Origin of the sequence: Niveispirillum sp. (assembly GCF_052437035.1) — a bacterium.
GTDB lineage: Bacteria > Pseudomonadota > Alphaproteobacteria > Azospirillales > Azospirillaceae > Niveispirillum.
This window is the reverse complement of sequence record NZ_JBQVOH010000004.1, coordinates 54765-110148: the sequence shown is the minus strand read 5'-3', so window position 1 is coordinate 110148 and position 55384 is coordinate 54765. Positions and strand designations below refer to the sequence as shown.

Annotated in this window: 58 protein-coding genes and 2 tRNA genes (1 of these 60 running past the window's edge); 31 read left to right on the top strand and 29 right to left on the bottom strand. The window is 63.4% G+C overall.

Annotated features, from left to right (window positions below; all coding sequences use genetic code 11):
- A protein-coding gene (locus tag ACT6Q8_RS12295) for a cytochrome b (RefSeq protein ID WP_054166887.1) crosses the window boundary here: on the bottom strand, positions 1–104 show its 5' portion. 1177 nt of this gene lie to the left of the window's left edge; only the first 104 of its 1281 coding nucleotides appear in the window; it begins with the start codon at positions 102–104; its stop codon lies beyond the left edge, outside the window.
- Positions 105–131: 27 nt separating this feature from the next.
- Positions 132–677, bottom strand: a complete 546-nt coding sequence (petA, locus tag ACT6Q8_RS12290) for a ubiquinol-cytochrome c reductase iron-sulfur subunit (protein WP_054166886.1) — start codon at positions 675–677, stop codon at positions 132–134.
- A 467-nt stretch (positions 678–1144) separates the two neighbouring features.
- Between petA and coaBC the strand changes: the two genes are divergently transcribed.
- The 9 genes from coaBC to ACT6Q8_RS12245 all read left to right on the top strand — a co-directional run bounded on the left by coaBC (position 1145) and on the right by ACT6Q8_RS12245 (position 7364).
- Positions 1145–2395, top strand: a complete 1251-nt coding sequence (coaBC, locus tag ACT6Q8_RS12285; RefSeq protein ID WP_444732830.1) for a bifunctional phosphopantothenoylcysteine decarboxylase/phosphopantothenate--cysteine ligase CoaBC — start codon at positions 1145–1147, stop codon at positions 2393–2395.
- Positions 2396–2397: 2 nt separating this feature from the next.
- Positions 2398–2853, top strand: coding sequence for a dUTP diphosphatase (dut, locus tag ACT6Q8_RS12280; protein WP_054166885.1), 456 nt, complete (start codon positions 2398–2400; stop codon positions 2851–2853).
- 12 nt (positions 2854–2865) lie between these two features.
- On the top strand, positions 2866–3321 hold the full coding sequence (locus tag ACT6Q8_RS12275; protein WP_054166884.1) for an RrF2 family transcriptional regulator: 456 nt from the start codon (positions 2866–2868) through the stop codon (positions 3319–3321).
- Positions 3322–3516: 195 nt separating this feature from the next.
- Positions 3517–4479: a cysteine synthase A gene (gene cysK, locus ACT6Q8_RS12270; protein ID WP_444732831.1), complete on the top strand. Its 963-nt coding sequence runs from the start codon at positions 3517–3519 to the stop codon at positions 4477–4479.
- A 72-nt stretch (positions 4480–4551) separates the two neighbouring features.
- The gene (locus tag ACT6Q8_RS12265; RefSeq protein WP_054166882.1) at positions 4552–5100 is read left to right on the top strand and encodes a nucleotidyltransferase family protein; all 549 of its coding nucleotides are present in this window, start codon (positions 4552–4554) and stop codon (positions 5098–5100) included.
- Between the two features lie 73 nt (positions 5101–5173).
- On the top strand, positions 5174–5320 hold the full coding sequence (locus ACT6Q8_RS12260) for an entericidin A/B family lipoprotein (RefSeq protein ID WP_082372094.1): 147 nt from the start codon (positions 5174–5176) through the stop codon (positions 5318–5320).
- Between the two features lie 47 nt (positions 5321–5367).
- Complete coding sequence (locus ACT6Q8_RS12255) at positions 5368–5943, top strand: NUDIX domain-containing protein (protein WP_444732832.1); 576 nt, start codon at positions 5368–5370, stop codon at positions 5941–5943.
- A gap of 59 nt (positions 5944–6002) precedes the next feature.
- Positions 6003–7013 (top strand): alpha/beta hydrolase, encoded by a 1011-nt coding sequence (locus ACT6Q8_RS12250; RefSeq protein WP_444732833.1) that lies wholly within the window; start codon positions 6003–6005, stop codon positions 7011–7013.
- A gap of 6 nt (positions 7014–7019) precedes the next feature.
- A complete protein-coding gene (locus ACT6Q8_RS12245) occupies positions 7020–7364 on the top strand; it encodes an RNA-binding S4 domain-containing protein (protein ID WP_444732834.1) in 345 nt (114 codons plus the stop codon).
- Here the strand turns inward: ACT6Q8_RS12245 and ACT6Q8_RS12240 are convergent.
- Positions 7264–8496, bottom strand: a complete 1233-nt coding sequence (locus ACT6Q8_RS12240) for a diguanylate cyclase domain-containing protein (protein WP_444732835.1) — start codon at positions 8494–8496, stop codon at positions 7264–7266. The genes ACT6Q8_RS12245 and ACT6Q8_RS12240 overlap by 101 nt on opposite strands.
- A 329-nt stretch (positions 8497–8825) precedes the next feature.
- On the opposite strand from ACT6Q8_RS12240, the gene leuC reads away from it, so the two are divergent.
- A complete protein-coding gene (gene leuC / locus ACT6Q8_RS12235; protein WP_054166876.1) occupies positions 8826–10235 on the top strand; it encodes a 3-isopropylmalate dehydratase large subunit in 1410 nt (469 codons plus the stop codon).
- Between the two features lie 53 nt (positions 10236–10288).
- On the opposite strand, the gene ACT6Q8_RS12230 is transcribed toward leuC, so the two are convergent.
- Both ACT6Q8_RS12230 and ACT6Q8_RS12225 read right to left on the bottom strand, forming a co-directional pair.
- The gene (locus ACT6Q8_RS12230) at positions 10289–10840 is read right to left on the bottom strand and encodes a DUF2087 domain-containing protein (RefSeq protein ID WP_054166875.1); all 552 of its coding nucleotides are present in this window, start codon (positions 10838–10840) and stop codon (positions 10289–10291) included.
- A 207-nt stretch (positions 10841–11047) separates the two neighbouring features.
- The gene (locus ACT6Q8_RS12225) at positions 11048–11926 is read right to left on the bottom strand and encodes a LysR family transcriptional regulator ArgP (protein WP_444732836.1); all 879 of its coding nucleotides are present in this window, start codon (positions 11924–11926) and stop codon (positions 11048–11050) included.
- A gap of 98 nt (positions 11927–12024) precedes the next feature.
- Here ACT6Q8_RS12225 and ACT6Q8_RS12220 point away from each other — a divergent pair, with 98 nt between their 5' ends.
- Both ACT6Q8_RS12220 and ACT6Q8_RS12215 read left to right on the top strand, forming a co-directional pair.
- The gene (locus ACT6Q8_RS12220; RefSeq protein ID WP_054166873.1) at positions 12025–12624 is read left to right on the top strand and encodes a LysE/ArgO family amino acid transporter; all 600 of its coding nucleotides are present in this window, start codon (positions 12025–12027) and stop codon (positions 12622–12624) included.
- A 188-nt stretch (positions 12625–12812) separates the two neighbouring features.
- The gene (locus tag ACT6Q8_RS12215) at positions 12813–13373 is read left to right on the top strand and encodes an invasion associated locus B family protein (RefSeq protein ID WP_054166872.1); all 561 of its coding nucleotides are present in this window, start codon (positions 12813–12815) and stop codon (positions 13371–13373) included.
- Positions 13374–13380: 7 nt separating this feature from the next.
- Here ACT6Q8_RS12215 and htpG read toward each other — a convergent pair whose 3' ends face one another.
- Positions 13381–15261 carry a molecular chaperone HtpG gene (gene htpG, locus ACT6Q8_RS12210; protein WP_444732837.1) on the bottom strand — a complete coding sequence of 627 codons (1881 nt, stop codon included), beginning with the start codon at positions 15259–15261 and terminating at the stop codon, positions 13381–13383.
- Positions 15262–15356: 95 nt separating this feature from the next.
- Entirely contained in the window at positions 15357–16199 is an 843-nt protein-coding gene (locus ACT6Q8_RS12205; protein ID WP_444732838.1) for a LysR family transcriptional regulator, read from the bottom strand.
- Positions 16200–16294: 95 nt separating this feature from the next.
- Here ACT6Q8_RS12205 and ACT6Q8_RS12200 point away from each other — a divergent pair, with 95 nt between their 5' ends.
- The gene (locus tag ACT6Q8_RS12200; protein ID WP_054166870.1) at positions 16295–16699 is read left to right on the top strand and encodes a tautomerase family protein; all 405 of its coding nucleotides are present in this window, start codon (positions 16295–16297) and stop codon (positions 16697–16699) included.
- A 15-nt stretch (positions 16700–16714) separates the two neighbouring features.
- Here the strand turns inward: ACT6Q8_RS12200 and ACT6Q8_RS12195 are convergent, their stop codons facing one another.
- Complete coding sequence (locus ACT6Q8_RS12195; protein WP_444732839.1) at positions 16715–17659, bottom strand: MurR/RpiR family transcriptional regulator; 945 nt, start codon at positions 17657–17659, stop codon at positions 16715–16717.
- 80 nt (positions 17660–17739) lie between these two features.
- Between ACT6Q8_RS12195 and ACT6Q8_RS12190 the strand changes: the two genes are divergently transcribed.
- The 8 genes from ACT6Q8_RS12190 to ACT6Q8_RS12155 all read left to right on the top strand — a co-directional run bounded on the left by ACT6Q8_RS12190 (position 17740) and on the right by ACT6Q8_RS12155 (position 27617).
- Positions 17740–18519, top strand: a complete 780-nt coding sequence (locus ACT6Q8_RS12190; protein WP_444732840.1) for a transporter substrate-binding domain-containing protein — start codon at positions 17740–17742, stop codon at positions 18517–18519.
- Between the two features lie 96 nt (positions 18520–18615).
- Positions 18616–19308: an ABC transporter permease gene (locus tag ACT6Q8_RS12185; protein ID WP_444732841.1), complete on the top strand. Its 693-nt coding sequence runs from the start codon at positions 18616–18618 to the stop codon at positions 19306–19308.
- Positions 19308–20009: an ABC transporter permease gene (locus tag ACT6Q8_RS12180; RefSeq protein WP_444732842.1), complete on the top strand. Its 702-nt coding sequence runs from the start codon at positions 19308–19310 to the stop codon at positions 20007–20009. Before ACT6Q8_RS12185 ends, ACT6Q8_RS12180 begins: the two co-directional genes overlap by 1 nt.
- Before the next feature lie 14 nt (positions 20010–20023).
- Positions 20024–21139 (top strand): succinylglutamate desuccinylase/aspartoacylase family protein, encoded by a 1116-nt coding sequence (locus ACT6Q8_RS12175; RefSeq protein WP_054166865.1) that lies wholly within the window; start codon positions 20024–20026, stop codon positions 21137–21139.
- Between the two features lie 8 nt (positions 21140–21147).
- Entirely contained in the window at positions 21148–21930 is a 783-nt protein-coding gene (locus ACT6Q8_RS12170; RefSeq protein WP_054166864.1) for an ABC transporter ATP-binding protein, read from the top strand.
- Between the two features lie 99 nt (positions 21931–22029).
- On the top strand, positions 22030–25161 hold the full coding sequence (locus ACT6Q8_RS12165; RefSeq protein WP_444732843.1) for a TonB-dependent receptor domain-containing protein: 3132 nt from the start codon (positions 22030–22032) through the stop codon (positions 25159–25161).
- A gap of 89 nt (positions 25162–25250) precedes the next feature.
- Positions 25251–26462: a cyanophycinase gene (locus ACT6Q8_RS12160; RefSeq protein WP_444732844.1), complete on the top strand. Its 1212-nt coding sequence runs from the start codon at positions 25251–25253 to the stop codon at positions 26460–26462.
- Positions 26463–26558: 96 nt separating this feature from the next.
- Positions 26559–27617: an NAD(P)/FAD-dependent oxidoreductase gene (locus ACT6Q8_RS12155; protein WP_444732845.1), complete on the top strand. Its 1059-nt coding sequence runs from the start codon at positions 26559–26561 to the stop codon at positions 27615–27617.
- A gap of 733 nt (positions 27618–28350) precedes the next feature.
- Here ACT6Q8_RS12155 and ACT6Q8_RS12150 read toward each other — a convergent pair.
- The 9 genes from ACT6Q8_RS12150 to ACT6Q8_RS12110 all read right to left on the bottom strand — a co-directional run bounded on the left by ACT6Q8_RS12150 (position 28351) and on the right by ACT6Q8_RS12110 (position 37088).
- Positions 28351–29235: a hypothetical protein gene (locus ACT6Q8_RS12150; protein ID WP_444732846.1), complete on the bottom strand. Its 885-nt coding sequence runs from the start codon at positions 29233–29235 to the stop codon at positions 28351–28353.
- Positions 29232–31748 (bottom strand): S8 family peptidase, encoded by a 2517-nt coding sequence (locus ACT6Q8_RS12145; protein WP_444732847.1) that lies wholly within the window; start codon positions 31746–31748, stop codon positions 29232–29234. The genes ACT6Q8_RS12150 and ACT6Q8_RS12145 overlap by 4 nt, the downstream gene beginning before the upstream one ends.
- The gene (locus ACT6Q8_RS12140; RefSeq protein ID WP_444732848.1) at positions 31702–32805 is read right to left on the bottom strand and encodes an AAA family ATPase; all 1104 of its coding nucleotides are present in this window, start codon (positions 32803–32805) and stop codon (positions 31702–31704) included. Before ACT6Q8_RS12140 ends, ACT6Q8_RS12145 begins: the two co-directional genes overlap by 47 nt.
- 439 nt (positions 32806–33244) lie before the next feature.
- Entirely contained in the window at positions 33245–33856 is a 612-nt protein-coding gene (locus tag ACT6Q8_RS12135) for a TM2 domain-containing protein (protein ID WP_444739385.1), read from the bottom strand.
- A gap of 156 nt (positions 33857–34012) precedes the next feature.
- Positions 34013–35212, bottom strand: a complete 1200-nt coding sequence (locus ACT6Q8_RS12130; RefSeq protein WP_444732850.1) for a tyrosine-type recombinase/integrase — start codon at positions 35210–35212, stop codon at positions 34013–34015.
- 36 nt (positions 35213–35248) lie between these two features.
- On the bottom strand, positions 35249–35443 hold the full coding sequence (locus ACT6Q8_RS12125) for a hypothetical protein (RefSeq protein WP_444732851.1): 195 nt from the start codon (positions 35441–35443) through the stop codon (positions 35249–35251).
- Positions 35444–35476: 33 nt separating this feature from the next.
- The gene (locus tag ACT6Q8_RS12120; RefSeq protein WP_444732852.1) at positions 35477–36076 is read right to left on the bottom strand and encodes a hypothetical protein; all 600 of its coding nucleotides are present in this window, start codon (positions 36074–36076) and stop codon (positions 35477–35479) included.
- 11 nt (positions 36077–36087) lie between these two features.
- Entirely contained in the window at positions 36088–36378 is a 291-nt protein-coding gene (locus ACT6Q8_RS12115; RefSeq protein ID WP_444732853.1) for a hypothetical protein, read from the bottom strand.
- 128 nt (positions 36379–36506) lie between these two features.
- On the bottom strand, positions 36507–37088 hold the full coding sequence (locus tag ACT6Q8_RS12110; RefSeq protein ID WP_444732854.1) for a hypothetical protein: 582 nt from the start codon (positions 37086–37088) through the stop codon (positions 36507–36509).
- A gap of 170 nt (positions 37089–37258) precedes the next feature.
- Here ACT6Q8_RS12110 and ACT6Q8_RS12105 point away from each other — a divergent pair, with 170 nt between their 5' ends.
- From ACT6Q8_RS12105 to ACT6Q8_RS12085, 5 genes are all read left to right on the top strand, one after another.
- On the top strand, positions 37259–37528 hold the full coding sequence (locus ACT6Q8_RS12105) for a helix-turn-helix domain-containing protein (protein ID WP_444732855.1): 270 nt from the start codon (positions 37259–37261) through the stop codon (positions 37526–37528).
- 963 nt (positions 37529–38491) lie between these two features.
- Complete coding sequence (locus ACT6Q8_RS12100) at positions 38492–39412, top strand: hypothetical protein (RefSeq protein ID WP_444732856.1); 921 nt, start codon at positions 38492–38494, stop codon at positions 39410–39412.
- A 285-nt stretch (positions 39413–39697) separates the two neighbouring features.
- On the top strand, positions 39698–40963 hold the full coding sequence (locus tag ACT6Q8_RS12095; RefSeq protein ID WP_444732857.1) for a primase-helicase family protein: 1266 nt from the start codon (positions 39698–39700) through the stop codon (positions 40961–40963).
- A 59-nt stretch (positions 40964–41022) separates the two neighbouring features.
- Positions 41023–42207: a tyrosine-type recombinase/integrase gene (locus ACT6Q8_RS12090; RefSeq protein WP_444732858.1), complete on the top strand. Its 1185-nt coding sequence runs from the start codon at positions 41023–41025 to the stop codon at positions 42205–42207.
- A 12-nt stretch (positions 42208–42219) separates the two neighbouring features.
- Positions 42220–42450, top strand: coding sequence for a helix-turn-helix domain-containing protein (locus ACT6Q8_RS12085; protein ID WP_444732859.1), 231 nt, complete (start codon positions 42220–42222; stop codon positions 42448–42450).
- A gap of 577 nt (positions 42451–43027) precedes the next feature.
- On the opposite strand, the gene ACT6Q8_RS12080 is transcribed toward ACT6Q8_RS12085, so the two are convergent.
- Both ACT6Q8_RS12080 and ACT6Q8_RS12075 read right to left on the bottom strand, forming a co-directional pair.
- Positions 43028–43104, bottom strand: a tRNA-Arg gene (locus ACT6Q8_RS12080).
- A gap of 35 nt (positions 43105–43139) precedes the next feature.
- A tRNA-Arg gene (locus ACT6Q8_RS12075) sits at positions 43140–43216 on the bottom strand.
- A gap of 181 nt (positions 43217–43397) precedes the next feature.
- Between ACT6Q8_RS12075 and gpt the strand changes: the two genes are divergently transcribed.
- On the top strand, positions 43398–43883 hold the full coding sequence (gpt, locus tag ACT6Q8_RS12070; RefSeq protein WP_054166860.1) for a xanthine phosphoribosyltransferase: 486 nt from the start codon (positions 43398–43400) through the stop codon (positions 43881–43883).
- Here the strand turns inward: gpt and ACT6Q8_RS12065 are convergent.
- The 3 genes from ACT6Q8_RS12065 to ACT6Q8_RS12055 all read right to left on the bottom strand — a co-directional run bounded on the left by ACT6Q8_RS12065 (position 43858) and on the right by ACT6Q8_RS12055 (position 46924).
- Positions 43858–44439 (bottom strand): hypothetical protein, encoded by a 582-nt coding sequence (locus ACT6Q8_RS12065; RefSeq protein ID WP_054166859.1) that lies wholly within the window; start codon positions 44437–44439, stop codon positions 43858–43860. The two genes, gpt and ACT6Q8_RS12065, sit on opposite strands and share 26 nt — an antisense overlap.
- 104 nt (positions 44440–44543) lie before the next feature.
- Entirely contained in the window at positions 44544–45674 is a 1131-nt protein-coding gene (locus ACT6Q8_RS12060) for a M48 family metallopeptidase (RefSeq protein WP_444732860.1), read from the bottom strand.
- Positions 45671–46924: a DUF898 family protein gene (locus ACT6Q8_RS12055; protein WP_444732861.1), complete on the bottom strand. Its 1254-nt coding sequence runs from the start codon at positions 46922–46924 to the stop codon at positions 45671–45673. Before ACT6Q8_RS12055 ends, ACT6Q8_RS12060 begins: the two co-directional genes overlap by 4 nt.
- A gap of 236 nt (positions 46925–47160) precedes the next feature.
- Here ACT6Q8_RS12055 and ACT6Q8_RS12050 point away from each other — a divergent pair, with 236 nt between their 5' ends.
- The gene (locus tag ACT6Q8_RS12050; RefSeq protein WP_444732862.1) at positions 47161–48222 is read left to right on the top strand and encodes a Fe(3+) ABC transporter substrate-binding protein; all 1062 of its coding nucleotides are present in this window, start codon (positions 47161–47163) and stop codon (positions 48220–48222) included.
- Between the two features lie 17 nt (positions 48223–48239).
- On the opposite strand, the gene ACT6Q8_RS12045 is transcribed toward ACT6Q8_RS12050, so the two are convergent.
- Complete coding sequence (locus ACT6Q8_RS12045) at positions 48240–49337, bottom strand: asparaginase (RefSeq protein ID WP_444732863.1); 1098 nt, start codon at positions 49335–49337, stop codon at positions 48240–48242.
- 101 nt (positions 49338–49438) lie between these two features.
- Here ACT6Q8_RS12045 and ACT6Q8_RS12040 point away from each other — a divergent pair, with 101 nt between their 5' ends.
- Both ACT6Q8_RS12040 and ACT6Q8_RS12035 read left to right on the top strand, forming a co-directional pair.
- Positions 49439–50005: a TrmH family RNA methyltransferase gene (locus ACT6Q8_RS12040; protein ID WP_054166856.1), complete on the top strand. Its 567-nt coding sequence runs from the start codon at positions 49439–49441 to the stop codon at positions 50003–50005.
- Between the two features lie 92 nt (positions 50006–50097).
- Positions 50098–50424 (top strand): hypothetical protein, encoded by a 327-nt coding sequence (locus ACT6Q8_RS12035; RefSeq protein ID WP_054166855.1) that lies wholly within the window; start codon positions 50098–50100, stop codon positions 50422–50424.
- 9 nt (positions 50425–50433) lie between these two features.
- On the opposite strand, the gene ACT6Q8_RS12030 is transcribed toward ACT6Q8_RS12035, so the two are convergent.
- Complete coding sequence (locus tag ACT6Q8_RS12030; RefSeq protein ID WP_444732864.1) at positions 50434–51135, bottom strand: RibD family protein; 702 nt, start codon at positions 51133–51135, stop codon at positions 50434–50436.
- Between the two features lie 240 nt (positions 51136–51375).
- Between ACT6Q8_RS12030 and ACT6Q8_RS12025 the strand changes: the two genes are divergently transcribed.
- Positions 51376–52152 carry a substrate-binding periplasmic protein gene (locus ACT6Q8_RS12025; RefSeq protein ID WP_444739384.1) on the top strand — a complete coding sequence of 259 codons (777 nt, stop codon included), beginning with the start codon at positions 51376–51378 and terminating at the stop codon, positions 52150–52152.
- Positions 52153–52177: 25 nt separating this feature from the next.
- Here ACT6Q8_RS12025 and ACT6Q8_RS12020 read toward each other — a convergent pair whose 3' ends face one another.
- The 5 genes from ACT6Q8_RS12020 to ACT6Q8_RS12000 all read right to left on the bottom strand — a co-directional run bounded on the left by ACT6Q8_RS12020 (position 52178) and on the right by ACT6Q8_RS12000 (position 55275).
- Positions 52178–53509 carry an MFS transporter gene (locus tag ACT6Q8_RS12020; RefSeq protein ID WP_444732866.1) on the bottom strand — a complete coding sequence of 444 codons (1332 nt, stop codon included), beginning with the start codon at positions 53507–53509 and terminating at the stop codon, positions 52178–52180.
- Between the two features lie 134 nt (positions 53510–53643).
- Positions 53644–54021 (bottom strand): VOC family protein, encoded by a 378-nt coding sequence (locus ACT6Q8_RS12015; protein ID WP_054166851.1) that lies wholly within the window; start codon positions 54019–54021, stop codon positions 53644–53646.
- 82 nt (positions 54022–54103) lie between these two features.
- Positions 54104–54721: an RdgB/HAM1 family non-canonical purine NTP pyrophosphatase gene (rdgB, locus tag ACT6Q8_RS12010; RefSeq protein ID WP_054166850.1), complete on the bottom strand. Its 618-nt coding sequence runs from the start codon at positions 54719–54721 to the stop codon at positions 54104–54106.
- A gap of 72 nt (positions 54722–54793) precedes the next feature.
- Positions 54794–55093 (bottom strand): helix-turn-helix domain-containing protein, encoded by a 300-nt coding sequence (locus tag ACT6Q8_RS12005; protein WP_054166849.1) that lies wholly within the window; start codon positions 55091–55093, stop codon positions 54794–54796.
- The gene (locus tag ACT6Q8_RS12000; protein ID WP_444732867.1) at positions 55090–55275 is read right to left on the bottom strand and encodes a hypothetical protein; all 186 of its coding nucleotides are present in this window, start codon (positions 55273–55275) and stop codon (positions 55090–55092) included. The genes ACT6Q8_RS12005 and ACT6Q8_RS12000 overlap by 4 nt, the downstream gene beginning before the upstream one ends.
- Positions 55276–55384: the final 109 nt, after the last annotated feature.

Sequence of the window (55384 nt, the reverse complement as noted above, 5' to 3'; positions counted from 1 at the left end):
GGGAAGGACCCGTACTCCTTGTTCATCATCGTGAAGATCGGCAGGCGCTGGTCGATCCAGTTCACCACCGGGTTCTCGAAATTGGACTGTGGGGCGTGAGCCATCTGGCACTCCCTGACTGGATCTGTCTTTTAGCCGATCTTGACGCGGGTGTCGGTCAGGAACGCATATTCCGGCACGTGCAGGTTCAAGGGCGCGGGGCCCTTGCGGATGCGGCCCGACGTGTCGTAGTGCGATCCGTGGCAGGGGCAGAACCACCCGCCAAAATCACCCTTCGATTCGCCCGAGGAGGTGCCCAGCGGAATGCAGCCCAGATGGGTGCAGACGCCGACCAGCACCAGCCAGTTATCCTTGCCTTCCTTGACACGGGCCTGGTCCGGCTGCGGATCGATCAGCTCAGCCGTGGGCACGGCGCGGGCGGCATCGATCTCTTCCTGGGTGCGGTTGCGGATGAAAACCGGCTTGCCGCGCCACATGGCCTTGATGGCCTGACCCGGCTGGATTGGAGCCAGATCGACCTCGATGCTGGCCAGGGCCAGCGTGTCGGCGGCCGGGTTCATGCTGTGGATGAAGGGCCACAAAGCAGCAGCGGCACCAACACCGCCCATGGCGGCGCCAGCCAGATAGATGAAGTCGCGGCGGGTCTGGCCGTCGCCCGCATGCATGGTGTCCGCCATACCTCTCATCTCCTCGGCGAATGGACGCGGCCCCCGTCGGGCCGACGCCTTTTACTGAAACAACGATATGGACCCGGAAATCCGGGCTGAATTGGGCTTGTCCGCGGGTCTTTCCACCCCCACTTACTGCGTCATAGCGCGCATCGGGGGATGCGGTGCGACGCGGACGGTGCGATGGGGCGGGAGGCCAGCACGAACGGAGCGGCCGGAGGCTCCTCCGGTCGCGGATGTTCGATATACATGGCCCGCCAACGGTTGGGAAGCGCATGCTTCTGGACAATCTGTCGCGCTGTCCGGCGTCTGGGGCATCGATCCCCCCGCGCATGCGCATGGCGGCGCGCTTGCATCCGTCCCGGTTTGGGAATATCCCTGATTTCACAGCGCGACCGCCGTGCATTCTGGCGGCAGAATGCGCTGATTTACCGGTAAACAATCTGCCCCATCACCGGGCCGAAGGGATATCGCCCTTGTCCACCGCGCAATCGCCTGTGCAATCACTCGCCGGCCGCCGCGTCCTACTGATAGTGGCGGGGGGGATTGCCGCCTTCAAGACGCCAGACCTTGTGCGCCGTCTGCGTGAACGCGGGGCATCGGTGCGCGTGGTGCTGACCGATGGCGGGGCGCAGTTCGTGACGCCGTTGACCCTGCAGGCGGTTTCGGAGGACACGGTTTATCGCGATCTCTGGTCCCTGACCGACGAATCGGCCATGGGGCATATCCAGTTGTCGCGGTCGGCGGATGTGGTTCTGGTGGCCCCGGCCACGGCCAATATCCTGGCCCGCATGGCCCACGGTCTGGCCGATGATCTGGCCACGACGGTTCTGTTGGCGACTGACAAGCCTGTGCTGGTCGCACCCGCCATGAATGTAAGGATGTATGAACATCCGGCCACCCAGGCCAATCTGGCCCTGCTTGCCGCGCGCGGTGTGGGCATTATCGGGCCGGATGACGGGGCCATGGCCTGTGGCGAATATGGGCCGGGCCGCATGGTGGAACCGCTGTCCATCGCCGAGTATCTGGCCGGCTGGTTCGCGGCGCAGGCAGCGCCGAAGCCGCTGGCCGGTCGCCACGCCTTGGTCACCAGTGGGCCGACCCATGAACCCATCGATCCCGTCCGCTATATCGCCAACCGGTCCAGCGGCAAGCAGGGCCACGCGGTCGCGGCGGCGCTGGTCGCGCTGGGCGCGCGGGTGACGCTGGTCAGTGGCCCTGTGCGCCTGCCTGACCCGCCGGGGGTGAATGTGGTGGCGGTGGAGACGGCAGCGCAGATGCTGACCGCCTGCCGGGCCGCCCTGCCTGCCGATATCTTTGTCGCCGCCGCTGCCGTCGCCGATTGGCGCGTTGATGGTGCGGCGGGGCAGAAGCTGAAGAAGAGGGAGGGCGGCGGACCGCCGGCCCTGACCTTGACCGAGAATCCCGACATCCTGGCCAACCTGTCGGCAGCCGGACCGGATCGCCCGGAACTGGTGGTTGGTTTTGCTGCCGAAACGAATGATGTCGTGGCCTATGCCCGCGCCAAGCGGTTGCGCAAGGGGTGCGACTGGATCGTGGCCAATGATGTCTCACCAGCCACCGGCACCTTCGGCGGTGATCGCAATTCCGTGCATGTCATCCGCGCCGACGGCACAGAGGAAGCCTGGGAAAACCTGGCCAAGACCGAGGTGGCAAGTCGTCTGGCGACCGCCATCAGTGATCATTTCGTAAACGGAAAGAAATAAGAATGTCGGATATCAGCATTTCCATCCGCCGCCTGCCGCATGGCGCCGATCTGGCCCTGCCCGCCTATGCCACCGCCCTGTCCGCCGGCATGGACCTGCTGGCCGCCGTGGCAGAGCCGGTGACCCTGGAACCGGGTCAGCGCAAGCTGATCCCGACCGGCATTGCCATCGCCCTGCCGGCAGGGTTTGAGGCGCAGATCCGCCCGCGCTCCGGTCTGGCCCTGAAAAACGGCATCAGTCTGGTCAACAGCCCCGGCACCATCGATGCCGATTACCGTGGCGAGATCGGGGTGATCGTCATCAATCATGGTGACCAGCCCTTTACCGTGGAACGCGGCACCCGCATCGCGCAGATGGTGATCGCGCGGCATGAACGGGCCGTCTGGACGGAAGTGGACAATCTGGACGAAACCGCGCGCGGGTCGGGCGGTTTCGGTTCAACCGGCACCAAGGGCTGAGGGGGAACGGGGATGCTGCGCATATCCAAGAAACTGATGTTCGCCATCGAGACGGTGCTGGACATCGCCTATAATGCCGGTTCCGCCCCGGTGCAGTCGGCGGAGATCACGCAGCGCCAGGGCATCCCCAAACGCTACCTCGAACAGGTGCTGCAGGCCCTGGTGCGGGCAGGCGTCCTGGCCGGTGTGCGCGGACCCAAGGGCGGCTACCGTCTGGCCAAGGAACGCCGCCGCATCACGGTGGCCGAGATTGTGCGCGTCGTCCGCGCCCTGGAACAGGCCACCGATCCCATCGAGGAAGAGGTGGGCGCGGAACTGGGCCGGCAGGTGGTGCGCCCGCTGTGGGCGGAGCTGCAGGACGAGGTGATGGCGCGCCTGGAACAGACCAGCATCGAAGACCTCTGCGTGCGCGCCCATCAGGCCGGTGTGGCCAGCGAAGCCGCTTCCAAGCTCGATTTCAGTATTTAGTCGTCCCTCAGGCGCCGTGCGGCGGCATCCGCCGCCTTGGCTTACGCGACCATGGGGTCGCGGGCGCTCAACGCGCCAGCCGACCCGCGATAAGACATCGCGAGTCGGCATCAGCACTTTGACAGCGCCTGCGCCTGCCTATATACACAACATCGACCCGGTATTTCCGATGAATACCACAAATGGAGATGTAAAATGTCCGCCAGCCCTGAATTCCGTGGCAAGATCTATGACAGCATCCTGGACACGATCGGCGCCACGCCGCTGGTGCGGCTGAACCGGCTGGCGGCCAAGCATGGTGTCGTGGCCGACGTCGTCGCCAAGCTGGAATTCTTCAACCCGCTGTCCAGCGTGAAGGACCGTATCGGCAAGGCGCTGATCGAGGCGGCGGAGGCCGAGGGCAAGATTTCGCCCGACCGCACCGTCCTGATCGAACCGACCTCGGGCAATACCGGCATCGCGCTGGCTTTCGTCGCCGCCGCCAAGGGGTACCGCCTGATCCTGACCATGCCGGAAAGCATGTCGATCGAACGGCGCAAGATGCTGAAGCTGCTGGGTGCCGAACTGGTCCTGACCCCGGCCCCGCAGGGCATGAAGGGCGCGATTGCCAAGGCCGAGGAACTGTTGGCCAGCACGCCCGGCGCCTATGTCCTGCAACAGTTCAAGAACCCGGCCAACCCGGCCATCCACCGCGCCACCACGGCAGAGGAAATCTGGAACGACACGGCGGGCAAGGCCGACATCCTGATTTCCGGCGTGGGCACCGGCGGCACCCTGACCGGCGTGGCCCAGGTGCTGAAGCAGCGCAAGCCCGGCTTCACGGTGGTGGCGGTGGAGCCGGAGGACAGCCCCGTCCTGTCCGGCGGCCTGCCTGGCCCGCACAAGATCCAGGGCATCGGCGCCGGCTTCGTGCCCGACATCCTGGACAAGGAACTGATCGACGAGGTGCTGCGCATCTCCAACGTCCGCGCGTTTGAGCTGTCGCGTGAGGCGGCCCGGACGGAAGGTCTGGCCGTCGGCATCTCGTCGGGTGCGGCCCTGGCCGCCGCGTTTGAAGTGGGGGCGCGGGCCGAGAACAAGGGCAAGCTGATTGTCGTGGTCCTGCCCAGCTTCGCCGAGCGCTACCTGTCCACGGCCCTGTTCGAGGGGCTGGAGTAAGCCTTTCCAGATAGAATTGCTGTCGCCCCGGCCAAACGGTCGGGGCGATGTCGTTTCTGGATCGTGGATGTCATGACCCCCGACGCCCTCCGCGCCCTGGCGCTGTCCAACCCGATCAATGCCACCATCCTGGATCGGCTGCCTGCTCTGGGTCTGGATCAGGCCTATCTGGTGGCGGGATGTCTTTATCAGGCCGTGTGGAACGCCCGCGATGGGCGTGACCCCGGCTGGGGCGTGAAGGATTACGACCTGTTCTACTATGACCCGGACACCAGCTGGGAGGCCGAGGATGCGGTCATCCGGCGGGCCGCCGGTCTCTTTGCCGATCTGGGCGTGGAGGTGGAGTTGCGCAATCAGGCGCGGGTCCATCTCTGGTATCCGCAGCGATTCGGGACGGTGATCCCCGCCTTGGAAAGCAGCCGCGACGGCATTGCCGGTTTCCTAGTCCGCTGCACCTGTGTCGGCCTGTCGGCGGCTGGGGACGTGGTGGCGCCCTACGGGCTGGACGAGCTGGCCGCCGGCATCCTGCGCCCGAACCCGCGCACCGACAATCCGCCGCAGTACCGGATCAAGGTCGACAGCTATCGCGCGCGTTGGCCCTGGCTGATTGAACGAGGGTGACGGAACAAACGCCGCTTTCGGTTGTTACCTCCGCATCGTCGGCTGAATGCCGGTTTTGATACGAGAGGACATCATGAAGAAGCCCACACTGACCCTGGCGATCCCCCTGCTACTTTCCGCTTTCGCCCTGTCGGCCTGCAATACGGTCGAAGGTGTGGGCAAGGATGTGAAGTCTGGCGGCAAGGCCATTGAGAACACGGCCCAGGACGCCAAGAATTAATCTGCTGCTTCTTGCCCCGGCGGGGGCTTTGGCCGCATGGTTGATCGATGAGCATGCCCCCCGCCGACCCCGCCCGCCTGTCCCCGCCGCCGCCCACCAGCGGCCCACGCGTGCGCATGGTGCCGCAGGGCGAGGATCGGGAACGGCTGGTCTGTCCCGATTGTTGCTATATCGCTTATGAGAATCCGAAGATCGTTGTCGGCGCTGTGGTGACCGATGATGCAGGCCGGTTCCTGCTGTGCCGCCGCGCCATCCAGCCGCGCAGGGGCTTCTGGACCCTGCCCGCCGGCTATATGGAATTGAACGAGACGACGGAGCAGGGGGCGGCGCGGGAGGCGATGGAGGAGGCGGGTGCCCGCATCGCCATCGACGCCCTGCTGGCCGTCTACAACATCCCCCGCATTTCCCAGGTGCAGATGATCTACCGTGCCAGACTTTCCGATCCCGCCATCGCGGCGGGGGTGGAGAGCCTGGAGGTCGGCATGTTCGCTTGGAAGGACATCCCCTGGGACGAACTGGCCTTTCCCAGTGTTGTCTGGGCCCTGCATGAATGGCGGGAGAAGGCTGGGCAAACCGGATTCGCCCCTGGCACCAACCCGCCGCCCCCGGTGGAGGGCTTGTAACCGCCGCCCTGTCCGGGCACAGTCGCAGCAGAAGCGACCAACAGCCGGACAGAGACAGAATGCGCCGTTCCCAGACCGCCGCCCAGGGCACCATCCACCGCCTGACGCTGGACAGCCAGGTCCTGCGCGGCAATCTGATGGGCGATAGCCCCGCACGTGCGGTGCATGTCTATGTGCCTGCCGGTCATGATGGCCGTGACCTGCCACTGCTGGTCGATATTGTTGGCTACACGGCGGGCGGCCCCGCCCATACCAACTGGAAGAATTTCGGGGAGAACCTGCCCGAACGGCTGGACCGGCTGATCGATAGCGGGGCCATGGCGCCGGCGGTCGTGGCCTTTCCAGACTGTTTCACGCGCCTTGGCGGCAACCAATATATCAATTCCGCCGCCCTGGGCCGCTGGATGGATTTCCTGTGTGACGAGATGGTGCCCTTTATCGAAGGGCGGTTCGGCTGTGGCGGGACCGGCCGGCGAGCGATCTTCGGGAAAAGCAGCGGTGGCTATGGCTCCATGGCGCATGCCTTCCTGCGGCCCGACATCTGGGCCGCCGCCGCCTGCCATTCCGGCGATATGGGGTTTGAGCTGTGCTACCTGCCCGATATGCCGGGTGTGCTGCGCACCCTGTCCCGCCATGGCGGCTCCATCGAGCGGTTCATGAACGCGTTCGAGACGGCGCGCAAGGTGGATGGCAAGGACACTCATGTCCTGATGATCCTATGCATGGCCGCCACCTATGATCCCGACCCGTCACAGTTCCTGGGCATCCGTCTGCCGGTGACGCCGGATACGTGCGAGGTGATTGAAGAACGCTGGGACAACTGGCTCGCCTGGGACCCGGCACGCATGGTGGAAAAGCATGCCGAGGCCTTGCGAGGGCTGAAGGGTCTGTTCATCGATTGCGGTGACCGCGACCAGTATAATCTGGTCCATGGTGCCCGGCGTCTGCACCGCCGTCTGGAGGCGCTGGGCATCGCCCACCGGTACGAGGAATTCCCCGATGACCATTCCTCGGTCGATTACCGGATGGATGAAAGCCTGCCCTATCTTGTCCGCGCCCTGAACGGGTAAGCGCGCATGGCCGAACAGGACATCACCGCCCTTGATCCCACCGACGCCGCAGAAATGGCGAAGGGCCGGCTTCGGCTGGATAAATGGCTTTGGTACGCGCGCTTTCTGAAAACCCGCAGTCAGGCGGCCAAACTGGCGACGTCGGGCGGCCTGCGTATCGGCGGCGCACCGGTTGCCAAGGCCAGCCAGGTGGTGAAGGTGGGCGACGTCCTGACCTTCCCCCTGGGCGCCTATGTCCGGGTGATCAAGGTCAAGGCCCTGGCCGCACGGCGTGGACCGGCACCGGAAGCACAGGCCCTGTATGAAGACCTGGACCCGCCGACGCCGGAGGCGCGGCTGCCGCGAGGGTAGTAAGGTCGGCGTGGTCGACCACCCGGTTGCGGCCCTGCCGTTTGGCCTCATACAGCGCGCCGTCGGCGGCTTGATAAAGCTGTTCCCAGCCCATGCCGTCGGACGGGGCGACCGCGATGCCAAGGCTGGCGGTAACGGTGATGGCATAATCCTGATGCAGGGCCGTCTGCGCCTCAATGCGCAGGCGCAGTCGTTCGGCGACCGCACGGGCCTGATCCTTCACACCCGGCAGGAACAGCAGGAATTCCTCTCCCCCCATGCGGGCCGACAGGTCCTGCGCGCGCAATGCCTGCCGCAGGGTGCTAGCGGTGGCAACAAGGGTCGCATCACCGGCGGCATGGCCGTAACGGTCATTCACCTGCTTGAAATGATCAAGATCCAGCACGATAAGCGCGTCGCCGGCCTGGATGATCGCAGGCATCCTGGCCTCCAGCCAGCGGCGGTTGCCGATATCGGTCAGGCTGTCGATCTCCGCCGCCTGCCGCAGGCCGCGTTCGGCCCGGTCGGTGGCAAAGCCGCAGACTAGGACGGCGATGCCGAAATTCCCCAATATCTGAAGCGCGAAGCCATGTGCGATCCAGTCGACATAGTCCGGCCTTGACAGGATCGCCCACGCCCCCACGCCGAATACCAGCGCACAGGTCGCCAGGACCACGGCCAGCGGCAGGCGTGATGGCAGCGGGTCATGCCGGCAGTCACGCCAGACCGGCCAGGCGGCAACCGCCAGGAACAGGCCGGCCTGCAGGTGGAACAGGCAGGACCGGATGCGGTCATCGGTGTGAAAGCCCGTGACCAGCGCCGCCAGGAGGAACAGGGCTGGTGGTACCAGGATCAGCCATCCCTGCCGGGCCCGCCGCTGTCTGCTCAGCGCATGGATACCCAGATAGATCAGACCATAACCCAGGGTACCTAAAATCAGGCTGGTCAGGGTCCAGAATTCAAGCGGCAAACGGCCCGCCGCGCCCCAGCCTGCCAGGGTCGAGCCCAGGATCAGCAGTCCAAAACCAAGAATCAGGGTCCGCAGGCCCGACGGCCGATGGGATTGTCTGCGCATGTGCATAAAAGCCAGCGCGCCCGCGATCAGCGAAGATTTGTACAGCACCAGAATGGTGACAATATCCAGCGGGAACATCAGGCTTTCCGTCTGGCGGAGAAAATTCTCGCCGCCCGTCTCATAACATGACGACCCCTGTATGTCTTCCCGATAGGTTAATCCTTAAGGATGAGGTGCGCTGTCCTGTGTCCGCCGGTTGCATCGTGCAGCCCCTGTGTGCCTGTCAGACTGGTACAAATCCTACCAATCATGCGCCCCCTTGAACGCTGCGTTGCATGCAGGCGCCCGGCGAAGGGCCGCCACCCGCTTGCCGTGGTCGGGTCGTGCCGCTATGCTCCGCCATCACGTAACAATGTGACCGTAAAGCCACCCCCGTCTTTGCGGTTCGATCCTTGACCCCCAGGTGAGTGACCATGGCCCGCACCCTCTATGACAAGATCTTCGACAGCCACACCGTCCACCGTCAGGAGGACGGCACCGCCGTGCTGTATATTGATCTGCATCTGGTGCATGAGGTGACGAGCCCGCAGGCCTTTGAAGGTCTGCGCATCGCGGGGCGGCAGCTGCGTCAGCCCAAGAAGACCCTGGCCGTGGCCGACCATAATGTGCCGACCAGCAAGGACCGTCTGGCCGGCATCAAGAATGAGGAAAGCCGCATCCAGGTGGAGCAGCTGGCCATCAACGCCAGGGAATTCGGCGTTGAATATTTCGACATGAGCGATATCCGCCAGGGCATTGTCCACGTTGTCGGGCCGGAACAGGGCGTGACCCAGCCGGGCATGACCATCGTCTGCGGCGACAGCCACACGGCCACCCATGGCGCCTTCGGCGCGCTGGCCTTTGGCATCGGCACGTCCGACGTGGAGCATGTGCTGGCCACGCAGACCCTGCTGATCAAGAAGTCGAAGAACATGCTGGTGAAGGTCGATGGCGACCTGCCGCCGGGCGTCACCGCCAAGGACCTGACGCTGGCCGTGATTGGCAAGCTGGGCACTGCCGGCGGCACCGGCTATGTCATCGAATATGCCGGCAAGGCATTCCGCGACCTGTCGATGGAAGGCCGCATGACGGTCTGCAACATGGCGATCGAGGCGGGCGCCCGCGCCGGCCTGATCGCCCCGGACGAAAAGACCTTCGACTATCTGCGGGGTCGCAATCGCGCACCGCAGGGGGCCGATTTCGACCGCGCCGTCGAATATTGGAAGTCACTGCCCAGCGACGAGGGCGCGGTCTATGACAAGGTCGTGGAACTGAACGCCGCCGACATCGTGCCGCTGGTTACCTGGGGTACCAGCCCGGAGGACGTGGCCCCGATCACCGCCAACGTGCCCAGCCCGGCCGATTTCAAGGACCCGCACAAGGCCAAGGCCGTGGAACGCTCGCTGGCCTATATGGGCCTGACGCCGGGTACGCCTCTGTCGCAGGTGCCGGTGCAGAAGGTGTTCATCGGTTCCTGCACCAACAGCCGGATCGAGGATCTGCGCGCCGCCGCCGACGTGGCCAAGGGCCGCAAGGTGGCCGATGGCGTCTATGCCATGGTCGTCCCCGGTTCCGGTCTGGTGAAGAAGCAGGCCGAGGAAGAAGGCCTGCACACGATCTTCACCGAAGCCGGCTTTGACTGGCGTGAGCCCGGCTGCTCCATGTGCCTGGCCATGAATGACGACAAGCTGAAGCCCGGCGAACGCTGCGCCAGCACGTCGAACCGCAATTTCGAAAGCCGCCAGGGCCCCGGTGGCCGCACCCATCTGGTCAGCCCCGCCATGGCCGCCGCTGCTGCCATCAAGGGCCACCTGACGGACGTGCGCACTCTCGGCTGAGCCAGGGCGTGCCTGTAGTGAAAAAGGGGCGTCCCTCTGGGGCGCCCCTTTTTTTACTGCGGTTTGCGCTGTGACAGATACCGGATAAGGGCCAGGGCGTCGGGGGGCGGCTCCCGTTCGATGCGGCGATAATCGCGGCAATCGGGGGTGCGGCTGACCAGCCCCTGTTCCACCAGCTCACGGCGCAGCAGGGCGAAGTCTCGGAAGCTGTGCATCTCGTTCAGTTTCCGGCTGATCTGCTGTTCCGTCATGCTGTCACGCGGCGGCAGGCGCGACCAGATCACCCACAGGCAGGTGGCCTGTTCGTTGAACTTGTTGGGCCAGCGGATCAACTGTCCGGCATCATCAAAATGCCGCATCAGCCGGCGCACGCGGGCGTGATCGATCGCCACCGTCGGGGCAGTGGGTGCCGGGTTCTCCAACTGTTCAAGCGCCGCTGCCTGCGCCCGGTAATGCTGGAAATTGCGATAACCGGCGCCGCGCGCCAGCATGTTCAGAAGCTGCACATGGCCGGCCCTGCCCTCATGCGCTTCCAGTTGTGATTTCAGTGACTTGGCCAGGGCGCCGATATCGGCGACCTGAAAGGGCAATTCCTGCTTCGACATGGGTCAACATCCCGTTTCACGGCACGCCTTGATCCTTGCTGGAACCGTCGGTGGTCGCCATCTTGCCGACGCGGCACGCCTTTTGGGTGTGACGGTCGATAAATATTGAGAAGGCAGGTTTAGCGGCCCCTTGAAGGGCTGGCGACGCCTGGGTGAACTGCCGACCGGCGGCAGCATTAACATGAAACGGGCGGACAGGGCCATCCCTTATGGAATGAGGACGCAAGCCGCTGCCCGCTGTACGGCCTTGGTCAGGCGTGACAGGGTGGCGCTGGGCATGCGGCTGCGCTGCCAGAACAGGGGCACGTCCAGCCCCTGACCCGGCAGTACCTCCACCAGTCGGCCCGCCGCCAGATGCGCGGCTGCCAGGGGACGCGGGTTCATGCCCCACCCGATCCCCGCCAGGGCCGCATCGATGAAGGCCTGGGACGAGGGCAGCCAGTGGGTCGGCACCGCCCCTTCCATCCCCGCACGGCGCAGCCACTGTGCCTGCAACCGGTCCTTGGCGTTGAAGGTTAGGCACGGTGCCCGTGCCAAGGCCTCGGTCGTCACCCCATTGGGGAAATGACGCTGCATGAAGGAAGGGCTGGCCGTGGCGACATAGGGCAGGGCGCCCAAGGCGACGCTGTCACAGCCGGGAACGGCCCCGCCGCCCGCCGTCACGGCGGCGAGAACCTCCCCCCGGCGCAACCAGTCGGCGCTGTGATCCTGATCATCCAGGACTAGATCGAACAGACAGTCGGGCATATCGGCCATGGCCGCCACAAACCATGTGGCCAGACTGTCGGCATTGACCGCAATGCGCAGAACCGGGCGGGGCCCCTCCTGCGCCAGACCCGGCAGGCTGGCCGGCAGCTCACTTTCCAGCAGCGCCACATGTTCGGCATGCTGGCACAGGCGGGCCCCCGCCGGGGTGGCGGTACAGGGGCTGGCGCGCACCACCAGCACCGCCCCCATCCGTTCTTCCAGCAGCTTCACCCGCTGCGACACGGCAGACGGGGTGACGTGCAACTGCTGCGCGGCACGTTCAAAACTGCCCGTCCGCACCACGGCGGCCAGGGCGGAAAGCAGGGCATAATCCAGCATGAGAACAGTAACGCTTAATCAGGATTAGTAACATTAAGTACGCTTAATCACCGTCGGATGATAGGTCCGTTCCCGTCACGCCACGGGAGAACCGCCCCATGTTCAACGCCATCCTGTCCGGCTATCTGCTGGGCCTCAGTCTGATTGTCGCCATCGGGGCGCAAAATGCCTTTGTCCTGCGCCAGGGTTTGCGGGGGCAGCATGTGCTGCCGGTCGTGCTGACCTGTGCCCTGTCGGATGCGGTGTTGATCGTCGGCGGGGTGGCGGGGCTGGGCTGGCTGGTGGAACGCTGGCCGGGGCTGCTGCCGGTCCTGCGCTATGCGGGGGCAGCCTTTCTGCTTGCCTATGCGCTGCGGGCCCTGTGGTCGGCATGGACGGCGACGACGGGATTGGACCCGGCCGCGGGGGAGGGGGCGGGACGGGCGGCCACGCTGGCCACCTGTCTGGCGCTGACTTGGCTGAACCCGCATGTCTATCTGGATACTGTCGTCCTGATCGGATCGGTGGCCAGCCGGTTCGGGGAGTTGAAGGTCTGGTTCGGCCTGGGGGCCGTGGCGGCGTCGTTCAGCTTCTTCTTCGCCCTGGGCTTCGGCGCGCGGTTGCTGCGGCCATTATTTGCGCAGGCAGCGGCATGGCGGGTGCTGGATGGGGTGATTGCCCTGGTGATGGGCGGATTGGCGTTCAAGTTGCTGGTGTAAGACCAGCGGCATGAGTTTTTTTACGCATGCTGCTTGAGGCCGGCCACCGTGCTCGCAAAGCCAAGGCGGCGGAGGCCGCCGCCCGGCGTCTGAGGGCAAATGCCGCTGCTGTGAAACATTTCGCCCTTCGTTTGGGCCGCCAATTCCGGTAAAGGGAAAGTCCGGTCCCCCAACCATACCGCAGGCCCATGCAGCAACCGGCACGGCAGATCCTGACGCTTTTCCCCTTGGCGCTTACCCTGCTGCTGGCCCTGCCGGCTATGGCGGCGGAGCCCCGGCTGATCGGGATTTTCCGCGACTGGAACGCCTTCATGCTGGAGGAGCCGTCGGGTCCCGTCTGCTGGATGGTGTCGCGGCCCAAGAAGATGGAAGGCGATTTCACCAAACGCGGTGATGTCTTCCTGATGATCACCCACCGCCCGGCGGAACGGACCTTTGATGTGGTGAATTTCATCGCAGGCTACCCGTTCGCCGAACATGCCGAGGTGCAGGTTCAGGTCGGCAAGCAGAGCTTCAAACTGTTCAGCAAGGATGAACAGGCCTGGGCGCGCGAGGCCGAAACCGACCACGCCATCACCCAGGCGCTGCGCCAGGGGTCGACCCTGGTGGTGCGCGGCACCAGCCTGCGCGGCAGCCGCACCACCGACACGTTCAGTCTGGCCGGCAGCGGCGGCGCCTATCAGGCCATCGGCGATGCCTGCGCCGAACGGGCGGCGGCCCCCCCGCTGGTGGAACCGCCGCCGCAGTGATGTGACCTTACCCCAGGCCCTTCTCCACAAACGCCGCCATGCGGCGGGCAAAGGATAGCGGGTCGGGCAGGGTCTCACCCTCCAGAATGCGCGCCTGATCCAGCAGCAGCCAGGCCGCATCCTCCAGCGAGGTCGCCGCGCCGTCCTGCGTCGCCTTCTCCGCCAGACGGCGGATCAGCGGGTGACCGGGATTGATCTCCAGCACCCGCTTGGACGCGGCATCGGCTCCCAATTGCCCATGCTGCTTCAGCAGGCGCTGCAGGTGGATATCCATGTCGCCGTCATCGGCCACCAGACAGACGGCACTGTCGGTCAGGCGTTCGGAACGGCGGACATCCTTGACCTCTTCACCCAGGGTCAGCTTCAAAAGGGCGGTCAGCGAGGACAGGTCGCCATCCGTCGCCTTGTCCTTCTTCTCGTCCTCCGGCTTTTCCTCGCCCTTGATCTTGGACAGGTCGGCCCCGCCGCGCGTCACGGACTTGAATTGCTTGCCATCGGTCTCGCGCACCGACCCGACCCAGAATTCATCCACCGGATCGGTCAGCAGCAGCACTTCCACGCCCTTGGCCCGGAAACCTTCGACCTGCGGGCTGCGCTCCACGGCCGATTTCTCATCGCCCGTGATGTAATAGATGGCGTCCTGGCCTTCCTTCATGCGCCCGATATAGGTGGCCAAGCTGACCAGCTCGCCCTTGCTCTCCGTGGTACGGAAGCGCAGCAGCTTCAGCAGATCGTCGCGATGGGCAAAATCCTCATACAGCCCTTCCTTCAGCACGGCCCCGAACGCATCCCAGAAGCGGGCATAGTCGGCGGCTTGCTCCGGATCGGCAGCCTTCTTGTTCAGATCGCCCAGCACGCGCTTCACGATCCCGGCCTTCAGCTTGGCCAGCACCGGGTTGTTCTGCAGCATCTCGCGGCTGACATTCAGCGGCAGGTCCTCGCTGTCCACCACGCCCTTCAGGAACCGCAGATAGGGCGGGACCAGCCCTTCCGCCTCGTCCGTGATGAAGACACGGCGGACATAGAGCTTCACATGATGGGCGCGGCGCGGATCGAACAGGTCAAAGGGCCGCTGCTGCGGCACGAACAGCAGGCCCGTGTACTCGATCACGCCCTCGGCGCGCCAATGCAGGGTCAGCCACGGCTCGTCAAAGGCGTGGCCGACATGGTGATAGAATTCCTTGTACTGCTCTTCCGTGATCTCCGACTTCGACCGTGTCCACAGGGCGTTGGCCGCATTCACGCTGTCGGTCGTGTCGGCCCCTAGCAGGATAGGCACGGCAATATGGTCGGAATAGGTCTTGATGACATGGCGCAGGCGGTGTTCCTCCAGGAACTCCGTCTCCGCCGCGCGGATATGCATGACGATGCGGGTACCGCGCGCCGGGGCATTCTCATCCTCGGCCACGGTAAAGCTGCCCTGGCCGTCGCTGACCCAGCGCCAACCGGTGGCCTCACCCGCCTTGCGGCTGAACACCTCAACCTTTTCCGCCACCATGAAGGCGGAATAGAAGCCGACGCCGAACTGCCCGATCAGGCTGACATCTTTTTTGCTGTCGCCCGACAGGTTCTTGACGAAGGCCGACGTGCCCGACCGGGCGATGGTGCCCAGATTATCGACAAGGTCCTGGCGGTTCATGCCGATACCATTGTCGATCAGGGTCAGCGTCTTGGCATCCGTGTCGGCCACGATGCGGATCTTGAAGTCAGGGTCATCCCCCAGCAGCGACCCATCGGTCAGCGCCGCATAACGCAGCCGGTCGCACGCGTCCGACGCGTTGGAGATCAGTTCCCGCAGGAAGACTTCCTTCTCCGAGTAGAGGCTGTGCGCCACGATATCCAACAGGCGGCTGACCTCGGCCTGGAAACTGAGCCGTTCCTCGCTCATCTCTCTCACCTTGCTCTGCGATTTACATCCAATGAGGGTGGCCGTGAAGCCGCTGCTGGATATGGGGCAGACGGTGGCGGAGCGCAAGCGGGGTTTCAGGCCAGCAGATCACGCACACTGGCCGCCAGGGCACGGGCGGCTGCCGATGTTGCGGGATTGGGCGTCCGCGCCAGCATGACGATCTGTGACGGGGGCAGCGGCGGCATCCCCAGGGATGCCGGGGCCACGGCCAGATCGCCACCGATGATGGTACCCAGCGGGGCCACACCAAGCCCGGCGCGCACCGCCGCCATCAGGGCCAGACAGCTTCCGCCCGTGAATGTCTCCCGCCATGTGATGCCGGCCTGATCAAGCACCCGGATCGCCACCGCCCGGACGGAACAGGGAGAGGGCAGAAGCACCAGGGGCAGGGGGCCATCGGACCCGGACCATCCGGGCGGGACGCGCCATTGCAACGCATCGCTGCCCAGAATCTCTCCCCCTTCCGCCCCATGCTCCCGCCGGATGATGGCAAGGTCGATCTGGCCGCCCTCAAACCGATCCCGGATATCAGCCGACTGACCCAGATGGACGGCCATCGTCGCATGCGGCGGCAATGCCATCCGCACCCGCTTCAGCGTCAGGTCGAGATGGGTACCCAAGGCATGGTCGCTGATCCCGATTGTGATGTGTGAGGGCACAATATCGACCGCGGCAATCGCCGCCTCGTGCGCCGCCAGCAGGGTTCGCGCATGATCAAGAAAGGCTGTTCCCGCCTCGGTCAGGCGGACAAGGCGGGGACTGCGATCCAGCAGCCGTCTGCCAAGCGCCGCCTCCAGCGACTTGATGCGCTGGCTGACAACAGGCTGGACGGTACCCGCCGCCTCTGCCGCGCGGGTGAGGTTGCCATATTCTGCGACAAGGGCGAACAGGCGGACGGATTCAAGATCAAGCATCATATGAAATCGCTATGGTATTTATCAAATATCATAGCGTTCACGAATGAATTTCAAAAGGGCAGAAATGGGCATCCAACCCCAACAGGAGATGTGTGATGCCCATGATCATTGTGCGCTATGTAACGCCCGACCCACGCCCCGACCTGCGCGCCCGGATCGCCGGATTGGCTGCCCGGCTTGGGGCGGAAAAGCTGGGCAAGGATCCCGGCGTGACGGCGGTGCTGGTGGAGCCGGCGGACCCCGATGGCTGGTTCATCGCCGGCAAACGGCCCACCGATGACGGATTGTCGGCCTTCTGGCTGGATATCAAGGTGACGGCGGGCACCAATACCAAGGCGGAAACCACCGCGTTCGTAAAGGCGGCCTATCGGGAAATGGCGGACCTTCTGGGGCCGCTACACTCGGAATGCTACGTCTATGTCCATGAAACCAATGGCGATGCCTATGGTTATGGTGGCCGGACACAGAATGGCCGCTGGGCGGCAGCACATCCGGGCTGACAGCGGGCCGCCCTTTCACGGATTATGCAGATAGCTGGATATCGCGTCGGTCAGGCTTTCCGCGTGGGCGACATTGTCCCGGTTGGACAGCATCATGGCGGTGACCAGCGTTTCCGCCATCAGCACCGCCGCCGTCATGCTGCTGGACAGGACGGGATGCGTGCTTTCGGCCAGCAGCACCGTATCCGCCCGTTGCGCCAGGGGCGATACGGGGCTGTCGGTGATGGCCACCACATGCGCCTTGCGCGATTTGGCAAAGCTGGTCAGGTGCAATGCTGCCTGTGCGTAGCGGGGAAAGGCGATGGCGATCAGCACATCGCCTTCGCCCAAATTCATTAGCCGCCCCGCCGCGACCTCGGTACCGCCAAATTCCACGACATTCACCAGATTGGCGCAGAAGGGCTGCAACCCCAGGGTCAGCAGCCCCGCGACATGGGCCGACAGGCCGAAACCCATGACATAGATGGTGCGCGCCGCGTTCAGCCGGCTGACCAGTTCTGACAGCTGTGTGCCGCCCGCCATCTGCTCCGCGACCCGCGACAGATGCGACAGCGTCGCCTCCAGCCCTTCATTGATGGCGGCCTGCGTCGGGTCGGCGCGGTCGAAGCTGCTGCGCAGTTTTTCAACGGGTCGCAGCACGGTCTGCAACGTCTCTGCCATGCCCGCCCGCAGGTCGGGATAGCCAGCATAACCCACGGCCCGCGCAAATCGGCTCAAGGTGGCGTTCGACACGCCGATGGCGCTGGCCAGATCCTCGATGCTCCACGCCGTAATCCGCACGGGATTGCGCAGAAGATGCTCCGCAATCGTCCGGTTCGACGCCGTCCCATCCGCCATCACTGCCAGCAGCCGGCGGCCCAGTTCGGTATCGGCAAAGGCCACCTCCGTCGACGGGGCGGATTGGGTTTGCGCCTCGCCCTGGCCCGGGGCGTGAAAATCAGCCTGAGAGGATTTTTTCATAGATTGATCTTATGAAAATAACGTGTCATTGTCCATTCCATCGAGCCGATCATTGCGAAACCTGCCGGAAGCCAGTTGCCATGATGCGTCTTATGTCCCTGACGGCGGGTTTCGCCGCAAGTCTGTTGCTTCTGGCCGTACCCGCCGATGCGCAGAATGCCCGCATGCGGGTGGGGGTGGAGGGCAATTATCCGCCCTTTTCGGTGATCGGCCCGGACGGGAAACTGTCGGGTTTCGATATCGACATCGCCAACGCGCTGTGCGCGGAAATGAAGGTCGATTGTACCCTGGTGCAGCAGGAATGGGACGGGATGATCCCGGCGCTCAACACCCGCAAGTTCGACATGATCGTCGCTTCCATGACGATCACGGCGGACCGGGCGAAAATCGTCGATTTTTCCGACGTCTATTATGATGTCCCCTCCCGCTGGATCGCCAAACAGGGCGCCTTTACGGAGCCTACGCCCGACGCGCTGAAGGGCAAGACGATTATCGTCCTGCGTAACAGCCCGCGCGCCAGACATGCCAAGGAAAAATACCCCGACAGCCGCCTGCTACTGGTCGCCAAGGAGACAGATGTCTACCTGGAACTGCGCGCAGGGCGCGGGGATATCGCACTCGGTTCATCGGTGATCGCGGAGGGCCTGTTCCTGAAACGGCCCGAGGGCACGGGCTTTGCCACCGTGGGCGACCCCCTGCGCCTGAAGGGTGACAGTGATGTCGGCATCGCCGTACGCAAGGGCGATGTGCCATTGCGTGACCGGATCAATGCCGCCCTGAAGGCCATCAAGGAAGATGGCCGCTATCAGCAGATCGCCCAACGCTACTTCACGTTTGATGTCTCGGGCGGGAATTCCTGAGGCATAGGGCGGCCCGCCCGCCCGGCCCCCGACCCGCCGCTTTCACCCCAGACCTTCCCCCCATCCCCGGCCCTGTCGGGGGTGAACGCCGGTTGCATGCCCATGCTGATCGAGTATCTGCCCATCCTGCTTGACGGCTTGCTGACGACATTGTCGGTGTCGCTGGTCTCACTGGCCATCGCCTCGCTGTTCGGTCTGGCCGGCGCCCTGGCCAAGCTGTCCACAGGCCGCGGCTTGCAGGCGGTGGCAGGGGCCTACACCACGCTGATCCGATCCATTCCCGATCTGGTGCTGATGCTGGCCCTGTTCTATGGCGGACAGGCCCTGGTCAATGATATCGGCCTGCGTCTGGGCTGGGATTATATCGATATCGATCCGTTCCTGGCCGGCAGCCTGACCCTGGGCTTCATCTATGGTGCCTATCTGACGGAAACCTTCCGCGGCGCCTTCATGGCCATCCCCAAGGGGCAGGCGGAGGCGGGCCTGGCCTATGGCATGAGCGGGGTACAGGTCCTCTGGCACATCACCCTGCCGCAGATGATCCGCCACGCCATCCCCGGCTTTGCAAATAACTGGCTGGTCATGGTCAAGGCCTCGGCCCTGGTGTCGATCATCGGCCTGGACGACATGGTCCACCGCGCCAGCCTGGCCACCGCCGCGACCGCCCAGCCCTTCACCTTCTATGCCGCCGTCGCCGTCCTCTATCTGGTTGTCACCACCGTCTCGATCCTGGCGCTGGGCCAACTTGAAAAGCGCGTGTCCCTCGGCGTTCGCAAGGCGGTGCTGTGATGATCGATCTTCAGATTATTCAGGACAATCTGCCCGCCTTTCTGGATGGTGCGCGCGTCACTATCCTGCTGCTGCTGGCCTCGGCCGTTGCCGGCCTGAGCCTGTCGCTGCCCCTTGCGGTGGCGCGGGTGTCGGCCAACCCGTTTCTGTCGCGGCCCGTCTTCCTGTTCACCTATGTGCTGCGCGGCACGCCGCTGCTGGTGCAGCTTTTCATGGTCTATTTCGGGCTGGCGCAGTTCGATATGGTCCGGGACAGCAGCCTGTGGCCGCTGCTGCGTGAACCCTGGTTCTGTGCCTGGATTGCCTTCACGCTGAACACCGCTGCCTATACGACCGAAATGCTGGCAGGTGCCCTGCGCGCCACGCCGGCAGGAGAGGTGGAGGCGGCGCGGAGCCTGGGCCTAACCGGCTTTGACATCTACACCCGCATCCTGATCCCGGGCGCCGTCCGCCGCGCCCTGCCGCAGTATGGCAATGAGCTGGTGATGCTGATGCACGCCACCTCCATCGCCAGCGCGGTGACCCTGGTGGAGATCACCCGCGTGGCCCGCGACGTCCATGCCAACAGCCTGCTGGCGGTGGAAGCGTTCGGGACGGCGGCCCTGTTCTACCTCGCCCTGACCCTGTGCATCACCGGCCTGTTCCGGCTGCTGGAGCGCCGCCTGCTGCGGCATCTGGCGCGCCCGGCCGGTGCCTCTTAAGGAGCGGCACCAACGTGCGATCTGAAACTCTGTCCCTGCCCGGCACGACGCAAGGCACCCACCGTACGGTGACGGTGCAGCGCTTCGGCACCCCCGGCGGGCGCCCCCGCATTCATATCCAGGCCAGCCTGCATGCCGATGAAATCCCGGCCATGCTGGTTGCCGACAAGCTGCGCCGCCACCTGACCCGGCTGGAGGCCGAGGGCAAGCTGGTGGGCGAGGTGGTGCTGGTCCCCATTGCCAACCCGATTGGCCTGTCGCAGGCGGTGCTGGGCGACATGCTGGGCCGGTTCGACCTTACCGACGGGCGCAATTTCAACCGCGATTTCCCCTGGCTGGTCCCTGCCGCCGCGGCGCGTGTGCAGGGCCGGTTGGGCGATGATCCCGCCGCCAATACCGCCCTGATCCGTGTGGCCCTGGCCGATGCCCTGTCGGAAATGCGCCCGCAATCGCCGGCCCAGCATCTGAAGGTGTTGCTGATGTCGCTGGCGGTCGGGGCCGACTGGGTTTTGGACCTGCATTGCGACCATGAGGCCGTGATGCATCTCTATACCCTGACGCCGCTGGCCGAAGCGGTGGCGCCGCTGGCCCGGCTGCTGGGGGCGCAGGCGCTGCTGACCGCGGATGAAAGCGGTGACCATCCGTTCGACGAGGCGGTCAGCCGGCCCTGGGCCGCCCTGCGGCAGCGCTTCCCGCAATATCCGATCCCGCTTTCCTGCCGGTCGGTGACGGTGGAACTGCGCGGTCAGGCAGATGTCGACCATGATCTGGCCGACCGCGATGCCCGCGCGCTGGTGGCGTTCATGACCCATGCCGGGGCCGTGACCGGGGCCATTCCCGACCTGCCGCCGGCCCTGTGTCAGCCCACCCCGCTGGAAGCGGTGGAACCGCTGACAGCACCGGCGGCGGGTGTCCTGGTCTATCGCCGGCCGTTGGGTGCGGCGGTAGAAGCAGGGGAGATCGTGGCTGACATCATCGATCCCGTCACCGGTCAGGCGGTGCCCGTCGCCAGCCAGGGCGGCGGCCTGCTGTTCGCTCGCATCGCCACCCGCATGGCCTTTCCCGGCAACCGCCTGGGCAAGCTGGCCGGCACCCGCCTGCGCCGTTCCGGCAACCTGTTGAGCCCGTGAGCCATCCCATGGAAATCAAGCTGCAAGCCGACAATATCGCCAAACGCTATGGCAGCATCGATGTGCTGCACGATGTCTCGCTTCAGGCGCGGGCCGGCGATGTCATCGCCCTGATCGGTGCGTCGGGTTCCGGGAAAAGCACCCTGTTGCGCTGCCTCAACCTGCTGGAACGGCCCCATGCCGGGTGCCTGACGGTGGCGGGGGAGCGTCTGGCCCTGACGCCCGACCGGACCGGAGAGCTGACCGCCGCCGACCCGGCCCAGCTGCGCCGCCTGCGCGCGCGCCTGTCCATGGTGTTCCAGCAGTTCAACCTGTGGGGCCACATGAACGTGCTGCGCAACGTCATCGAGGCACCGATCCGCGTGAACGGCCTGTCCAAGGCCGAAGCGGTCGAACGGGCCGAGCATTATCTGGCCCGTGTCGGTGTCCTGCACCGGCGCGATGCCTATCCGGCGCACCTGTCGGGGGGCGAGCAGCAGCGGGTGGCCATCGCCCGCGCGCTGGCCATGGAGCCCGATGTGATGCTGTTCGATGAACCGACCAGCGCGCTGGACCCCGAACTGGTGGGCGAGGTGCTGCGCGTCATGCGCGGCTTGGCCGAGGAGGGGCGGACCATGGTGGTCGTGACCCACGAAATGGCCTTCGCCCGCGATGTCGGCAGCCAGCTTGTCTTTCTGCACAAGGGCCGGATCGAGGAACAGGGAACCCCATCCGACCTGATGACCAACCCGCAGAGCGACCGCCTGCGCACCTTCCTGGCCAGCAGCCTGCACCGCGCCGGCCACGCCTGAACCCATTCGAAACGCCACCCAAACCATCGTGGGCACGAGACCCGGCAAACGGGCGGGCCCATCCAGACACTCGGGAGACTTCAGTTGAGGGACTTCACCATGAACACCAAGCATCTGCTGGCCACCACCACCGCGCTGGCCCTGCTGGCCGGCCCCGCCATCGCGCAGGATAGCGGCCTTCTGGAAGAGATTGTCGTGACGGGATCGCGCATCGCGCGCCCCGCCGAACAGAGCCCCGTCCCCGTCACGGCGCTGGGAGAGGCGGAACTGTCGGCGCGCGGCATCACCAGCATCTCCGATGCGTTGAGCCGCCTGCCAGCCCTGCAGAACACCCGGTCGTCCGACCAGCTGTCCTCGACCTCGCCCGTGCCGACGGCCAATCTGCGCGGTCTGGGGGCGGCCCGCACCCTGGTGCTGGTCAATGGCCGCCGCCATGTGGCCGGCATTGCCGGTGAGGCGTCGGTGGATATCTCCACCATCCCGTCGGCCCTGGTCGAACGGGTCGATGTGCTGACCGGCGGTGCCTCCGCCGTCTATGGTTCCGACGCTGTGACCGGTGTGGTGAACTTTGTCCTGAAGAAGGATTTCGAGGGCCAGGACATCACCGCCCAATATGGCCTGTCGGAAAAGGGTGATGCCGACCGCCGCTATGTCGCGGCCACCATCGGCCGCAATTTTGATGACGGCAAGGGCAACATCACCCTGTCGCTGTCGTCGGTGGATCAGAAGCCGTTGGAATTTGGTGACCGCAAATGGTCGCGCGGCAACGGCATCGCCGACGACACGGCCAACCCCGACCTGTTCCTTCAGGAAACAGACCTGACCCCTGCGCTGCGCGCTGCAGGCGTCACCGCCGGCACGCGCATCCTGTCCCTGTCCACTGCCAACCAGGCCATTGCCGGCCAGACGCTGATCGCCCGCGCCACGAACGCCAAGGCCCGCGCCTTCGGCACCAACCAGCGTTTCGGCCTGTCATCGATCTACGGCATCATCGGCTTTGACCCGCGTGGCACAGGCTTCCCTGTGTCCGGCACCAACAGCCGCGCGCCCAATATCGACCTGGACAATAACGGCACCCGCGACTGTGTTCAGAATTATCCGGGCCGCCGTGGCTATGGCTGTCTGGTCATCGATCCGGCCACGGGCAAGCTGCGTCCGTTCCAGGATGGTATCCTGGCCAATAACGACCAGTTCGGCGGCGACGGCACGCCCGACTATCTGGACCGCGCCACCCTGGTCGGCGACCTGTCGACCCAGACGGCCAATCTGAACGCCCGTTATGAGGTGAACCCCTATTTCAAGCCGTTCGTCGAGGGCAAGTACGTCCGCAATACCAGCCGTCAGGTCGAAAGCATCCGCACCTTCGATGACAGCATCCGCATCAAGCTGGACAACCCCTTTATCCCGCAGCAGCTGCGCGACATCGCCAATGCCCAGATCGCAGCGGAACCGGCCCTGGCCAACACGTATCAGTTCATCATCACCCGCGACCATGCCGACGTGGTTGACCCCGTGGTCCGCAATACCCGCGACACCTATCGCGGCGTGCTGGGCTTCGAAGGCGAGCTGGATAATGGCTGGTCGTACGAGGCGTCGTACAATTACGGCCGCACGGATGCCACCGACAAGCGCCCGACCCGTCTGAACGACCGGTTCTTCGCCGCCATCGACGCGGTGCGCGCCCCCAATGGCCAGATCGTCTGCCGCTCCGACCTGAACCCGACCTCCGTCCCCGCCGTGTCGGACTTCCCGGTCTTCAACTGGTCGGGCTACAACACGTTCAAGGCCGGCGACGGGTCGTGCAAGCCCTTGAACCTGTTCGGCTATGGGGCGCCGTCGGAAGCGGCACAGGATTTTGTCACCTATGACAATCCGGTGAAGTCCACCATCAAGCAGCAGGTCTGGAACGCCAGCATCACCGGCGATCTGGGCGAAACCCTGTCGCTGCCCGGCGGTCCCATCGGCTTTGCCGCCGGCCTGGAACACCGCAAGGAGGACAGCCGGTTTGAAGTCACCGAATGGGAACGCCTGAACTATACCGACCGTGGCGGCCGCCAGAATGTGGTTGGCGGCTTTGACGTTACCGAGGGCTTTGTCGAACTGAACGCCCCGCTGCTGGCCGACCTGCCGGGGGTGGAGCTGCTGTCGCTGGACGGTGCCTATCGTTATGGCGATTACAGCACGGTCGGTGGCGTGAACACCTGGAAGGTCGGTGGCGTCTATGCCCCGGTTAAGGATATCCGCGCTCGCGGCGGTTACTCCCGCACCATCCGTGCCCCTAATATCCAGGAACTGTTCGCGCCCCGCTCGTCCACCCTGTTCTCCGTCGTCGATCCCTGCGATGCCGGTCAGATCGGTACCGGCCCGAGTCCCGCCAACCGCCGCGCTAACTGCGCCGCGGACGGCATCCCCAATGGCTGGCTGGACACCCGTACCGCCCGTGTACCGGGCTTCACGGGCGGCAACCCGGATCTGGACCCGGAAACCTCCACCAGCTACACCGCCGGTGTGGTGCTGACGCCCAGCTTCCTGCCGCGCTTCTCCCTGGCCGTCGATTACTGGAACATCAAGATCGAGGATGCGATCAGCCAGGTGACGGGCCAGAACATTCTGAACGCCTGCTATGACGCGCCCAGCCGGGACAATCCCTTCTGCTCCCAGGTGGGCCGTAACCGCACCAGCACCTCGCCCACTTTCCTGGCTGTCAACTCGCTGAACCAGACGACCATCAACTTCGCCCGGTTCGAAGCCAGCGGTATTGACTTCGATCTGGTCTACCCCGTGGACCTGGAAGAGATCGGCTTAGGCGAGAATGGCAGCTTCACCCTTGGCCTGACCGGGACGTGGAACGAAAAGAACCGTACCTTCCAGACGCCCAGCAACGCCGCTGCCGCCAACAATGCCCTGGGCGAGCGTTTGTTCCCGGAATGGAACCTTAACCCGTCGGTATCGTGGAGCGATGATGTCTGGAGTGTTGCCTGGTACGGCTTCTACCAGTCGCGCCAGACCCTGACGGGCGTGGAAACGGAAACGGCCAGCACCTTTGTCCAGGCCTATGCGCCCGCCGCCTGGGTGCATGACGCGACCGTATCGTATCAGGTGACGGAAGAGGTGCGGGTGACCGCCGGCGTCAACAACCTGACCAACAAGGGCCAGTTCTATGGCGATATCGGCCGCCCAGCATCGGCCATCGGACGGTCCTACTATCTGCGCACCCGTCTGGTCTTCTGATCTGGCGGTTGAGCGCTGTTGCGGTCTTGCGGGAGGGGCACATTTCCCGCAAGACCGCCCTTGTTTTCACCCCCTGCCGGGATGTTCCCATGCGCCGCCTGTTCCTGTGTCTGCTCGCCTTTCTGCTCACGACCCTGCCGACCCTGGCGGAACCCGTGAAGGGATCGCTGCTGATCGCGGGTGGGGATTTCCGGATGGATAATCCGGGCTGGCCCCGGCTGGTGGAATTAGCGGGCGGCAAGGGCGCCACGATCCTGGTCCTGCCCACCGGCAGCGGGGATCCGGTGGGCAGCGGCGGTCGCATCGTGGACCATCTGCGCGGCCTGGGGGCCGACGCCTTGCTGCTGCCGCTGGCCGAAAAGGGCTTTGTGCGTAGCCCGGCGGATATCGTGACCGATCCCGTCTGGATCGACCGAGCCCGCCATGCCGGGGGCTTCTTCCTGGTGGGGGGTGACCAGTCGCGCTACACCGCCGTCCTGCTTGGCCCCGACGGGTCCGACACGCCGCTGCTGGCCGCCATCCGCGCGGCCCATGCCGGCGGGGCCGTCATTGCCGGATCGTCCGCGGGGGCCGCCATCATGTCCGCCACCATGATCAAGGATGCGCCGGAAACGCTGGACCTGCTGGCCACCGGTCCCGTCGCGGGCCGGACCCTGGGGCCGGGCCTGGGCTTCATCGGTCCCGACTGGTTCGTCGATCAGCATTTCCTGGCGCGCGGCCGCTTTGCCCGCACCCTGGTAGCCATGGATACCGCCGGCTATAAGCGTGGACTGGGTGTGGATGAAAACACCGCCCTCATCATCCGCGAACGCAAGATGGCGGAGGTGGTGGGCGCCAGCGGGGTGGTGGTGATCGATACGCGGCCCGCCCGCCGCTCCCCCGGCTGGCCCTTTGCACAGACGGGGATTGTCCTGTCCCTGCTGCGCGACGGCGACCGGCTGGACCTGGCCAGCGGTACCGTGACCCCCGGCCCCGCGCGCGCCGATGCCCCCATCCTGCCGGCCTACCCCGGTTTCGAACCCGATCCCGAATTGCCCGCGACCCTGGCCACGGGCGATATCCTGGCCCCCTGGCAATTCGGTCGGCTGATGGCGCAGGTCCTGGAAAGCCGGAAGGGAGAAGCCACGGGTCTGGCCTTTGATGCCGCCGACCCCGCCCGCCGCCCGGCCTTCCGCATGAGGCTGACCCGCCGCGCCGATAGCCGGGGCTGGGCCGGTGATGGCATTACGGTCCTGAACCTCACCATGGACATCACCCCCGTTCGCATGGCCGATCCCCTGTTCAGGCCCCTCCGCCCCTGACCTGATGATGCCCACGCTCTCCGGTCATGGGCTGGCCCCCGTGCCGCAACGCCCCATCTTCTTCGGGGATGGCTGTACGGGCAGGGGAGGGACAAAGTGCCGGATAAGTGCAGGACGGCCTTGGATGAAGGACAGCCTGTCGCCATCATCGGCGCTGGTGTCGCGGGTCTGACGGCGGCGCGTCTGTTATCGCCGCACCTGCCGACTGCCCTGTTCGAGGCCGCGTCGGTTGCCGGGGGGCGGCTGGCTACGCGGCGGATCGGTGATCATACCTTTGATCATGGCGCACAGTTCTTCAAGCCACGTCATCCCCGGTTCACGGCGGCGGTGCGGCAGTTGGAAGAACAGGGGCTTGCCACCCCCTGGCACGCGCGGTTCGTGGAAGTGCGGGATGGTGCCATCACCGCGCGCCGGCAATGGACAGACTCCCCCGGCCATTATGTCGGGACCGGCGGCATGGATAGCATCGCTGCCGCCTGGTCGGCGGGCCTTGATCTGCGCCTGGGGTGCCGCGTCACTGGTCTGCGGCGGGCCATGGGTAGCACCTGGCTGACCCTGAATGATGGCCCTGATCAGGGACCGTTCGGCCTTGTCATCCTGGCCCTGCCGGCGCCGGCGGCCCGGCATCTGCTGCCTGCCGACAGCGTTCTGCGCCCCCATGCCGGTGCGACAATGATGAAATCCTGTTACGCCCTGATGGTGGGTCTGGACAATCCTGTCGATCCGGGGTTTGACGCTGCCCTGGTGAAGGATGCGCCGATCAGCTGGGTTTCCGTCACCGGGTCAAGGCCGGGACATCAGGGACCGCCCGGCATTGTCGCCCTGTCGGCCAATGCCTGGGCCGATGTCCAGCAGGACCGGCCCCCTGCGGATATCCAAGACGCGCTGTTACAGGCGCTGTCCGATCTATGGAGGCATCCGCTGCGGCCCCGCTTTGCCGCCCTCCACCACTGGCCGCATGCCAACAGCGATCCCGTACGCCAGGATCAACCGCTGATCGACACCAGAAACCGCATCGTGCTGTGCGGTGATTGGATCCGTCAGGGCCGTATGGAAGCAGCCTTCCTGTCCGGCGCACAGGTCGCGGATGCCGTGCTGGCTATGTCCGGGGGTATGCAAACGCTCATGGCAGCGGCAGGGTCAACGCCCGCATGAAGCCACCGAAACATTTAATGTCGTGTGGAGAAAATGGCGCGCCCGAAAGGATTCGAACCTCTGACCCCCAGATTCGTAGTTCGTGTAAGTGCCGGGTGGTTTCGGGGGCGCTTGGCCTCGCATGACGACTATCGGAGACATTGGCTCTTTTCCTGCCAGATTGACGACAGACATTCAGCCGCGGATGCCCGCTACTCCCCCGTGGGACTGGCGGGGGGGCACGACGTATGACGGGTGGCACCCCCCTGGAACAGGGCCAGTAGGGCAGCATCCGTCGTGCCCATGTGCCGATGATGGATGACCGAAGTAGATGGAGCATTGCCCAACTGACCATCACCAGCCATTGGCCCGCGGCGAGCAGGGCGACGAACCGCTGGGGCACCCCAACTCAGAATTGGCTACATCCAACGCCTCAATGGGGGATCGGTGCCGTCCGCTTCGCGGGCGCCTTTCCGTCTCTCAGACCCTCTGATTAACGTCCCATCAGCGGACATTCCGCAATAAGTTTTTGTCGGGCGAGCCGTCCGACAAATAATTTTCGCAAGAGGCAGCACGCATCGGAGGGGCACAACTCCTTAGAGGGCAATTATTTTCTAGTTCTTCATCCCCGTCACTGTGGTTGCCCACCAGCGACTTCTGACGTCGGGTCCACAAAGCCTGATGTTCAGGCTTCATTCCCTGGTTGACTGTATTGCCCAGCCCCAGTCGCATTACCTCCTTGCCTGGCGATCGCCTAGCCCGGCTCGTTGTAAGCCGAAACTCTGAAGACCAAATAGTTATACTCGAGTGTCGACCTGTCATGCTTTCGGACAAGCTGTTGGGCATCTGCATTCCAGACCACATCTTCCCATGACCATTTTGAATCATCGCCTTGTATAACGACGAATGACCCATACCGTAGCTTGGCGGACGTCGTGCTTTTTTCGAAATCAAGGCCCATCTTGAAGCAGTATACTGGCTCGTTACGGCTACGGGACAAGACCGAGGTGACTAGGCTTCCGGCCAAGCCCACAAACGGCTTCAGCGCCGGTTGAGCGGTGGTGAGCAGCGACAGGCCGTCACGAAAGGGGCCACTGCCCAGCGCCGTAAGCAGCACCTCATCCTTGTCGCTGCGGACGTTTATGGTCCTGCCCTCAAACGAAATGCCATTCTGGCCAACCGACACGCCTAGGAAGATAGGCGAGCCGCTCACCGAAGCGCTCGATCCATCCTTCGCTTCGGTGGTTAGTGCGAAGCGGAGCTCTTCGGCCTCGCCGCGGATCTGGTTCTTCCCAGTGAACTCACAGAGTATTGTGTGCTTTCCCATTCCTGGATAGCGGTGAACCCAAAACCGGTCCAACGTGATCTTGACCCGTGTGTTCTTGAGAGTGTTGTCGGGCTCGAGCGTCATAGCATTCATAATCGAAATGTTCGTACCCTTGGCGTCGGGAGCGATAAATCCGATTAGAAGCCCGGTGTATCCCCAGACGTCCTGACCCCAGAAGCTGCCCATGCCTTGCCCGCTGCCGCCTTTCGCGACCATGCGGTCTGCTGCCTCGTCGTCTCCAATCTCGCGCAAGTATTCGGCAATGGTCCCGGTTGACTTACTTCCCAGTAGATCTCTTTTATGAAAGCTCATGATCTCGTCCTCAAACGTATTGGCGTACGCGGCCGGGCTGCACGCTGCTTAAGCCGGACTCTGGCCTCCACGTCCGCGAAAAGGTCGTCTCGCACCGGCTGTGCCAGTTCTAAAGTGATCGCCAGCGCGTACGGCACCTTCGCCGCGGCGAAGAGGGGCAGGTCGGCGCGCGCCTGAACGCCAACGAAGAATGCGCCTTCCTCCAAAGACCGGATTAGCTTTTTTCCCTCCAAGACGAGGTGTTGAAGGGTGCCTCGCCGACCGGCAAACGGGTGGGGTTGGAGTGTGGAACCAACCCCATCCCAGAAGTCGCGCTTACCATTCCTATCTACTATTTCGGCAAGCACACCGCGGTAACGTCTTGAACCTGGGTCCGTTGGCGTTGACCAAGCCAAGGTCATAGTAACCCGCCGCAACTCACGGTTACCGACCATAGCCCGTGGAATCGGTATCTTGTACTCGTGCAGCAGATCAGGTGTGATGATATCATCGGCAAGGAGCGTAATCCGGCTTCCGTCTCCACGCATGATGCGGCTGTGGTCAGGCCGCCCGTATCCTAGGAAGCGGGAGATCGCCTCGCGCTTACGCTGCCAATTACCGTTGTACAGATTGTTTAACAGTTTTCCGACACTACCCCAGCTGCAGCTATGTACTAGTAGCGCCTTTAGCACCACTGCACGCGTGGGAAGTCTCACCCAGTCCTGCCCATCCTGGCTGAAGAGTTCCTCAACGACATCGGCGACCTTTAATGCTGCTCGGGTGACAAGCGCCGCCGCGTTACTCGTGCCGGTAGAGCGCCCAGTCTTTGTGTTGGTACCGCCATTGGTGTCAGGGATGGCAGTGAGCTGTCCAGCATCGCCATGCTCTCGCGCCCAAACAGAGACGGTGCCTTCGGCGGTTTCGGACATCGCCATCTGCCGTCCGCCCGCCTCCACTAGATCCGGTTTAATCGCACGGTTGAAGCCCAGACCTACACCCGAGGTGAGGTTAGTCACACCGATGGGAACGAATGGATCGACGTGGCCTGCGGGGCATCCCGTCGAACTATCTTCGTGGATCGCACCGACCGTGACGGAGTTGATGGACTCGGCCGGGCTCAGGATAAGCCTTGTGCCCTTTGCCCTTTCGATCGCCCGAAGCAGGACAAGTTGCCGCTCGATGGCGTCGGCATTCTCAAAGTCATCACAGTCGACGTAGGTGTCAATCTCGAACGGGCTGTTGGAATTGCCAGCACTAACCACAAACAGCAGCTTATGCTCATGGCTCAGGTAGTCGAGCAACTTAGCCCATGGACTCGCGCGTCGGGCGAAAGGGGCCTCCTGATCGCATACTGAGTGGTTTATGATCACGACTTCGTTGCCGAGCGGTGGTCCGCCGTCAAGGCCTTCCATGAGCGCGGTTACCGCCCGATAGACCATTGCAACAGGAAGGCGCTCAAGTGGTGTGCATTCCTGATGCAGGCCCTGTGGCGCAGCTAGGATCGGCACTATTTTAAGGATTCGATCAGTTGGCGGCTCCCCGTGACCAAGGTCGCCATGTAAAATCAACGACGCCATGGCGGTGCCGTGGAATCGGCGCGCAACGGGCGACATCTCGCCAGTCACGTCGACCTCTTCGATGTCCACCCTGTTAGCGAGCAGATGGTGATTTTGGATAGGATAGCCGTCGAGCAAAGCCACGATCGCCCGACGATTGTCCGGCTCATCCGGCGGATCCCGTTCGTCCAACGTCGTTGGGATCGGCTGCCGCTCGCCCGAAAGATAGAGTGATTGAGGCTTAACCCGCATAACCCGGTCCGCATCTGCTAAGGGACCACGATACTGGCGCAGCATTCGCGCTTGATATCCAGGCAGTTCGACTAGGGCTGCTTGGTAGCAGATCGGCGGAATGGTTGCGAAATCGAGCACTCTGCCGCTAACCGACTCCATTAGTGCATCGACATAATCCCGTGCGCGGGCCCGGAGTTCTTCGTCCTCGCGGAACCAGAGATCAAGCTCAAGGCGGACGGGGCGCTCGGGATAGCGCTCGAGCATGCGCTCGACATAAGCTTCTACGGCTGGATCGACGCGATCTTGCGCAGACCAGGTGCGCACGTTGTTAAGGTAGCCGAAAAGTGCCCACCACTCGCGACCATCCGACGGCTTCGGTTCGTTACGAATAAATCTATTCCATAATGCCAGCACCCGCTGCAACCCTGCGATGGACGGCATTGTTACATAGAGAAGTGTCTCGCTAGTCGACTCCTCCTCAATATATTCAGAGTCGTTGTCGTCCTCAGCCGAAGGACTGTCGTACTCCTCGGCCAGCCACTCGAGACCCACATTTCGCGCAGCCTGAACAAAATTAGCGACTGGACCTATGACCTCGAAGACCAGCGCCCGGTCCGGGCTTGCCTCAGCGGGTCTTGCGGAGAGGTCCGCACCGCCAAGTAGGTCGGCGACACTCTTCTCCAACCGCTGAAAGGTGTTACCGAGCTTCGTCGCCTGCTCCTGCGAGGAGATCGCCCTCGGCATGTGAGCCTTGCGGCCCGGAATCCTTTTTAGTCCGTCTGGCTCGCGGCTTATCCTTAGGATTGGTCCCTGTGCCAATTATATGCACCCCACCAACTGCCCGGCGGCGCTCCCATTTGGCCACCGCATCCCTGAAGGCATCCGCAGATGCCAGCCGTCCATTTGATAAAACAACTTTCCGGCGCGCGTCTAGAGTGACGGCTTCGATTTCAGAGAAAGTTTCTCCTTCAAACAACTTTACAAACTCTCGGACAGTCATGCCGACGCTTCCGAACGACCGTTCCGTTCGCATGTACCAGTCGCGAAGCTCGGCCTCGCCCGGCGCCGGGAGCGTAAGGCGGACCTCAAACCGTCGCCAGACCGCACGGTCGAGCAGCTCAGGATGATTAGTGGCGCAGACGATGATACAATGACTGGGCAGCGCGTCCATGTGGAGCAGCAATGAGCTCACTACTCGTTTGATTTCTCCCGTCTCTTGGGCGTCCGAGCGTTCCTTACCGACGCTCTCGAACTCATCGAAGAATAGGACGCACGGTGTCCGGGCCGCGTAATCGACGACCTCCTGCAGGCGTGATGCCGTCTCGCCCAGGTAACTTCCGACCAGTCCTTCGTACCTGACAGTCAAGAACGGCAAGCCCAATTCCGTTGCGATTGCCGCCGCGAGACTCGTTTTACCGGTGCCCGGCGGGCCGACCAAGAGCACGGTATGCCTTGGTTCCAGAGAGTGGGAGCGCAGTAAGGCCGCTTGGCCGACCTCGGAGATGAATTCGCGGACCTCTTCGCCGATATTCTTGCCCAGCACCAGTTCGTCCAGGCGTCGTCGAGGATTAGTCTCGCGGAGGAGAAACTGGAGGCTATCTGGGAGCATCGGCGAGCCACCTCCGGCGAAGTTCGACCCACGCCGGGTGGCAGTTGGCGGTCCGGCGAGTCGAGATGCATGCCCATGCTTCTGCTGGTAATGGGCCTCTTGGATGAGTGCCGCCATCGTCTCGCGTAGCGCCTTTGGATCCTCGGACTCACTGGCCGTATGGAGTCGGCGCAAGGACTGTTGCTTGCTCATCTCAGCTCCTCGCCGGTGCCTGGAACGAAACGGATAACTCGACGGCGCCGTTGCACCGACAGACGCTCCCTGATGTAGAAATTTGGATCATCACCTCTGACCATGCAAGGGCGTAGACCTTTGCTGAATGCGGGGCAACGACTTTTCTCATTTCCTTGTACCCCGACCGGTGAATGGGGGTAACCACAGGCGTGGCACTTTCCTGTAAGCGTAACATACCCGGTAATGAGCATTGGGATAGGCGGTCACCCATTCGGTAACGGCCGGAATGCGATTATCAATATGGATGACAGGCAGAACGGCAGCTAACGAAGTTCTCGATCCAAAGGCGGACTAGAGGCTAGCCGCCCCAACGCAGTCAATTGTCTTTGGTTAAATTGATCAAAAAAGCAGGAGGCGAGTTGCCCCCTGTTTTTCTTCTTGCCCTCCTTGAACCGGTTCAAAGCATCAGCGGTGTGGCGATTCGATAGTTGTATTGCCTGTCAAAATTCGCTCCGTTCATCGAGAAGAACCGGATTGCCTCTGCCACCCCGGCCAACGCCCCCAGTGCTGGATGGACAGCCAGGGCAAGCACATAGACCAGCCCGATCCCCCATGAGCCCAGATAGAAGCGATGGGCACCGACCCCACCCAAGAACAGAGCCAGCAAGGCAGCCTCCGTCTTGCCGAGGTGACGGTGGATGGGTGGTGTAGCCAGCACGTCCCCCAACTGTGCATCACCGCTTACCGGTCCCGACGCGACTAGCGCGACATACCGTTGAAACACCTCCACCGCCTTGCGGCGGCCCGCGCCGGTGGTGTCGAAGGCATCCTTGAAGCGGCCCTTGACGATGACCTCTACTTGACCGTCATCCAGCGCCCTGAACCGGGCCGTGACCCGCAGGCCGAACATGTTGATCCCGTACCGCCAGGACGCTTCCAGTGTCCCGCTGGCGGGGTCGGTGACCTTGATCCTTCCGCCAACTTCCTGCATCGCCTTGGTCATGGTGGCGAAGGCGTCGCCAAAGGGGATGCGGGTGATATTCACACATGAGTCTTCATTCGCCGACATGGCGTTGTCCTTTCCATCGATTTCAGGGATGGCGCTGAGCGCCGGTTACCTTCCATTGGAAGGCGGGTAGTGTGAGGAGCTGGAGAGTAGGGGTTCCTGATGGTTCAGGCGATTTTACACCCTCAGCTTACCACATGAAAAGGCGTACAGTACGTCTTATTTGGCGTTTATGTGCACGGCTGCGTCTACGCCTCCTGCCCCCTCGATCAGTCCCCACGACGTTGCGGCGTGGTTGGCGGACTCGATCAGGCGCTGGGGCGCATGGTGGGCGTACCGCGCCGTCATCCGCACGTCGCTGTGTCCCAGCAACGTGCCGATCTCGTTCAACGGTACGCCCCTGTTCGCCAGCACGCTGGCAAAGCTATGGCGCAGATCATGAACACGCAGGTCATCGGGCAGGTTGGCAAGCTGCTTGGCCCGCCGCCATGCTGACTTGACCGAGTTTAGGGGGCGTCCCGGCACCCCGCCGGGGAAGATGTAGGGGTGGCCGTCGTTCCTGATCCGGGCCTGGTGCGCGATGATCTGCATGGCCGGGTCGGACAGGAAGATGCGGCGGGGCTTGCCGCTCTTCGACACCGGGACGGTGAGGATGCGGCGGCTTATATCCAGTTCGTCCCACCGGGCCTTCAGGATTTCGTTACGCCGCGCCCCCGTGACGGCCAACATGGCGATGGCCGCAGTGGTGGAACGGGTGCCCATCTCCTTCAGAGCCTTGAACAGGGTATGCGCCTGCTCGTCGGTAAGGTACATGTCCCGCGACCGTTCCATCAGCATGCCCGGCGACGAGGCCGGGTTGTCGCACGTCACCACCTTCCAGCGGATGGCGAGGTTGATCATGCTGCGGATCGCGGCCAGGTGGCGGTTGACGGTGCCGTTGGCCAGCCCCTTCTCCCGCAGCCTGGTCTTCAACGCCTGGACATCGGCCGGGGTGACCTCGTCCAGGGGCTTGGTCCCGACCTGCTCCTCGATCCGTCGGCAGTAGACTCCCATGTTGTCGGTCCCCCGCTGCCGTTCGCGGATATAGGGCAAGAACTGCTCATGGATGAAGCGGCTGACGGTTGGGATGGCACGGAGCTTGTCCAACTCTCCGGCCGGGTCCTGCCCCGCAGCGGCCTGTGCCCGCAGTTCCGTGGCCCGCCGCTTAGCCTGGGTCAGGGTGACGTCCGACAGCCGACCGATCTTCATGTCACGGGTGCGCCGCCTGTGGTCGGTGACGCGGACATAGAAGGTCCCGCCGGATGCCTGAATCTCCAGTATCAGACCCGGCTGGCTGGTGTCGAAGATGCGGACATACCGTTTGCCGTCGGGGACCGTCGGCAGGTTGCGCAACAGGGTTGGGGTGATGGCGGCCTTCATGGCGCCAGCCTCCTTTCAAAGGGGGTTAATGGGGGGTCAGGACGGGTCCGCCGGCCGCCGATGCGCCGACATGTGGATGTCGAAGTCATCCGCATTGGCACGATGGTTAGCCGCTTGGCGGGATGCCAGATACTGAAGGCTGCCTTGGACAGCGGCAGAGACGCAGAGAAACAGGATTTGCCCCACCGGCCCGACGGGCAGGCGGGGGGCGAGCAGCTTCAAGCGCAGCATGTGGCGCTCCTTTCGTGGTTCGTGTTGAGTGGATCAGGGGCGACCGGTCAGCACGGCCACCCGCCGTCGTTCCGTGTCCAGGGCGCGGGAGACGGCAAGGCGTATCGACAGGAGGGTCCGATCGGCCGGCGGTGTCCGTGTCAGGTCCATGTAGAACTGGAGCAGAACCATCAGCAGTTGCTCCGGGCTAACACCTTCACCCCGACTGACGGCGTCGGGGCAGAGGGGCAGGCGCATGTCACCGACATGGGCCTCGGTCCATAGGTAATCGGCACCGGCGGCACCCGACCGGAAATCCACTGGTCTGGGCTTGGGCTGGCGCTGGGCTTCCAGGCGGTGAGCCCGTTCCACCAGCGTCTGCACCCGGTCGGCGAGAGGGGCCGGGCGTCGGGCATATTCCGCCCTGGCCCGCTCTTCCAGGACGGCCAGCAGCTCGGCGGGAGCCCATCCGTCGGGAGTGTCATCGTGCCGGCAGCGCAGCAGGATGCCGTGGGCATCGCCCAGCGTGTCCAGGCAGGCCCCGTTCCAGGGTATGGGGAAGTCCCCCGGCCGGTCGGTGTTGGTGAAGAGGACGAAGCGGCCGTCGGAACTGCGCTTTTCCAGGACGATGGCGTCGGCGGGAATGTCAATCATGTCCGGCCCCTTCACGGCGTGAAGATTTGCCAGGCGTCTTCCGATGCCACCGACACGGCGACGCCCTCCCGCACGGGGTAGGCGTGCAACTCCTCCTCGGCGGGGTCATCGTTGATGGCCAGCAGGTCGGGCAGGCTGGTCACCGTGATGCCGACACTGCGCAGGTAGGCGATGATGTGCAGCGGGTCGTCTTCCTGCGTCAGGGCACGCCTGAGGCTGACGGTTTCCGGCACCGGGGCCGGGTGGTGCCCGCCGTACAGACGGCGTGCGAGGTCGCAGAAGGCTTCCTTGGGTTCTTCCATTGCCAGGGCTCCGAAAACGGAAAGGCCCCGTTCCAGCGCTGGAACGGGGCCTTTGTTGAGGGACATGGACAGCGCCGGACGGCGTGTCAGGGCAATGAAATGCTGATGAGAACCCAGGCAGTGACGGCTCACGCCTCCTCGCGCAGGCTGGTCAGGTAGGTCAGCCCGTAGACCGTGATGAAGGCGCCAAACGCCCACCGTGACCCTTCCAGGACCAGCAGGTAGTAGTAGGCCCCGATGCCGAGGGCGACCGTCACCAGAAAGCGCACGAAGCCGCTGGTTTCGTCCTTCAGCAGCGCGTGCCCCATTGCGCAGGCGATGAGGGCGTTAATGCCCAGCCAGACATAGGACAGCAACACTCCGATTGAACCCCAGCCCGGCACCTGGATCAGGGCGAACCCGGTCATGCGGCTTGGAAAGAAGTCGGCGACCAGGTGGCAACTCATACCCAGGAACAGCGGCCCGGCGGCCGCACGCACACCGGGCACCATGGCCAACACCATGGGCAGGAAGATCGAGTGGGTGACGGCGCTGCGATGATTCAGGAAGGGGATGATCTGGTCCACGTCGGCGATCTTCACCCCCAGGACGCCGATTGCCGTCATGAGAAACAGGTCGCCGATACTGCGGAATAGGCCCTGCCGAGCCATGGCATGGATGATGACGATGGCCATAATCAGGACCACCACGATCAGAACGGTGCGTAACATGAAGCCTCCCCAGGCCTTAAGCCGACTCGGGCTGGGTGTCAGCCCGAACGGGGAGGAAATATCATCCAAAATGGCGCTTTGTTATCCAAAAAAGACGTATTTAACGCCTTATAAGGCGTGCAAAAATCACGCACTTGCACGCTCCGGGAGGCTTTTGTCCCCTCGGTGGCATGATCACCATCAAGCAGATACGCGCCGCACGGGCGCTTTTGGGTTGGGAGCAGCAGGAACTCGCCGACCAGGCCGGCGTTTCGCTGACCTCGCTCAGCCGCGTCGAGCGGAACGCTCAGCATGACGCTCGCATATCGACGTTGGAAAAGATCAGAAAGGCCCTGGTCGCCGCCGGCATCGAATTCATCAATAAAAGCGACGGCGCGACCGGCGTGTTGATCCGGCCAAGCACCGAAGCTCCAGGCGAAACCAAACCGCCCCATCCCTGACACAGGGCTGAGTGATGACAAAATCCCCCAACGCTCTCGCGTTGGGGGATTTCCATTCATTCCTGCGCGACTTTCGAGGGATCATCTACCGCAGTCCTGGTGTTGCCAGATTTTTCGATGTCCGTGGAAATTCCAATGGACAAGACACGCGTGTCGATGGCAAAAAGGCTTCCCCTGACGTTCCATGAACGGCAGGGGACACGAGAGCCCCCCATGGGGGCAACCCAGACCTTTGGTCTGGCGATCTACGGGAGCTGCTTAGGCAGCGACAGGAGAGAAATCTCCTGGGCACTGACAGCCAACTTCTATCTTGGCTGGTTGGACTGGTCGACATGTGAGTCCTGCCAAACGGAGTTTGGCGTCAACAAGGGCAAACCGAGACTGGTCTGACAACACTAGCCGGAGTTAAGGGCTGGTGAACTTGTCGGTATGTGAACCCTGCCAGTAACAAGACTGGCGAAAAAGGGGTTCACCAAGGCGTCGTTCACTGCACCGATAACGCTCCAGTTAGTGAGACTGGTCAAAGGACGCACTCTGCCAAGATGATATTGGCAGAAATACCTTTCTTTGGCTGTGTCTATTCAGATATGCCCAGGACCTACTCTCTCTTGTGACAAGGCTAATTCTTACTGCTAGTCACCCGACAGAGATGAGATCGTCATGACCAAGTCTTGCATCCCCGCGAATACTGACCTGATCGTGAAGCGACATCGCTTCTGCGCTCCACTTGTCCGACCTAGAACGCAAAAGTTCTAAGGCCCGACTATCAGTAATTTCTCATGCCGATGAATGAATAGATCAAGCGTTTTACGCGCGAGATCCGCATCTCCGCATGAAAATACTCCCCCCATAAAGTTCTGATCTGACAGCAGATTTGCATCTGCGCAGATCGGGCGCCGCGTCATCAGCTGGTCATCGGACAGCTGAAGCCATCCCTATGCTCAACTAAAAGGGAAACACCTCATGACGTACAATGCCGAAAAATTGTCCAAAACTCGTGGCCCCCGCCTGAGATTGGGCACCCCCCGCTCCAACAACGAGGCGCTTAGCGAAGCCCCTCGCTTGTTCGAAGGCCGCTTCGGCAATCGTATCTTTGCGGGGTCCGAGGAGGACAAAGCGATCCAGGCGATGGAGCAGTTGGCCAAGTCCAAGAACAACCCCAACGTCAAGCCCGACCATTCACCCGGAAGCGGGGTCGAAGTTCTGAAAAGAACTCCCTTGGTCGATCGACCTTATCCAACCGGCCTCGTCAATGGTGTGCCTCAGGCCACGTACGATGGCGTTTCCCCTGTGGGGCGACGCTCCTTCCCGAAAAACCTCCCAAGCACGACCGCTCCGGCAATGCTGTGGTCTGTGGAATTGAATGGTAAGTCAACCGGCGTCAGAAGGACCCCGCAGCATCAAGCGCTTGCTCAAACGCACACTGAAGCCGCGCGTTCCTTACTTCGCGGGCCTACCAAGTACGGGCCGTCAATGGATAGGAAAGACTGGTACAAACTGTACAAGGCTAAGCTGTGCGACTTGGCAGCGCGGGGCTGGCCGGTGTGGCTGGTCCGCTGCGTTGCCGAGAAGTGGGCGCATCACAGTTTTCCGCACGGGTTGCCGGAAAGTGACGCCGACACAGTCGTATCGCAGGCGTTTGAAATCGTTGGCATTGTTGATCATCACAGGACTACCGACCGGCACAGCGTTGATTTGGCTCTGAGCCGGGCCGAGCGGCTGACGTCGTTGGAACATTTTGTCCGGGTGGCTTTGGAGGTGAAGTGCCGACCGTGGATGATCCGTCCCATGATCCATGCCGAAGCGAAGTTCCGCTTCGGCGACGACATCCCGCGTGAAGACGTCAACGGCACGCTCGACAAGGCACTGAACAGGCCCACTTGACGTTAGCACACCACCGCCGACGATGTCGGTGGTGGTTACCCGATCATGTTTGGCGCTGAGCCTTTTACATGATCCGAAACAGCTTCCTCAAAACGCCTCAGATGATCATCAGGAATACGAAATTCAGCTCGTCAAATTTTAGTTGAAATTCTGATTCCAGGTGAGGTTAGCGAGGCGGGAAGTAAATCTCAAAGAAAATGTTGAGATTTATTCGCCTCGCCTTCGAGATCGCTGAGGCTGTTTGAGGCAATTCATATCTGCCAATCCCTAAATTGGAATTGAGAAATGGATGATTGTCGCAAAAACTACCTGTATGTCGTGAGCCTCAACAGGTTTCTTCACCGGGTCACCGGTCTGCTCCTCCTTGTCGCTGCTGTCCTCAACGCGCACATGCGAAATCTCCCGAGGCGCATGTCGGCGATGGACTTCTTCTTTGGGCCTGATACTACGGTGGAGAACGTCGATGGAGTGACCTTCAGCCCCGGCCAGGGCGAGATCGTGGACGAAGACGGTCTGCGAAAGGCGAATCTCTGGGTGCGCCCCACCATCAGACCGACGGAGGGAAGTGCCCGACCATTCCTTGATCACATCAGCTACTTGTTCGAGTGCGACGAGGTGATCGACGCCGTGTTGAACTTCCTGGCCCTCCTCGTCCAGCACCCAGGCGAGAAGCCGGCGTGGGCCGTACTGCTGATAGGTGGCCAGGGCATCGGCAAGAGCCTCCTCGGTGGCATGCTCGCCAAGTTGTTTGGTGAGCGGAACGTCCAGGTCATAACCGCCGAACAGTTGCGCTCAAGCTTCAACCCCTGGATTTCCAAGGCGCATCTCGTCGTGGTGAATGAAATCCCCGGCCCTGGGGACCGTCAGGTCGCTGCCCAGTTGAAGTCCTACATCACCGATCCCAACATCACGGTAAACGAGAAGAACATTCCCGCCTATTCGATCCGGAACCGCGCCAGCTTCTTCCTGATTTCCAACGAGGATGATGCCGCCCGCCTAGACCCCGACGATCGGCGTTTCCTAGTCTGGAAGAGCAAGGCGCAGAAGAAGTCTGCCAGCTACTACAAGTGGCTGATGCGCTGGTTCAATGGCGGTGGTGCAGAGCGTGTTCTGCACTTTCTGAGGGCGCGTGACCTGGCGGGTTTCGACCCACATGCAGCACCGCCCAGGACACGTGCTCGCAGCGAACTGGCAATGGATAGCAGGGACGATGTGCAGGCGTACCTGCAGAACGCATTCGACGCTGGCGAGGTGCCGTTCAAGCATGACCTTGCCGTGGCCAACCATGTGGTCAATCACCTGCACGGGACGCGCAGGATGACCATCACCCTGAAGGCGTTGGGCAAGTTCCTTCGCAGTATCGGTGCTGAGGAACTTGGACAGAAGCGGTTGCCGGACGGCACGAAGCCCCGAATCTGGGCAATTCGGGACCACGAAAAGTGGAGGACGGCCAGCGAGGAGGAGATCGCCAAAACGTACCGTATGCCGGGGGACCATCCGCATCCCCGGCCCCAACCGGCCAGCATCATCCGTCCTCGGAACAGGTCCTAGGACCTAAGGCCTATGAGCCAACCACCATCATCGTCAACTCCACAATTTCCAAAGGCATCATGACAATCGCAAAGATCACGCCCAGCCTGGTGAAGAACTGGCCGGTCATTCTTGCCGGTAAAGAGCGGGACCGGTTCTACGACCCCGAAATCCGTGGGCTGTCGGCCGAGGTCCGGCAGGGCGGCGGCGTCAGCTTCCGTTTTCGCTACTTCGATGAACGCCACCGCGAGCAGACGATCGGCCTCGGCCGCTACGGTGACGTCACTGTTGCCCAGGTCCGGGAGCGCGCCAAGGCCCTGCGTGCGGCGGTCGCCCTCGGACAGGACCCGGCGGCGGAGAGGCGGCAGCGGCGTGCCGTCCCCACCTTGGCCAGCCTTCTTGAGGGAACCGTGCTGCCCCAGTTGGCGGACCAGCGTGGGGCCGGGAACCACCGGGCCTATGCAGCCCGCATCATCCAGGCGTTCGGCAAGTTGCGCCTGGACGAACTGAAGCCGGCGGACATCACCGGCTGGCGGGTTGGCATGGTTAAGGCTGGGCTTGCCAACGCCACGGTCAACCGTCACACGGCGTTCCTGCGCATGGCCTATAACAAGGCGATCGAGCAGGGACTGTATTCCGGCACCAACCCGGCGAAGTCCCCCGGGGCGCTGCCCGAAGGCAATCGCGAGCAGTACCTGACGGTGATTCAGGTCAAGGCGCTGGTCAGGGCGCTGGACCTCGAACCCAACCGAGACGCCGCCTGCGCCATCCTGCTGCTGCTGCTGACGGGCGCGCGGCGCAACGAGGTCACCCAGGCCCGGTGGGAGGATGTCGACTTCGACCTGTACCTGCTGACGGTCCAGCGCTCGAAGAGCGGCCGGCGGCACCACATCCCGCTGTCGCCGCCGGCAGTGCAGTTGCTTCGGCGGCAGCACCTGCGCACCGGTCACGGGGAGCATGTCTTTCCGGGGCGTGCGCCGGGCAAGCCCATCACCAGCCTGCGGGGTAGCTGGGATCGGGCGCGCCGGGCGGCAGGCCTGCCGGACGACTTTGTTCTCCATTCGCTCCGCCACACCTACGCGAGTTGTCTGGTCAACCGTGGCCGGTCGCTGGCCGAGATCGCCGCCGTTCTCGGCCACAGCCAGCTTTCCACCACCCGTCGCTACGCGCACCACGCCCCGGCACGCCTGGTTTCCACGGCCACGCTTGCCGCTGAGACGTGGGGGCTCCTGCCAACCATGGAGCAGTGCTACGACACCAACTAAGGAGATGCGAACTTGAAAACCACCGTTGCAGCTGCGCCCGTCCTGCCCGCCCCCTTCACCGGGATGATGACGCCGGCGGAGGTCGCCAAGCTGCTGAACGTGTCGGAAAAGACCCTGGAGCGTTGGCGCATGACAGGTGAAGGCCCTCGGTTCTGCCGTGTATCGAAGAAGGTCATTCGGTACCCAGGCGACCTGCTGGTGGCCTTCCTGAACGCGAACATCGTGTCGAGCACCGCTGCCTGACGGGTAACCGATAGACGGCCCCCACGCGACTACCCTCCGACCTGCATCGGTCCGCGACCGGATCAGCAGGACGGAACGAGACTTCGAGATTACGCGCATCCGTGCCGCGCCATGACGAACAGATGGCGCCGGAAGCAACCAAGACGGCCCTTCCCGACTCCACGGGAAGGGCCGTTTTTGCATCATGACCGCCTTGTCAGATTCCCCAATGGGGCCTGAACCGGGAAAGGTGACTTTCTGCGCTGCACCGGTGTGGCAGTGGTTCACCTGCCCCACGCCTCACGCGGGTCAACCGTGGGCGGAAAGCCATGCGTACCATATGACAGGACCCCGTCGTGGGGCGTGGGGCTTACGGTGCCCGCATGGGTAGCGGCGGCACAACAGAAGGGCCCCTTTACCCCTTGTCCGTCCCCGGGCGGGCCACGCCATGCGACGGTCAGCCCGTTCGTGGCGGGTTCCAGCATCGGGGGTCGACTGGCGTGAGGGCAAACGTGGGAATCGCGTGGGACACAGCAAAGCCCCTCCACGGTGCCCACTCGTACACCCGCCAAAAACCCAAGGTTTGCTAAGGAGAAAATGGCGCGCCCGAAAGGATTCGAACCTCTGACCCCCAGATTCGTAGTCTGGTGCTCTATCCAGCTGAGCTACGGGCGCATCGCCATGATCGACCGGTCTGGATGAATTCGAAATGGCGCGCCCGAAAGGATTCGAACCTCTGACCCCCAGATTCGTAGTCTGGTGCTCTATCCAGCTGAGCTACGGGCGCGCATTTTCCGATTTCCGGTACCCGGTGAGGGGTGCCGTCCGGTGAGGTGGCGCTTGTATCCGATGCGGATGGGGATTGCAACGGGATTTTGTGGGGCTTGTGCGCAACGCCGCTCTGACGTGATTGCCGTCCGCCCCGGCATCGGCTATTCCTGCCCGAAACCCATGATAGCAGGCCCGCCTTGACCAACAAGATCCAGAACCCCGACAAGAATTTCCCCGTGACCTGGGAAGAGCTGCACCGCAATGCCAAGGCGCTGGCCTGGCGTTTGGCCGATCATACCAAATGGAAGGGCATCATCGCCATCACGCGTGGCGGTCTGGTTCCGGCGGCCATCATCGCCCGCGAGCTGGATATCCGGGTCGTGGAGACGATTTCGGTCAAGAGCTATGACCACCAGACCCAGGGTGAGATCCGCGTGCTGAAGGCCGCCGATGCCGTCACGGATGGCGGCAAGGACTGGCTGCTGATCGACGATCTGGTCGATACCGGCAAGACGGCGGCCTATGTGCGCAAGCTGCTGCCCAACGCGCATTTCGCCACCATCTATGCCAAGCCGGCGGGCCGTCCCCTGGTCGATACCTTCATCACCGAGGTCAGCCAGGATACCTGGATCTATTTCCCGTGGGATCTGCTGCCCGTCAGCTACCTGCAGATCGAACGGTGAGTTTGGTTTGACCTGTCGGCGGGGCGGGGCTGCGTAACGGCAGTTCCACCCCGCCCAGCAGGAAAGTGGTGGCAAGCGCCAGCAGCGGTGCCGCCACGTCCCGCTGACGTGCGGGCGACACAAGATGTGACAGCAGCCAGGCCGCCGATGGCCGGCCCCGCGCCCCGCGCTGCAACAGCGACACCAGGGTCAGCAGCGCCCGTTCATCGGTCGACAGGGCCGAACGGCAGCCATTGCCGATATCGGGCCGACCCGCCGGATATTGATGCAGCAGTTCCATCACCTCTTCCCAGGCGATGACCGCGTCCTGCCACCCTTCGGGCAGCAGGCGCTGAAACTCCATCTCCACCTGATCCCAGCGGAAGCGGCCATGGCGCCAGCGCCGTGCTGACCAGAGCAGAAGCTGTTCGCCGCGTGACAGGGTGAAGACGGTGCCGCCCTCCTGTAACCCGGCCAGGAGACGGACACGGTCCATATGCGCGCCGTCCGGCTGTTCCGGCCCCGTCTGCGCCGTACCAGCCGCCAGGTCGGGCCACCACAATGCCATCTCGTTCATCACCGTCTCCGACGCCGTCTGATCTGATGTCAATGACGCTATTGCGAATCGTTCTTAATTGCAAGATGGAAAACGGAGAATGCCATTGGGGTGGCTGACCTGGTTTAGTCCGGCTTTGCGGCGGATGCGGGGAGCACTGGTACAGGTTGTTTGCAAATGGCCCGCAGGGCGGCCCATTCCTCACCGGTCAATGTCTCGCCCTGTGTGCGGGTGCCGGCGGCGGCACGGTCCAGCGTGGCGATCCGCTCCGTCAGGGTGGGGTGGCTGCCCATCCATTCGGCCAGCACGCCATCGGCCTCCGGATGCTCGTCCCGGATCGTGGCGAACAGTTTGGACAGGCCGGCCGGTGACACCCGGGCCTGGCGCAGCGCATCCAGTGCGAACTGGTCGGCCTGACGTTCCTGATCCTGGCTGAATTCCGATTCGACGATCTGGCTGACCCCCACGGCCAGCACGCCGCCGCCAACATCCCCGACCACCATCGAGATCAGCGCGGAACTGAGGCCATAGCGCATCACCCGTTCCATGGAATGGCCGTTATGTAGGTGCCCCAGCTCGTGCCCCAGCACACCCAGGACGGCATCCGGCCCCTCGGCCCTGTCCATCAGGGCCGTGGTGACACTGACATGGCCGCCGGGCAGGGCAAAGGCGTTGGGCAGGTCGCTGTCGATGATGTGCAGGCGCAGGCCCTGGCTGTCGGGCAGCCGCCCGGCCAGTTTCAACAGGGCCTCGCGTCCCGTCGGCGCCGCGCAATGGCGGTTCCCGCCCTCCCGCGTCAGGAAGGCCGTGGCCAGGATCTGCACCTGATCCCCGATCCGCGCCTGCAGCCAGTCCGGCACATGCGGGGCAAGGGTGCTGGCCAGGGCCGGCAGCACGACGCGCAGCATGATAATCAGCGACAGGATGGCCCCGCCGATCCAGATATAAAGCGGTATCTCCCGCCGGGAGCGGTGTTCACGGTGGACGGGCTGCACCATGCCGGCCCCATGTGCCAGGGTCAGCAGCCGGTCGGCATCCGCCACGGCCAGTACGGCATGCGCATCCGCCGACAGGCCCAGGCGCAGCCGGTCATCGGGGAAGGGGCCAGGCACCGGCGCCACATCCCGCCAGTTCCAGCGGTCCAGTTCAGCGCCCCCTTCCCGATGGATGATCAGGAAAGGGTGCTGAAAATCCAGCTGTACCGGCAGGGTGCGCCCCGTGCGCCGATCCTCATACGTGGCGTCGATCAAGGTCACCCGCCGATCCCGATATCGCCGATGGCATCGGCCAGCCCTTCACCCCGGGTCGGGGCCGGCTGACCACGGTTCAGGATATCATCCAGGACGCCGATATTGTGCAGACGAAGATGCAGGCCGATGATCCGCAGCATTTCCACCTGCACCCAGCCGACCGACAGGATGTTGATCAGAGCCAGCATCACAAAGGTCAGGACGACCACAAAGGCCACGATGTTCAGCGATTTGCCGAAAATGGCGCCGACCACGGCAGCAGCACCAATAATGACAAGATAGGACACAACGGAAAAGACAAAGGCCATGATCGGCACATGCACCACCTGCCGCCAGCCCACGGGCAGGTTGAAGCGCATGTCATCCAGCCAGGTTGCGCCCAGAAACACCACAGTGCGGCGCACGGTGTAGGCAAACCAGAGACCCAGCCCGATCACCACGGCCCCGAAGCAGGCAAAGATGCCCGGAAGGTTGATGTCGGGCCGTGGAGGGGGAGCCAGACCGGAGGCCTGTGCCGCCTGTGCGGCTTCGGTCCATTCCGTCAACGGCAGGGTCAGAATGATCATGGTGGCATACCCCGCCACCAGCAGCAGCCAGGCAGGAATCCAGATATGCCACAGCGCATCCGGTTTTGCGGCGGCGCCAAATCGTGCCGTGCCAAACCAACTGATGCTCTGCCGGTAATTATAGGCCTTTGCATCCGCCCAGGGCTGGATCAGGCCGCCCGTCAGCAGGGAGGGGATATAGGCTTTCAGATGCACCGACATGAACTGACCCAGCGCCCGGTCCTGTCCCCCATGGATCCCCCGCCATTGCGTGCGGGTCAGCAGGTAGCGGCGGGCGAAGTAAAGCGCTATCAGGCCCAGCAGACCGGCACCCAGGCCGATGGCGACCTGTGTCGCCAGTTGCTGCAGGAACGCTGTCGGCGGGATCAGGCTGTTCAGCAGCACAACAATGCCCATGAACGGCAGCAGCACCACCAGCGCCACCAGAAAGCCAATAAACAGTTCCTTGCCGGTGCCGGTATAGGCGAAACGGTCGCCGCGCAGGGTGACGGCGGACCACAGGCGCTGGCGCACCTTGGTGCGGGCCCAGAACCGGTAAATGCCCAGCGTGATGATTGTCAGAAAGGTGTTCAGCAGCAGCAGCCCGATCAGGGAGCCCCGGTCGATATCGACCTGAATGCCATCACTGTCCGGTGGCGTCCCGTCGCTGCCGGGCGTGGTGGGTTCGTCGCTCAAAGGCAGGCTGGTCAATTCATCCCCCCGATTGGTTGCAACCGCAGAGTATGGTTTCCTTACAGGCGCGGCAAGCTGTCGCGGACGAAATATATCAATTATTTCAGTGACATACAGAGGTGTGTGGTGGTTGTCACCCGGCGACTCGTCAGTTGATTTGCGAATCGCTCTCATTGGCACCTTGACAGGTGGCGGGGTCGGGCCGACATATCGGGCGGAATTAACCGCCGATGGCCCAGCCATATCAGGAGCCGATGATGAAGATGTTCGCCCGCCGTACTCTGTTGCGCACCCTGACCCGCCAGGCGGCCTGCATCGGCCTGGGTGCCGCATTACTGTCGCTGCCAGCCCTGGCGGCGGGTGCGGCAGAGGTGAATATCTATTCCTCCCGTCATTACGATGCCGACAAACTTCTCTATGCCGCGTTCGAGAAGGAGACGGGTATTCAGATCAATGTCATCGAAGGCAAGGATGACGAACTTATCGAGCGCCTGAAGGCCGAAGGGCGCAACAGCCCCGCCGATATCCTGCTGGCCGTGGATGCGGGCCGTCTGTGGCGTGCGCAGGATGCCGGTGTTCTCCAGCCGGTGAAGAGCGCCGTGTTGGAAAAGGCGGTGCCGGCGGAATATCGCGAGAAGGATGGCTACTGGTTCGGCTTGTCGGCGCGTGCCCGCGTCTTGATCTACAACAAGGACAGCGTGAAGCCGTCGGATCTGTCGACCTATGAGGACCTGGCCGATCCGAAATGGAAGGGCCGCTTGCTGGTCCGGTCTTCCACCAATGTCTATAACCAGTCGCTGACCGGTTCGATCCTGGCCGCCCATGGCGCGGAAAAGACCGAAGCCTGGGCCAAGGGCATGGCCGCCAATTTCGCGCGCAAGCCGCAGGGCGGCGATATCGACCAAATCAAGGCTGTGGCGGCGGGTGAGGGCGATGTCGCCATCTCCAACACCTATTATTTCGCCCGCATGCTGAATTCCAGCAACCCGGCGGAAAAGGCGGCAGCACAGAAGGTGGGCCTGTTCTTCCCCAATCAGAAGGACCGCGGCGCGCATGTGAACATCTCCGGTGCCGGTATCGCCAAATATGCGCCCAACCGCGACACGGCCGTGAAGTTCCTGGAATTCCTGGCCACGCCGGAAGCGCAGAAGATCTTTGCCGAGGCCAATTATGAATTCCCTGTGGTGGCCGGCATCCCGTCCCACCCGGTGGTCACCGCCTGGGGCCAGTTCAAGCGCGACAGCCTGAATGCCAGCGTCTATGGCCAGAACAACGCCGAAGCCCTTAAGATCATGGATCGGGCCGGGTGGAAGTAAGCAATGATGGGGGCGGGTCAGAACCCCGCCTCCACCGCCCCCACCTTCACCCCCGCCCGGTTGCGCAGGGCCGGGTTGACCAGGGGCTGCAATTCCGTCCAGTCAACATCGCTTAACATCCCCAGCCGGCGCAGCAATGCTGCCATGGCGGGGCCGGCGGCCCGTTTGGCGCCATCATCGATCTTCACCGCGATGGCGATCCCTTCCTCTGGGATCACCCCGACGCTGACGCCCTCCGCTCCGGCCTTTGACAGGATGCGGCTGCCGACCGCCTGCATGAACAGCGTGTCGAAGCCTTCGGTCCCGCTGACCAGTTCGGGATGGGCGCCCCAGGCAGCCAGCAGGCGCTGCGCCGCGTCGGCACGGGCCGACGGCAGGTCCTGCGGGTCGGCCATGCGGGCCATGCCGAAGGCCAGCGCCTCCAATGGCAAACCGATGGTGGGGATGGAGCAGCCATCGATACCCCAGGGCGCACTTGTCAGGTCCTGTGCCGTCACCTGTTCCATGACGCCCAGGATGCGCTGCTGCACCCGGTGCTGATAGTTCACATAGCCACGGATGGCCTCCCCCCGGTGCAGGGCGGTGGTGACCATGCCGGCATGTTTGCCCGAACAATTATTGTGCAGGGTCGTCGGCTCCTCCCCCCGGCGCAGCATCCCTTCCCAGGTCGGGACGGAATAGGGGGCATGGCAACCGCATTCCAGATGGTCTTGCGTCAGGCCGATGCGCGACAGCCAGGCGGCGACACGGGTCGTGTGGATCGGTTCGCCATCATGGCTGGAACAGGCCAATGCCAGTTCCTCACTGCCCAAGCCGAAGGCATCGGCGGCTCCGGTTTCAACAAGCGGCAGGGCCTGCAACGCCTTGTTGGCGGAACGGGGGAAGGTGATGGCCTTCACATCGCCGAAACTGGCCAGGACATGGCCGTCGGCGCCCACCACGACGGCACGGCCGCGATGGATGCTTTCCACCAGCCCACCGCGTGTCACCTGAATCAGGATGGGGTTGGTGCTGTCGTCGGGCAGGCGCACGGCGATGCCGCCCGTGGGGCCGGATTGGGGATGGTGATGGCCGCAGCCGGGACCGTGGATATGGGGCGGGTTGGGATCGGGCATGACCGGCGCGCAGGCGAGGGATGGGGGCAGGCACCTTGCCCCGGCAGCCCTTTCCATGCAAGGAGTCGCAGCAATTCCCCCAATCTCAGTATCAGGTCATCATGCGCGGCTATTTCGCCCTGGGTGCCGAAGGCATCAGCAAATCCGGCAATCTCGGCACCATCATGCGGACGGGCCACGCGTTCGGCGCCAGCTTTGTCTTCTCCGTGAATGCCGTGGTCGACATGAACGAGCTGCGTGTCACCGACACGTCGGGCGGGGTCGACCATGTTCCCTATTATGGGTGGGGTTCGATCGGAGAGATGGCCCTGCCGGAGGGCTGCCAGCTGGTCGGGTGCGAGTTGACCGACGATGCGGCGGAACTGCCCAGTTTCCGCCATCCGCTGCGCGCGGCCTATGTGTTCGGGCCGGAACGGGGCAATCTGTCGGCTGCCATGTTGGCCCGCTGCGACCATGTCGTGAAGATTCCGACCAAGTTCTGCGTCAATGTCTCGGTCGCGGCCGCCATCGTCACCTATGACCGCATGATAAGCCTGGGCCGCTTTGCCGAACGGCCCGTGCGCGTGGGCGGCCCGCGCGATGCCGTGCCCGACCATGTGCATGGCAAGGTGCGGGTGCGGAACAAGGAAAGCCTGCGCATGCGTCCGCTGCTGGGCGGGTGGGAGTGAGCCATCTTCCGTGCAGGTGGGAACAAAGGCGTCGGCCACCCATTTATGATATATTGGGTTTATCGATCATGAGGCCCGCCATGTTTGCTTGCATGCGTATCCCTGTCCTGTCCCTGCTGTTCGTTGCGCTGGCCGGCCCCGCCGCCGCCCAGAATGCCAAGCCGCAGTCGGAAATGATGGACGAGGTGATCGTGACCGCGCCGCGCAACGGGGAGCCCGACTTCCAGGAAGCGCAGGAATACCACCAGAAGGAATATCAGCGCCTGCATGCCATGTTCGGCAAGGAGCTGCCGGCCCAGCCGCGTGGCGATCAGGTCTTTGCCGCCGGTGGCGCCATGGACGGCCCTAATGATCGTTCCGCCGCCCGCGATCAGGTACAGAACGCGCCGCGCCTGCGCGATACGTTCAGCGGTAATTAAGCCCCGTCTCTATGCCGTCAACGATGGCGCCGCCGGTATGCCGCGTGGTTCGTGATTTTCCATATCGATCACTGCGATATTGCCCAAGGTGCGCGTCGACAAGATACGCAGGCGATTATCCGGCCCGTGCAGGAATGGTCCGGGCCCCGCCAGACGGGGAGCCGCCGCCCGGCCCACCATGAAGGGTGCCACCGCCACGCGCAGCCGGTGAAAGGCGCCGGCGGCCAGGAACTGTGTCAGCACCTGGCATCCCCCCTCGACCATCAGGCGCTGGATGCCCAGCCCCGACAGGCGGGACAGGATGCCGGCAACACTATCATCACCCAGGGCTACGATCTGTGCCACCGACGACAGGCGCGCACGCAGGGCGGGCAGGGACGGCTCCGCACACAGCACGATGACGGGGCCGCCCTGTCTGAAAAAGCAGGACTCCGGGTCCAGACCTTCTCCGCCGCGTGTCACCACCACCTTGGCCGGATGGTCCGGCATGCCGCGTTCACGGCGCGCGGCAATCAGGTCGGGATAGCGGACCGTCAGGCGCGGCTGATCACGCCGAACGGTACCGGCACCGACCAGGATGGCATCGCAGTCGGCACGGACGGCATGCATGTCCCGGCAATCCTCCTCACTGGACAGCACCAGCCGTTCACCGCCATCGGTATCTATATGGCCATCCAGTGACATGCAGACGGACAGGTGAACCCGTTCCATGTGTCGCTTCCCCACGTTACCAGTGTTAAGGGTGGGGCGGTGGACCGCTTCTGTCCAGTCCCGCCGCCCTTTTAAAACGGGCCGACAGGATCAATAGTTCCGTAAGCGAACTTTGGCAGTCCCGATGCGCGTGGCTGCAATCCATTTGGACTGGTTGGCATGAATTGACAGGGACTGTCGCGATGATTACCACCCGTGCCTAAAATTTGAGCCAAATAATGGGGTATGGTGATGCGGCGCGTGTATGGACGTTTGGGTTCGGTGGCTCTTCTGGCATTGGCGACGGCGATGGCGTCCCTGCCGGCGGGCGCTGCGGAGGTGAAGCTGCGGGCTGACAGCTGGTGCCCCTATAACTGTGAGCCGGGCAACCGTCCGGGATATCTGATCGAGATCGTGCGGGCCGCGCTGGAACCGGCGGGGCACAAGGTGGATTACCAGCTGATGCCCTGGACCGACGCGCTGGCTGCGGTGACCGCTGGTACTGCCACAGGTGCGGTTGGCGCCACCAAGGAAGAAGCGCCGGGCATGATTTATCCTGGCCTTAGCCTGGGCATGTCACGGCCTACCCTGGTCATCCGCAAGGGCAAGGAGACCAAGGATTTCAAGGTGACGAACCTGGACGCCCTGAAGGCCGTGCGTTTCGGATCGATCAAGGATTACTTCTACAGTACGGAAGTGAATGCCTTCATCGATGCCAACAAGGGTTCGCCCAACATTGTGCAGGTCTCGGGCGACAATGTGACCGAGGATCTGGTCAATCTGCTGATCGACGGCAAGATCGACGCGATGGTCGAGGACAGCAATGTCGTCGACTTCCTTCTGGAATCGAAGGGTTATCGCAACCTGTTCAACTATCACGCGCTGGGCCAGCAGACGAGCGTATCCATCGGTTTGTCGCCCAAGGACCCCAACAGCGCCGCCTATGCCAAGCTGATTGATGCCAAGGTGGCGGAGCTGCGCAAGAACGGGCAGCTGACGGCCATCCTGGACAAGTATGGCGTGAAGGACTGGCAGTAAGCTTTGGCCCTTCGGAGGCCCGGCCCTATCCCCCGGAACTGCCCTTCACCATCGCCTTCACGCGGTGGCTGACATCGGCATTCCGGGGCAGTCGGCGTTCCAGGGCCCAGATCAGGGGCGGTGCCAGCAGGGTGACGACCAGGGAAACCATGGCCACATCCTCAATATGAAGCAGTTCCCCCTTGGCGCCGGTGGTCAGCATGGCGGACCCGACCAGAGCTGCCAGACCGCCGGCCACCTGTGTCACGGACTGGGTCAGGGCCATGAAGCCGGCGCGATCGGCAGGGGCCGGTACCTTGGATACAGCCGCACTCTGCGCCACCATGCGCGCGCTGTTGAAGACCATGAAGCCGGGCACCAAGGCCACAACGGGCAGTGCCGCCCAGTACCAATCGTAGTAGAGCAGCCAGATCAGGGTGGCCAGGCCCAAGGCCGTCCCGGTCGTGACCGGCGCCGACCCATAGCGGTCAACCAGCACCCCGGTCGCCCGCATTCCAAAAAAACTCAAAACCCCGCCGATCATGTACAGCAGGCCCAGCTGTTCACGCGGGAAACCAAGATTGAACTGCACGAACACCGCCATATTGGTGATCAGCATGAAGCTGGGCACGATGGCAATGAAAGACAGGGCAAAGGCCAGTGCCGGCAAGGTTCCGCGTGCCACCCGCAACATATGGGCGGGTGCCTCACGCAGGGGCATAGGCGTGGCCGTCAGATGCGATCGCTGCGGTCCCAGCAGGCGCAGCGACACCAGGATAATGGTAAGACCCAGGCCCGCCACGGCCAGGAAGGGTACGCGCCAGCCGAACAGGTGCGACAATTCCAATGCCGCCGGAACGCCCAGAACGGCGCTGATCGACAGGGACCCCATGACCATGCCCATGGCCTTGCCCCGCCGTTCGGCAGGCACATTGTCAGCTACGATGGCCACAGACAGGGCCCCCGCAGGGCCGCCGAACAGACCGGCCAACCCCCTTGCAGCCAGCAGTGACCAGAGATCGACTGACAGGGCAGCCGCCACATTGCATAGCACCAACCCCACCATGCAGATGCCCAGGGCGGGCCGCCGGTCGAACCGGTCGAGCACCATGGCGGCCAGCAGGCCAATGATGGAAGACGAGATTGTATAGGCGGCCAGGACCCACCCGACCCGCGCTGTATCAATGCCCAGATCCATCGCATAGTCCGGGCCCAGCGGCATGACCACCATGAAGGACAGGACGCTGACGAACTGTACCGCCGTCATCAGCCAGGCGATGCGGCGTTCTTGCACGGGCAGGGAGGACAGGGGCGGCTCCACCATCGGCAGGTTGCATATGGTGGGACCTTGATAATGCCGCGCGGGCCGTCCGTCCATCGAACAATGCCCGCCAACCATGTCTGACCCCGTGATTTTGCCCCTGCCATGCCAGGCGCAACAAGGCCTGTCCGAAGAAGGGGCCAGAGCAGCGGGCCGCCCACGGTTTTCACCCATGCGCGGCCCGCGCCGGATCAGATCGGACCCGTCATCACAAAGGCATTCAGCTTGTTGCCGTCCAGATCCCGGAAATAGGCGGCATAGAAATTGTCGCCACGCGGGCCCGGCGGGCCTTCGCAGGTGCCGCCCTGCGACATGGCGATATCATACAGGCGGTGGACCTGATCCTTGTCCTTGGCCTCAAACGCCACCATGACACCGTTGCCGACGCTGGCGGCGTTGCCGTCGAACGGCTTCATCAGCGCCACGCCGGCCCCGCCATTGGGATTGCCCCAGGCAATGCCCGTCGGGAATTCCATCATGCGGCCCGTGCCCAGTTCCTTGGCGATGGCGTCATAGAATACGGCACCGCGCGCCAGGTCATTCGTCCCCAGCGTTACATATCCGATCATTGTTTCCCCCAGATCATGCCCCGCCACAGCCGGCGGGATGATGGGAACAATACCAGAACATTCTAATGAATCCGAATCCTTTTCAGCCTGTTTGAAAACAGCGTCCCTTCAGCTTGGCGAAGGCATCGGCGCGGTGGCTGATGGCATGTTTCAGGTCCGGGTCCATCTCCCCGCAGGTGATGTCATGACCGTCGGGAATGAAGATCGGATCGTAGCCGAAGCCGCGCGCACCACGCGCCGGGAAGGTCAGGCGCCCTTCAAACCGGCCCTCCACCGCCTCGACATGCCCGTCGGGCCAGGCCAGGGCCAGGGCACAGATAAAGGCGGCGCGGTCGCCCTTGCGGTCCGGCGATGCTTCCAGTGCTACGCGCACCTTCTCCATCGCCAGCGTGAAATCCTTGGTCGGCCCGGCCCAGCGCGCGGAATAGACGCCGGGGTCGCCGTTCAGACCATCCACCGACAGCCCGCTATCATCGGCCAGCGCCGGCAGGCCCGACGCGATGGCCGCCGCCCGCGCCTTCAGCACGGCATTGCCAATATAGGTGGTCTCCGTCTCCTCCGGCTCCCCCAGCCCCAGTTCGCCCGCGCTGGGGAAGTTGGCGACGTGGTCTTTCAGCAGCGCCGCAATCTCTGGCACCTTGCCCTTATTGTGGGTGGCTATAACCAGCGTATCACCAGTGAAGAGGCGGGGGATGGTCATGGGGGCTCCGGGTGGGCGGGATGACGGCTATGAGATAGCTGCTAAAACGACGTCAAGGCAACAACTGCCCCCCTATGTCGCCAGCGCCCCTGCCACCGCATCAGGATTACAAGCAATCACCTTCAAATAGGATTGCGCTGCCTTGTCGGGACGGCGGCGACCCTGTTCCCAGTCCTGCACGGTGCGGGCATCCAAGCCGAAACGTTCGGCGAATTTTGGACGGGAGAGGCCCAGACTTGTCCGGATGGCCCGGACATCCACCATCTCGACGCTGACCTCATGAGAGACAGCACCGGTATCCTCGCCCTTGGCATGGCGGATTGCTTCCCCCAGCGCTTCCGTCAGGTCGTCTGCAAAATTCGATCTGGTCATCGGGGCAGCTCCTTCGCAGCGGCGCGCAGCACATCAACCAGCTTTGACACGGTTCGGCGCTGATCTGCCGACAGGTCTGTCCGCTCTCCCTTGCCATAGATCAACAGGGCATAGAGTGGCAGCGTGTCGTTGTAGAAATAATAAATGACACGGGCGCCGCCGGAATTTCCCTTGGTACCCATGGCAAAGCGGACCTTACGGACACCTCCGGTTCCCTGAATCTCGTCACCCGTCAAGGGGGTGAGCGCAAAGAAGTCGATGACTGCCTTATGCTCATCGGCGGATGAGGAT

Bases quoted from the DNA above. Each gene is read 5' to 3' on its own strand.
- petA (WP_054166886.1), bottom strand. From the start codon at position 677: ATGGCGGACACCATGCATGCGGGCGACGGCCAGACCCGCCGCGACTTC.
- dut (WP_054166885.1), top strand. From the start codon at position 2,398: ATGTCGGATATCAGCATTTCCATCCGCCGCCTGCCGCATGGCGCCGAT.
- ACT6Q8_RS12275 (WP_054166884.1), top strand. From the start codon at position 2,866: ATGCTGCGCATATCCAAGAAACTGATGTTCGCCATCGAGACGGTGCTG.
- cysK (WP_444732831.1), top strand. From the start codon at position 3,517: ATGTCCGCCAGCCCTGAATTCCGTGGCAAGATCTATGACAGCATCCTG.
- ACT6Q8_RS12265 (WP_054166882.1), top strand. From the start codon at position 4,552: ATGACCCCCGACGCCCTCCGCGCCCTGGCGCTGTCCAACCCGATCAAT.
- ACT6Q8_RS12260 (WP_082372094.1), top strand. From the start codon at position 5,174: ATGAAGAAGCCCACACTGACCCTGGCGATCCCCCTGCTACTTTCCGCT.
- ACT6Q8_RS12255 (WP_444732832.1), top strand. From the start codon at position 5,368: ATGAGCATGCCCCCCGCCGACCCCGCCCGCCTGTCCCCGCCGCCGCCC.
- ACT6Q8_RS12250 (WP_444732833.1), top strand. From the start codon at position 6,003: ATGCGCCGTTCCCAGACCGCCGCCCAGGGCACCATCCACCGCCTGACG.
- ACT6Q8_RS12245 (WP_444732834.1), top strand. From the start codon at position 7,020: ATGGCCGAACAGGACATCACCGCCCTTGATCCCACCGACGCCGCAGAA.
- ACT6Q8_RS12240 (WP_444732835.1), bottom strand. From the start codon at position 8,496: ATGTTCCCGCTGGATATTGTCACCATTCTGGTGCTGTACAAATCTTCG.
- ACT6Q8_RS12230 (WP_054166875.1), bottom strand. From the start codon at position 10,840: ATGTCGAAGCAGGAATTGCCCTTTCAGGTCGCCGATATCGGCGCCCTG.
- ACT6Q8_RS12225 (WP_444732836.1), bottom strand. From the start codon at position 11,926: ATGCTGGATTATGCCCTGCTTTCCGCCCTGGCCGCCGTGGTGCGGACG.
- ACT6Q8_RS12220 (WP_054166873.1), top strand. From the start codon at position 12,025: ATGTTCAACGCCATCCTGTCCGGCTATCTGCTGGGCCTCAGTCTGATT.
- ACT6Q8_RS12215 (WP_054166872.1), top strand. From the start codon at position 12,813: ATGCAGCAACCGGCACGGCAGATCCTGACGCTTTTCCCCTTGGCGCTT.
- htpG (WP_444732837.1), bottom strand. From the start codon at position 15,261: ATGAGCGAGGAACGGCTCAGTTTCCAGGCCGAGGTCAGCCGCCTGTTG.
- ACT6Q8_RS12205 (WP_444732838.1), bottom strand. From the start codon at position 16,199: ATGATGCTTGATCTTGAATCCGTCCGCCTGTTCGCCCTTGTCGCAGAA.
- ACT6Q8_RS12200 (WP_054166870.1), top strand. From the start codon at position 16,295: ATGCCCATGATCATTGTGCGCTATGTAACGCCCGACCCACGCCCCGAC.
- ACT6Q8_RS12195 (WP_444732839.1), bottom strand. From the start codon at position 17,659: ATGAAAAAATCCTCTCAGGCTGATTTTCACGCCCCGGGCCAGGGCGAG.
- ACT6Q8_RS12190 (WP_444732840.1), top strand. From the start codon at position 17,740: ATGATGCGTCTTATGTCCCTGACGGCGGGTTTCGCCGCAAGTCTGTTG.
- ACT6Q8_RS12185 (WP_444732841.1), top strand. From the start codon at position 18,616: ATGCCCATGCTGATCGAGTATCTGCCCATCCTGCTTGACGGCTTGCTG.
- ACT6Q8_RS12180 (WP_444732842.1), top strand. From the start codon at position 19,308: ATGATCGATCTTCAGATTATTCAGGACAATCTGCCCGCCTTTCTGGAT.
- ACT6Q8_RS12170 (WP_054166864.1), top strand. From the start codon at position 21,148: ATGGAAATCAAGCTGCAAGCCGACAATATCGCCAAACGCTATGGCAGC.
- ACT6Q8_RS12165 (WP_444732843.1), top strand. From the start codon at position 22,030: ATGAACACCAAGCATCTGCTGGCCACCACCACCGCGCTGGCCCTGCTG.
- ACT6Q8_RS12160 (WP_444732844.1), top strand. From the start codon at position 25,251: ATGCGCCGCCTGTTCCTGTGTCTGCTCGCCTTTCTGCTCACGACCCTG.
- ACT6Q8_RS12150 (WP_444732846.1), bottom strand. From the start codon at position 29,235: ATGAGCTTTCATAAAAGAGATCTACTGGGAAGTAAGTCAACCGGGACC.
- ACT6Q8_RS12145 (WP_444732847.1), bottom strand. From the start codon at position 31,748: ATGCCGAGGGCGATCTCCTCGCAGGAGCAGGCGACGAAGCTCGGTAAC.
- ACT6Q8_RS12140 (WP_444732848.1), bottom strand. From the start codon at position 32,805: ATGAGCAAGCAACAGTCCTTGCGCCGACTCCATACGGCCAGTGAGTCC.
- ACT6Q8_RS12135 (WP_444739385.1), bottom strand. From the start codon at position 33,856: ATGTCGGCGAATGAAGACTCATGTGTGAATATCACCCGCATCCCCTTT.
- ACT6Q8_RS12130 (WP_444732850.1), bottom strand. From the start codon at position 35,212: ATGAAGGCCGCCATCACCCCAACCCTGTTGCGCAACCTGCCGACGGTC.
- ACT6Q8_RS12125 (WP_444732851.1), bottom strand. From the start codon at position 35,443: ATGCTGCGCTTGAAGCTGCTCGCCCCCCGCCTGCCCGTCGGGCCGGTG.
- ACT6Q8_RS12120 (WP_444732852.1), bottom strand. From the start codon at position 36,076: ATGATTGACATTCCCGCCGACGCCATCGTCCTGGAAAAGCGCAGTTCC.
- ACT6Q8_RS12115 (WP_444732853.1), bottom strand. From the start codon at position 36,378: ATGGAAGAACCCAAGGAAGCCTTCTGCGACCTCGCACGCCGTCTGTAC.
- ACT6Q8_RS12110 (WP_444732854.1), bottom strand. From the start codon at position 37,088: ATGTTACGCACCGTTCTGATCGTGGTGGTCCTGATTATGGCCATCGTC.
- ACT6Q8_RS12105 (WP_444732855.1), top strand. From the start codon at position 37,259: ATGATCACCATCAAGCAGATACGCGCCGCACGGGCGCTTTTGGGTTGG.
- ACT6Q8_RS12100 (WP_444732856.1), top strand. From the start codon at position 38,492: ATGACGTACAATGCCGAAAAATTGTCCAAAACTCGTGGCCCCCGCCTG.
- ACT6Q8_RS12095 (WP_444732857.1), top strand. From the start codon at position 39,698: ATGGATGATTGTCGCAAAAACTACCTGTATGTCGTGAGCCTCAACAGG.
- ACT6Q8_RS12090 (WP_444732858.1), top strand. From the start codon at position 41,023: ATGACAATCGCAAAGATCACGCCCAGCCTGGTGAAGAACTGGCCGGTC.
- ACT6Q8_RS12065 (WP_054166859.1), bottom strand. From the start codon at position 44,439: ATGAACGAGATGGCATTGTGGTGGCCCGACCTGGCGGCTGGTACGGCG.
- ACT6Q8_RS12050 (WP_444732862.1), top strand. From the start codon at position 47,161: ATGATGAAGATGTTCGCCCGCCGTACTCTGTTGCGCACCCTGACCCGC.
- ACT6Q8_RS12045 (WP_444732863.1), bottom strand. From the start codon at position 49,337: ATGCCCGATCCCAACCCGCCCCATATCCACGGTCCCGGCTGCGGCCAT.
- ACT6Q8_RS12040 (WP_054166856.1), top strand. From the start codon at position 49,439: ATGCGCGGCTATTTCGCCCTGGGTGCCGAAGGCATCAGCAAATCCGGC.
- ACT6Q8_RS12035 (WP_054166855.1), top strand. From the start codon at position 50,098: ATGCGTATCCCTGTCCTGTCCCTGCTGTTCGTTGCGCTGGCCGGCCCC.
- ACT6Q8_RS12030 (WP_444732864.1), bottom strand. From the start codon at position 51,135: ATGGAACGGGTTCACCTGTCCGTCTGCATGTCACTGGATGGCCATATA.
- ACT6Q8_RS12020 (WP_444732866.1), bottom strand. From the start codon at position 53,509: ATGGACGGACGGCCCGCGCGGCATTATCAAGGTCCCACCATATGCAAC.
- ACT6Q8_RS12015 (WP_054166851.1), bottom strand. From the start codon at position 54,021: ATGATCGGATATGTAACGCTGGGGACGAATGACCTGGCGCGCGGTGCC.
- rdgB (WP_054166850.1), bottom strand. From the start codon at position 54,721: ATGACCATCCCCCGCCTCTTCACTGGTGATACGCTGGTTATAGCCACC.
- ACT6Q8_RS12005 (WP_054166849.1), bottom strand. From the start codon at position 55,093: ATGACCAGATCGAATTTTGCAGACGACCTGACGGAAGCGCTGGGGGAA.
- ACT6Q8_RS12000 (WP_444732867.1), bottom strand. From the start codon at position 55,275: ATGGGTACCAAGGGAAATTCCGGCGGCGCCCGTGTCATTTATTATTTC.